The sequence below is a fragment of the Ruminococcus sp. FMBCY1 genome (assembly GCF_023921805.1).
GTDB lineage: Bacteria > Bacillota > Clostridia > Oscillospirales > Acutalibacteraceae > Ruminococcoides > Ruminococcoides intestinale_A.
The window spans coordinates 230,685-288,355 of the sequence record NZ_CP074197.1; the positions used below are offsets into that span (position 1 = coordinate 230,685).

A 57,671-nucleotide genomic window follows, 5' to 3' on the forward strand; every position below is an offset into this window, starting at 1 on the left:
AACAAAAAAACAGACTAATAAGAAAGTTAATCTGTTTTTTATGGTGCGAGTGACGGGACTTGAACCCGTACGTCGTGAAACACACGCCCCTCAAACGTGCCTGTCTGCCTATTCCAGCACACTCGCTAATATTAAGTTTTTGTATTGAGATTGTTTTCTCTCAATCAACGAGTGTTATTATACCACCGTAATTTACAAATGTCAACACTTTTTTTTGAAAAAATACATTTCAGAAGCAATAAATTTGCAATTTGTATTTTTATGTGTTATAATAAAAATGTTGTGATGTTGAAAAACATCAGTAAATAACAGAATAAAAGGTATTGTGAAGGAGAAAATATGAATAAAAAAATAAGTAAATTTGTTTCTTGTGTTCTTGCTGTAACTTTGTTTATGAGCCTTCTTACTGTTACCGCTTTTGCGGCAGAAAGTAATTATGATTTGAACGGCGACGGAAAGGTATCAGTATCTGATGTAACCGCTTTGCAGTTAAGAATTTCGGGGAACAGAAGTAATTGGACCGATGCATATGAAAAGCGTGCGGATATTAACGGTGACGGCAAAATTGATATTAATGATGTAACCGCTTTGCAAAATATTCTTATGAATGCGTCAAGCGGAGGTACAAGCAGCGGAGCAAGTGCAGCTAATTCATTTTTAATTAAATTACCGTCAAATAAAATTGACAGCAGTTATAAAGGAAGAACATATAAACTTTCCGATAAAGAAAGGGCTTACATAGAAAAAATTGTAATGGGTGAGTTCGGTACTTCTTATGCAGGTTCTGTATTTATTGCACAGTGTATAAGAGATGCTCTTGTTTACGGATATTGCAAAAATCCTATGGATTTAAGAAAATCATCTGCCAACGGCGGTATGGGGTATGACGGATACAGAGAAAATGTAAACGCAAATGCTAAAAATGCCGTGTCATATGTTTTTGACAACGGCGGTAACGCTGTTCAGCACCGTATACTTGTAATGTGTACAGATGAGTATTATAACGCTTATCCGAACAATTGGCATTCAACTCAAAATTACATAACAAAATACGAAAATGTACTGTTTTTTGACTATTGGAACTGATTTTTACCGCTGACCGAGAGGTTGGCGGTATTTTTTATGCAACTTAACCTTTGTATTCTGCATTTTACCTAAAAATACTTTAAATTGAATACAATTTCTGCTATTCTATAAATGTACTTAATAAATGAATTTAACTTCACAGAGGGAATATATGAAGATAAAGATAATTAAAGACAGCACGGTTACCGAAACCGAGATTACGGTTAAATGTGCGGCTGTTGACGAGAATTTAAAAAGACTGCTTGACGAGCTTGAACATAACAATGCAAAGCTGACCGGCAGAATTGATGATAAAACATTTCTTATATCTGCTGAAATGATTTATTACATAGAAAGCGTTGATGAAAAGACATTTATTTATTCTCAAAATAAGGTGTATGAAACCAATTACAAACTCTATCAGACAGAACAGCTTTTACCGCAATCCGATTTTGTAAGGATAAGTAAAAATTGTATTCTTAATATAAGCAAACTTACGAGTGTAAAGCCATTGCTTAACGGAAAAATGGAAGTACATATGAATAACGGAGAAGTTCAGATTGTAAACAGACATTATTTAAAAGATTTTAAAAGTAAATTCGGACTGTAAAGGGGATAGAACAATGAATAAATTAAGTCAGTTTTTTTCTGTTTTTGTAAATTCATTTGCTTGGCAAACACTTATACTTGCTTTGCTTAATGTATTTTTAGGCAGCGGTTTTGTTTTTAATGCATACAGCGTGATTCAATGCTTTATTGTCGCATTGGTTATTTCTGTATTAATGTTTGTGACCGACATGATATTGTCAAACGGTTTTAAACTCAAACTTAGTTTGTTGACTGTAAGCATAATAGATATTTTAGAAGTTTTTGCCGTGGTTATGGTAGTAGGCGGAGCAATATTCGGTTGGTTTGATTTTGTAATGTCAGACTTGCTGATTGCGGCAGGTGTAATTATTGCGGTATTTTTGATAGTGTTTACAATTCATATATTGAGAATGAAAGCAGATTCAAATACGATTAATAAAATATTAAAGGAGAGAAACAGCAATGAAAAAAGCAATAGTAATTGAAAATTTAACAAAGACTTACGGCGATTTAAAGGCTGTTTACAATATTAGTTTTTATGTTGAAGAAGGCAGTCTGTTTGCATTTTTAGGACCGAACGGAGCGGGAAAGTCAACCACCATAAGTATATTGAATACTTTTTTAAAGCCTGACGGCGGCAGAGTTGAAATCGGCGGAAGAATACTCGGAAAAGAAGATTCAAAAATAAGAGCCGAAATCGGTGCGGTATTTCAGGAAAGTTTGCTTGACCCGCTGCTTACCGTAAAAGAAAACCTCTCAATACGAGGCAGTTTTTACGGTTTAAAAGGTAAAAGTTTGAAAAATGCAGTTGCCGATGCTATCGAAAAATCGGGTGCAACCGATTTTATGAACAGACCGTACGGTAAACTTTCGGGCGGTCAGCGCAGAAGAGCAGATATTGCAAGAGCATTGATTAATACACCTAAAATATTATTCCTTGACGAACCGACTACAGGACTTGACCCTCAAACAAGACTTTCAGTATGGGAAACCGTAAGTAATTTACGAAAAGAATACGGAATGACGGTTTTTCTTACCACTCATTATCTTGAAGAAGCAGAGAATGCAGGATATGTTGTAATTATGGATTCGGGTAAAATTGCGGCGCAAGGAACTCCCGTTGAACTTAAAAGCAAATATGTTTCGGATATGCTTACAATATACCATAAAGACAGTACAATGGCGGATATTGAAAGGATACTGAAGTCAAAAAATATGAAATACACATTTACGAAAGAAACCGTGAAAATTCCCGTTAAGTCAACTTTTGCAGCTTTGCCGATAGTCAATGAGCTAAAGGATTACATATTTGATTTTGAAGTTCAGAAGGGTAAAATGGATGATTTATTTGTAGCTGTTACAGGAAAGGAGATAAAGTAATGCTTGCTTTGGTAAAAAGAAATATTAAAATATATTTCAGAAATAAGGGCGCTTGGCTTGCTTCTTTGCTTACGGTGTTTATAATCATCGGCTTGTATGCGCTTTTTCTCGGAGATCAACTTTCAAAAGGTTTTGAGGGTATAGGACTTGACAGTCCAAGACTTCTTACAGACGGTTGGATAATGGCAGGTATTATTTCTATTATGCCGCTTTCAATATCTCTCGGTGCGGTATCAATAGTAAGCGACAGGTCAAAAGGACTTTTTAAAGACTTTTACTGTTCACCTGTAAGCCGCAGCAGAATAACTCTCGGATATATTTTAAGTCTTGCTTTGATTTCGTTTTTTATTACATTGATAGGTTTTATTCTCGGTGAAATATACATAGTTGTAAACGGCGGAGAATTATTAAGCCTTTTGAATATGCTTAAGGTTGTCGGCATAATTGCAATTGACGACCTTGCGACAACTTCTATTGTTATGTTTATTGCAATGTTTATAACAACCGAGGGTGCATATACCGCCGTATGTACGGTTATAGGTACAATTTCCGGATTTATTACAGGTATTTATATTCCTGTAGGTTCGTTGCCCGATTCGGTTGCAACTGCAGTAAAATGTTTTCCGATTTCTCATGCGGGCAGTATGTTAAGACAAATTTTTACAGAGAGTGCAATTACCGAATGTACCAAATCTGTACCTGCCGAATTAAAACCTGATGTAATTAATCAGATTAATTCCGAGATGGGTATAATCTATTCGTTCGGCGACCATACGGTGACTGATTTTGAAAGCATAATTGTTCTTGTTGCAACCGCAGCGGTTTTCTTTGTACTGACAGCTTTTGCGGCAAGAAGAAAAAAGAAGTAATTTATTTTAAATAATATACATAATAGGGGCGTTGTTTACATACAATGCTCTTATTTTTTATATAAATGCTTTTATTTCTTTGAAAATTATGTTATACTAAACAATGTATATTAGATTGGAAAACTAAATTATAGATTCGGAGATGATATGATGAATTCTATTGAAAGAAAAATTATTGCCGACGGTGTTGCTTTTAACAACATCAAGGTAAATAGATTTAAAACAATCAGAATGAGCATTAATCTGTATGTACCTTTAAATGTTGAGGATGCGGCACACAATGCTCTTTTGCGTGGATTGCTTACACGCTCATGCAAGGCTTACCCTGATTTTACTCAATTCAGCAAAAAGCTCAGCGCTCTTTACGGAACAGATATTGTATCAAGCGTAAAAAAGACAGGCGCTTATCAGGTGCTAACTTTTACAGCGGTTGGTATTGACGACAGATATGTGTTTACCGATGAAATCATTTCAGCGGAAATTTCAAAGCTTTTGTGTGAGGTTATCTTTAATCCTAACATTACCGACGGTAAATTTAATGATAATGATTTTGAGCAGGAACGCAGACAGTTGCTTGACGCTATTGACGCAGAGTTTAACGATAAGCGTGGCTATGCGATAAGCACAATGCTTTCAAATATGCTTAAAAACGAAACCTGCGGAATCAAGCGTTACGGCAGTGTTGAAGAAATCAAAAAGATTACTCCCGAAAGCCTTGTGGATGCGTGGAAAAAATTATTAAAAGACTCTGTTGTGGAAATTTTCTATATCGGTGACAGCGGTGCCGACAAAGCGGAAAAAGTATTTACAGACGCATACAGCAAGATTGACAGAACACCTTGCAAGGTTGATATGAGTTATGTCAAGAGTGCGGACGAAGTACAGCGTGTTGTTGAAGAAATGGATGTTTCACAGTCAAAACTTGTACTCGGTTTCCGTTCAGGTGTCGGCTGTACAGATACCGAAAAAGAGTGGATTGCAGGCAGACTTATGTGCGCTGTTCTCGGAGGTACCGCCAACTCAAAACTTTTTAACAATGTAAGAGAAAAGCAGAGCCTTTGCTACTACTGTGCGGCAAGCTACAATTTTATTAACGGTCTTATGATTGTTGACAGCGGCGTACTCAATGAAAATATTGAAAAAACCGAGAAAGCAATTCTCAAAGAAGTTGAAGATATGAAAAACGGCAATATCACCGACTTTGAAATTGAGGCTACAAAGCGTGCAATAGTAAACGGATTCCGTACATCCAACGATACCACAGCCGGTATAGACAACTGGTATTCTTCACAGTTTATAAATGACGGTTTTAACAGCATTGAAGAACTTGCGGCAAAATATAATGCAGTTACAAAGGAAGAAATTGTAGATGCAGCCAAAAAGCTCACACTTGATACTGTATATGTTCTTAAAAATAAATAAACTGCGAAAGGAAGTGTGTTAAATGGATATTAAAGAAATAAAATCTGAAAGAGTTGCAGAAAAATATTATAAAATAAATCATCCGTCTGGACTTACAATTTATGTATATCCAAAAGAGGGATACAATTCGGCTTATGCTATTTTCGGTACACGCTACGGCAGTATTAATACAAAGTTTTCTGTAGATGACGGCGAAACAATTACCGTACCTGACGGTATAGCGCATTATCTTGAGCATAAACTTTTTGAAAGCGAAGACGGCGACGCATTTGTTCGTTATGCACAAACAGGTGCAAATGCCAATGCTTATACAAGTTTTGAAAAGACCTGCTATCTTTTTTCTTGTACAGAAAAATTTGATGAAAGTCTTGAAATTTTACTTGATTTTGTTCAGTCACCGTATTTTACTGCGCAGACCGTAGCTAAGGAACAGGGTATTATCGGTCAGGAAATCAAAATGTATGATGATGCACCTGACTGGCGAGTAATGTTCAATATGCTTGAAAATATGTATCACAATCACCCTGTAAAGATTGATATTGCAGGTACGGTTGAAAGTATTGCTGAAATTACAGCCGAAAAATTATACGAAGTGTATAATGTGTTCTACAACCTTAACAATATGGTGCTTTGCGTTTCGGGCAATGTTACTGTCGACAAGGTTTTAAAAACAGCTGACAGACTTTTGAAACCGAGTGAAAAACATACTATTCACAATGTATTTGAAAACGAGCCTTACGAAATTGTTAAGCCGTATGTAGAACAGGAATTTTCTGTTTCTATGCCTATATTTAATCTCGGATTTAAGGAAAAAGCGGATTGCGTAAAAGGAGACGCACAGGCGGCTCATACAGATATTTTGCTATTCCTTTTAGCGTCTGAAACAAGTGAATTGTATCGTAAATTGCTTGATGCAAACCTTATTAACAGCTCGTTCTCTTATGAACTGTTTGACGGCCCCGGTTACTGTTCGGTTATCTTTGGCGGTGAGTCAAGAGAACCGCAGAAAGCAGCGGAAATGATTAAGGATTATATTGTTAAACTTAAAGAAAACGGAATTGATAAGGAAGAGTTTGAAATTGCCAAAAAATCAATTTACGGCGATACAGTTGCATCTCTCAATTCTGTAGATACAATTTCAAATATTCTTGCCGATTACCATTTCAAAGGCAATAATATGTTTGACTATATTGATGAAATCGCAAACGCTACAATAGAAGATGTTACAAAGCGACTTGATTGTATGCTTGATGTAAATAACTGTACTTTGTCGGTTGTAAAGCCAATTCAGGACGGTGAAAAGTAATGGACTATAATGTTTCGTTTCCGGGACTTGGTCTTGAATTTACCGTAAATCCTGTTGCTTTTACCATTGGTAATTACCCGGTTTATTGGTACGGTATAATTATTGCGTCGGGACTTCTGCTTGCAGTGCTTTATGCCTATGTCAGTTCCAAACGATACAATGTTGACGGCAATAAGCTGATTAATTGTATTCTTGTGGGAATCATAACGGGTATTATTGGCGCAAGACTTTACTATTGCTTTTTTGAATGGGATTATTACAGCAAAAATCCGATTGAAATTCTCTATATAAACAACGGCGGTCTTGCAATTTACGGCGGCATTATCGGTGCGCTTTTAGGCGGTCTTACGGTTGCAAAAATTCAAAAAATGAAAGTTATGCCGATTCTCGATATTACTATGATGGGCTTTTTGCTCGGACAGGGAATAGGCAGATGGGGCAATTTTATGAATCAGGAGGCATTCGGCGCACCTACCGATTTACCGTGGGGAATGGTAAGTCAGGGTACAGACAATGTTGCGGTTCACCCGTGCTTTTTCTATGAATCGGTATGGTGTCTGCTCGGATTTGTGATTTTGCATTTCTATGGTAAATACAGACAAAGATATGCAGGACAAATTTTCTTCAGCTATCTTGTGTGGTACGGCTTTGAAAGAATGATAGTAGAGGGACTCAGAACAGACAGCCTATATATGCACTTCCAAATTTTTGGCAATGCGGTGCGAGTATCTCAGCTTTTGTCGGCAATTATTTTTATTGTAGGTATAGTTATGCTTTTAATAAACATAAAGAGAAAGGACAGTTTTTATGCAGATTATAGACGGAAAAAAGGTATCGGCTCAGGTAAAGCAAGAAGTAAAAAATGAAACCGAGCTTTTAAAGAAAGAATATTCGATTACACCGGGACTTGCCGTTGTAATCGTAGGTGACGACCCTGCGTCGAGAGTTTATGTAAATAATAAAAAGAAAGCCTGCGAACTTGTAGGATTTCATTCCGAGGAATATGCTTTGCCTGCGGAAACCACACAGGAAGAACTTTTAAGCCTTGTAAAAGAACTTAATGAGAAAAAAGATATAAACGGTATTCTTGTTCAGCTCCCGTTGCCAAAGCATCTTGATGATAAGACAGTAATTGAGGCAATAAATCCGCTCAAAGATGTTGATGCGTTCCATGCTGTAAATGTAGGCAAAATTATGCTCGGCGAGTATGATTTTCTCCCTTGCACACCTGCCGGCGTAATGGAAATGCTCCATTATTACAATATTGAAGTCAGCGGCAAAAATTGTGTTGTAATCGGCAGAAGCAACATTGTAGGCAAGCCGATGGCAATGCTTTTACTTCACGAAAACGGCACTGTAACAATTTGCCACAGCCGCACAAAGAATCTTGCAGAGGTTTGCAGCAGGGCAGATATTCTTGTTGCAGCGGTAGGCAAACCGAAGTTTGTTACGGCAGATATGGTAAAAGAGGGCGCTGTGGTAATTGATGTAGGTATGGACAGAGATGAAAACGGCAAACTTTGCGGTGATGTTGATTTTGAGAATGTAAAGGACAAATGTTCATACATAACACCTGTTCCGGGCGGTGTCGGTCCTATGACAATTGCAACACTTATGAAAAACACTGTAAAGGCTGCAAAAATTCAGAATAACCTGTAAAAATAAGGTTGACAATAAATTATATTTGTGTTATGCTATATAAGCCGCATATTGTGGGTTGTTAAATGAGTTATTCTCTACCTGCAGATAGCGAGACATATGTAAAGGTGGGTACTAAAATGTACGCAGTTATTCAGACAGGCGGTAAGCAGTACAAGGTAACAAACGATCAGGTTATCTTCGTTGAAAAGCTTAACGCAGAGGCAAACGATACAGTAACATTCGATGTTATTGCTGTTGGCACAGACGACGGCATTAAGGTTGGCACTCCTGTTGTTGAGGGTGCAAAGGTTACTGCAGAGGTATTAAAGAACGGTAAAGGCAAGAAAATCAGAGTTGCTACTTACAAGCCAAAGAAAGGCGAGAAGAGAGCAATGGGTCACAGACAGCCTTACACACAGGTTAAGATTACTTCAATCGAGATCTGAGAATGATTACGGTAACATTTTTTAAATCGGCTGATTATTTTAAAGGCTTTAAAATTTCGGGACATGCTGATTTTAATACCAGCGGGCCTGATATAGTGTGTGCAGGCGTAAGCTCTGCGACAATTATGACAGCCAATACAATCACCGAGGTTCTGCATACGGATGCAGAGGTTACCGACAGCGACGGCTTTATTAATTTAAGCCTTAGCAGTGCAGAGGCAAAAGAAGCATCTCATTTAATTGAGGGCTTATGGCTTCACTTATCTGCTTTACAAAAGCAGTACAAAAAGTATATTAAAGTTATTATTTCGGAGGTGTAAGGTAATGATTAAGGTAAATCTTCAGCTTTTCGCTCATAAAAAAGGTATGGGTTCTACAAAGAACGGCCGTGACAGTGAATCAAAGCGTCTTGGTGTAAAGCGTGCAGACGGACAGAAGGTTCTCGCAGGCAACATCCTTGTTAAGCAGAGAGGTACTCACATTCATCCAGGTAACAACGTAGGTATCGGTTCAGACGACACATTATTCGCAAAGATCGACGGCGTTGTAAAGTTTGAGCGTGTAGGCAAGGACAGAAAGCGTGCAAGCGTTTATCCTGTTGAGCAGTAATTTGCGCATTATCTTAGGGTGGATATTTATTATCCACCCTTTTTTGTTAGGTATTGATTTTTATTGTACTTTGAGGGTATAATAAAAATGGGTTTACAATTCATAATACTTAATTTTAAATCGTGATTTTCGGCAAATTTTGATAATGAATTAATCACGCATTATAAATTATGAATTAGAAATAAATTCGTCATTTGGAGGTTAGCAGAGATGTTTGTAGATACAGCGAAAATTTATATAAAAGCCGGTGACGGCGGTGACGGTGCGGTATCGTTTCACCGAGAAAAATATGTTGCGGCAGGCGGCCCCGATGGCGGTGACGGCGGCAGAGGCGGAAATGTAGTGTTTGTTGCAGACACTAATCTTTCAACTCTTGCCGATTTCAGATATAAACGCAAATACCTTGCAAAAAAAGGCGAAAACGGTCGAGGCGGACGCTGTAAGGGCAAAAATGCCGAAGACCTTATTATTCGTGTGCCGCTTGGCACTCTTGTTAAGGAAGAAGAAACAGGCAGAGTTTTAGCCGATGTATCTTCTTCAGAGCCGTATATTGTTGCGAGAGGCGGTAAAGGCGGCTGGGGTAATCCGCATTTTGCTACTCCTGTTCGTCAGGTTCCCCGTTTTGCAAAACCCGGTTTACCCGGAGAAGAGTTTAATGTTACTCTTGAACTTAAACTTTTGGCGGATGTCGGACTTGTAGGATTCCCTAATGTAGGTAAAAGTACACTTGTATCCGTAGTTTCACAGGCAAAACCGCTTATTGCAAACTACCATTTCACAACCATTACACCTGTACTTGGTGTTGTATCAATGGGTGAGGGTTCTTCTTTTGTAATGGCTGATATTCCCGGACTTATTGAGGGCGCATGGCAGGGAACAGGTCTTGGACATCAGTTTTTACGCCATATTGAGCGCTGCAGAATGCTCGTTCATATTGTTGATGTTTCAGGTTCGGAGGGAAGAGATCCGAAAGAAGATTTTGAAACCATTAACAATGAGCTTAAAAAGTTTAATCCCGAGCTTGCGGAAAGACCTATGATTGTTGCGGGAAACAAATGCGACATGGCAACTGATGAACAGATAGCGGATTTCAAGGCTTATGTTGAGGCACAAGGTTATGATTTCTTCCCGATTATGGCGGCAATTCGTTATGATGTTGATCCTATGTTAAATAAAATCAGAGAAATGCTCTCAAAACTTCCTCCGATTACTCATTATGAGGCAGAACCTGCTCCGATTGTGACAGCAGAGGATTTTGAAGATCATTCGGTTACCGTAAAGAATGTCAACGGTATCTATACTGTAGAGGCGGACTGGCTGTTACAGGTTATGAAAGGCATTAATTTTGATGATTACGAAAGCCTTAACTATTTCCAAAAAGTTCTAATTGATAACGGTGTAATTGACGCACTTCGAGCAAAAGGCTGCGGCGAGGGCGACACGGTTTCAATATATGAGCTTGAATTTGATTTTGTTGACTAACAGGGTGTTTGTATGGAAAATGAGAATATAATTGAGCATACCTATGCAGACGAGGTTTCTCCGCTTACGCTTGCGTTTGTAGGCGACGGTGTGTACGATTTGCTTGTTCGTGCATATCTTGTACGACAGAGCAACCGTCCTGTAGGTGAGCTTAACAAAATAAAGGTTGGCTTTGTTAATTGCAAAAGTCAGGCAGAGTATGCCAAAGTTTTAATACCGCATCTTTCAGAAAAAGAATTATCGGTATATAAAAGAGGAAGAAATGCCGCCCCTAAATGTACTCCGAAAAACGGCACTGTGGCAGATTACCATAGTGCTACGGGACTTGAGAGCCTTTTCGGATACTTATATTTAAAAAATGAAAAAGAAAGAATTTCTGAGTTGTTTGATATTATTTTACATATTTCGCTAAATGGAAGTGGTAATTGTGAAAAATAAGCTTGATATTAAGACTGCGGTTGCCGACTATGCAATAATGCTTGCAGGAGCAGCTGTTTATGCAACTTCTGTTGTGGTTTTTACGGCTCCTAACGATATTGCACCGGGCGGACTTACAGGTGTGGCTACAATGCTTAATCATATGTTCGGTTTGCCTATAGGTACTATGGTGTTAGTTATGAACATTCCTTTGTTTATATGGGGCGCTGTTGAAAACGGCATTTCATTTCTTACAAAAACAATAGCAGGCACGGTATTCGCTTCAATACTTATAGATGTATTTACGCCGATTATGACTGCCTATACGGGCGACAGAATTTTGGTTGCGATATTTGGCGGAATACTTAACGGTGTCGGACTTGAAATGATATTTATGCGTGGCGGTTCGACAGGCGGCACGGATATTGTTGCTCTGAATTTGCACAAACATTTCCCGTATTTTTCAACAGGAAATCTTATTTTTGCAGCAGATGCACTTGTGCTTATTATGGTATTCTTTGTATATAACAGTATTGAAAGTGTTTTGTATGCTGTGGTTACAATATTTTTCAGTATTAAAGTTATTGACACCATTTCATACGGTGTTGCGAGAGATAACGGTAAACTTATGTTTATTATTACTGATAAATACGCAGAAATTTGCAGTATGATTATGACTGAAAATGACAGAGGAATAACTTTGCTTAACGGTGAGGGCGCATACAGCGGCAAGCCGAAAAGAGTTATTATGTGTGCTGTCAGACCGCATCAGGTATATAAAATTACAAACACCGTAAAAAGTGTGGATAAAAGAGCTTTTATTATAGTAACTACAGCCGGCTCTATCAAGGGCAAAGGCTTTATAACAAAAACCGGCATCGGCTCTTAAGCTGATGTCGGTTTTCGACTTTACATAAAGAAAATAATTTTAATTTCCGCCCGGTCCGTCTTGTCTTTCTCGTTTGTCATCAAGCGGCTTGCGCCCTGTAGTTACCCATTGATTATCGGTAGCAGTCTTTTTATTTTCACCGTTTACAGTGGGCAAAGGCTTTATATTATTGCTGCCGTTCGTTCTGTGACACATAAAATCACCCCTTGATTTATTTTGCGATAAATCAAGGGGTTTATGAATTTGCATTTAAAATTTCCGTTCGTAAGTCAAACATTTTGTTTTGGTATTTTTGCTTTAGTAAAAAGGTCTATCGTCTTACGACAATAGACCTTTTCATGGTGCCGGTGACCGGACTTGAACCGGTACGGTATCGCTACCGGCGGATTTTGAGTCCGCTACGTCTGCCAATTCCATCACACCGGCAAATACAAATTAATTATACAGTATATATTATAAAAAATCAAGTATATATTTTAAATCTTTTTAAAATTTAATAAATATTCTAATATCGAATATAAAATAGCATAAAAACAGGAAATTCTACATTTTTTTAATTTTTAATATCATTTTAGTTGCTTATTTAAAAAAATTATATTATAATATATCTGTATTTTTATTAGCAGTCAAGGCTGCAATTTATGGAGGAATGTCAAATGGATAAAAAAGAGCTTCTTTATGAAGGTAAAGCAAAAAAAGTATTTTCTACAGAGAATCCTGACTACTGTATAGTTTCTTACAAAGATGACGCTACTGCTTTTAACGGTGAGAAAAAGGGCACAATCATCGGTAAGGGTGTTGTAAACAACCGTATGAGCAACTTTATGTTTAAGCTTCTTGAGGAAAAGGGTATTCCTACTGATTTCGTTGAAGAGCTCAATGACAGAGATACTGTTCTTAAAAAAGTTGAAATTGTACCTCTCGAAGTTATTGTAAGAAATAAGGCAGCAGGCAGCCTTTCAAAAAGACTTGGTCTTCCTGAAGGCACACCTATGAAAACTCCTGTTCTTGAGTTCTGCTATAAGGATGATGCACTCGGCGATCCTATGGTAAATGAATATCATATTCTTGCAGCCGGTTTTGCAACAAAAGAAGAGATTGATATTATTTCAAAGTATGCTCTCAAGATTAACGAGATTATGATTGACTTCTTTAAGGAGTGTAAGGTTGACCTTATCGACTTTAAGATTGAGTTCGGCAGATATAAGGGTCAGATTCTTCTTGCTGATGAGATTTCACCTGATACATGCCGTTTCTGGGATATGGATACTCAGGAAAAACTCGACAAGGACCGTTTCCGCAGAGATATGGGCGGTGTTGAAGAGGCTTATGCCGAGATGATGAAGCGTATCGGCTTGGCTTAATAATCTGTTTAAATATACATTTACAAATCCCGTTTTCGGGCATTAGTTTGATATTTTTACGGATGGTGGCGCTTTTTGAAAAATTCTTTCGATAATTACGCAAAAGAAGGACTGCACGAGGAATGCGGTGTTTTCGGAATATTTAGTGACGGCACAATTAACCCTGCCTATGCTTGCTACAACGGCTTGCTTGCTTTGCAGCATCGTGGTCAGGAAAGCTGTGGTATTGCCGTTACCGATGACGGTGTAATAGATTATCATAAGGATATGGGACTTGTTACCGAGGTTTTTAATAACCGTATTCTTGACTCTTTGCAAGGTCAGATGGGTATTGCTCATGTCCGTTATTCGACTGCCGGTGGCTCTGTGCTTGAAAATTCACAACCTCTCGTTATGCGTTATGTCAAGGGTACGCTTGCTGTGGCTCACAACGGCAACCTTACCAACGCCCTCGAAATTCGCAGTCAGCTTGAACAGACAGGTGCTATTTTTCAGACCACTATCGACTCTGAAGCTATCTGTTATGTTATCGCAAGAGAAAGACTGAAATGTCATTCTGTTGAAGAGGCGGTTGCCCGTACTATGAGGGTTATTAAGGGTGCATATTCTCTGCTTGTTATGAGTCCGAGAAAACTTATTGCCGCCCGTGACCCGCACGGTTTCCGTCCGCTTTGTATGGGTAAGTATAATGATTCCGTGGTATTTGCAAGTGAGAGCGCAGCTCTTGACGCATGCGGAGCAAAATTTATCCGAGATATTGAACCCGGTGAAATTGTGGTTGTTGACAATAAAGAAATCCGCAGTATTAAACCGGATTTCGGAGAAGAAAAGAAGCAGTCACTTTGTGTTTTTGAATATATTTATTTTGCTCGCTCGGACTCCTTTATTGACGGTATCAGCGTCTATGAGGCAAGAAAACAGGCAGGCAGAATTTTGGCAAGGGAGTTTCCGGTAGAGGCGGATATGGTAGTCGGCGTACCTGAATCGGGTATTGACGCCGCCATAGGCTACAGCGAAGAATCCGGGATTCCTTATGAAAAAGCTATTGTAAAAAACAGCTATATAGGCAGAACTTTCATTAAACCCAGTCAGAAAGAGCGTATGAAGAGTGTGCGCATAAAACTTAACCCTATTGCAGATAAAATAAAGGGTAAGCGTGTGGTCATTATTGATGACAGCATCGTGCGTGGTACTACTGTTGACAGAATTGTCACTATGCTCCGTGAAGCAGGTGCCAAAGAAGTTCATATGCGTATAAGTTCACCGCCGTTTATGTGGCCTTGCTACTACGGTACGGATATTCCGTCAAGGGGAGAGCTTATTGCCTGCAACCATACGGTTGAAGAAATCCGTCAGCTAAGCGGTGCGGATTCACTCGGTTATCTTCCCGCAGACAGCCTGCGTGAAATGTTGCACAATGCTCCGATAGGCTTTTGTGATGCTTGTTTCAGCGGTAATTATCCTGCTGAAACCACAAAAAAGGCCTTTAAGGGCAAAGAGCGTGGCGGTATGAATTTTGATAAAAAATGCTGATAAACCTACATTCTGAAAGGATTTACTAATATGATTAAGGATACCTATGAGTCACCCTTGTCTGCAAGATATGCAAGCAAGGAAATGAAATATATTTTTTCTCCCGATATGAAATTCCGTACCTGGAGAAAACTTTGGATTGCTCTTGCTGAGGCTGAAATGGAACTTGGACTTCCTATCACTCAGGAGCAGATTGACGAGCTTAAGGCTCACGCTGACGATATTAACTATGAGGTTGCTCAGGAGAGAGAAAAGCTTGTTCGTCATGATGTAATGTCACATGTTTATGCTTACGGTGTACAGTGCCCTAATGCAAAAGGCATTATTCACCTTGGAGCAACATCATGTTATGTCGGTGACAATACAGATATTATCATTATGACAGAGGGCTTAAAGCTTATCAGAAATAAGCTTATTACCGTAATCCGCAATCTTTCAAAGTTTGCAGATGAGTACAAAGCTCTTCCTACACTTGCATTCACACATTTTCAGCCTGCACAGCCAACAACAGTAGGCAAGAGAGCAACTCTTTGGTTACAGGAATTGCTTATGGATCTTGAAGATGTAGAGTATCAGCTTTCAAAGGCTAAGCTGCTCGGTTCAAAGGGTACAACAGGTACTCAGGCAAGCTTTTTGGAGCTTTTCGAGGGCGACCACGAAAAATGTAAGGCACTCGACAAGAAAATTGCTCAGAAAATGGGCTATAATTCTTGCTTTGCCGTTTCAGGTCAGACCTACTCAAGAAAGCTCGATTCTCAGTTTTTAAATGTACTCGCAGGCATTGCTCAGAGTGCGTCTAAGTTCTCAAATGATATTCGCCTTTTACAGCATCTTAAAGAGGTTGAAGAACCGTTTGAAAAGAATCAGATCGGTTCATCTGCAATGGCCTATAAGCGCAACCCAATGCGTTCGGAGCGTATAGGTTCACTTTCCCGTTATGTAATGTGTGATGTATTAAACGGTTATTTCACAACTGCGACACAGTGGTTTGAAAGAACTCTCGATGACTCTGCTAACAAGCGTTTGAGTATTCCGGAGGCATTCCTTGCCGTTGACGGTATTCTTTCACTTTATGCAAATGTTGCAGACGGTCTTGTAGTATATCCAAAGGTTATTGAGCAGCGTTTAAGAAAAGAACTTCCGTTTATGGCTACAGAGAATATTATGATGGACGCAGTTAAGTACAGAGGTGCTGACAGACAGCAGCTCCATGAGAAAATTCGTGTTCATTCAATGGCTGCATCTAAGGTTATCAAAGAAGAGGGCGGCGAAAACGACCTTCTCGAAAGAATTGCTAACGATGAGGCTTTCGGTGTAACTTTAGAGGATCTCGAAAAGATTTTACAGCCGGAGAAATATACAGGCAGAGCAAAAGAGCAGACAGAGGACTTCCTCGCAGAGCTGGTTCAGCCTGTTCTTGACAAGTATGCTGACATTGAATCAGATAAGCCTGAAATCAATGTATAAAATTTATATACACTTGTATTTATATATTTAAGGAGTTTTACAAATTATGGTTAAAGCAATAGTAGGTGCAAACTGGGGAGATGAAGGTAAGGGCAAAATTACCGATGTTCTCGCAAATGACAGTGACATTGTAATTCGCTTTCAGGGCGGTGCAAATGCAGGTCATACTATCGTAAACGAATATGGCAAATTTGCTTTGCATCAGCTTCCGTCTGGTGTATTTCATCAGAATATTACTAATATTATTGGTAACGGCGTAGCTTTCAGCGTTGAAAATTTCGTAAAAGAAATCGCAGACCTTGAGAGCAGAGGCGTGCCGAAGCCAAAGATTATTATTTCAGACAGAGCGCAGATAGTTATGCCTTATCATGTTGCTTTTGACTGTTACGAGGAGGAGCGCCTCGGCAAAAATTCCTTTGGCTCAACAAAGAGCGGTATTGCTCCATTCTATTCAGATAAATACTCAAAAATTGGTTTCCAGATTAACGAGCTTTACGATGACCCTGATTCATTAAGAGAAAAAATCAAACACGCACTCGGCATTAAAAATGCTATTCTTAAGAATCTCTACAATAAGCCTGAGATTACAGAGGAAGAAGTATTTGATAAACTTATGGAGTACAAAGAGGCTCTTGCTCCTTATGTAGGAGATACTTTTGAGTTTATTCATAATGCACTTAAAGATGGTAAGAATATTCTTTTAGAGGGTCAGCTTGGCTCACTTAAGGATACCGACTTCGGTATTTATCCTATGGTTACATCTTCAAACACAATTGCAGGTTACGGCGCAGTAGGTGCGGGTATTCCGCCTTATGAAATTAAAGAAGTTATCACTGTTGTTAAGGCTTATTCAAGCGCAGTAGGTGCAGGTGAATTTGTTTCTGAAATCTTTGGTGAAGAGGCAGACGAGCTTAGAAGAAGAGGCGGCGACGGCGGCGAATTCGGTGCTACAACAGGCAGACCTCGCAGAATGGGTTGGCTTGACCTTGTTGCTACCCGTTACGGCTGTAAAGTACAGGGCGCAACACAGGTTGCATTCACCGTTCTTGATGTTCTCGGCTATCTTGACGAGATTCCTGTATGTGTTGGTTATGAGCTTGACGGCGAAGTTATCGATTACTTCCCATCAACAACAAAACTTAAGAGATGTAAGCCTATTCTTAAAAAATTAAAGGGATGGAAATGTTCAATTTCCGGCATTAAAGAGTATGACAAACTTCCTAAGGAATGTCGTGACTACATTGAATTTGCAGAAGAGCAGATTGGTGTGCCGATTAAGATTGTATCTAACGGTCCATCAAGAGATGATATTATTTACAGATAAACAAAGGCCGGTAATGTAATGGAAAACAAAGAAAGAGTAATTGTCCTCGACTTTGGCGGACAGTATAATCAGCTTATTGCAAGGCGTGTTCGTGAGTGTAATGTATATTGCGAAATACTGCCGTACACAGTCAGCCTTGATAAAATTAAAGAATTAAATCCCACCGGTATTATTTTTACAGGTGGTCCGAATAGCGTGTACGATGAAAGCTCACCGCATATTTCAAAAGAAATTTTCGAGCTTAATATTCCTATTCTCGGTATTTGCTATGGTTGTCAGCTTATGGCATATACCCTTGGCGGTGTAGTAACTCCTGCTACAGATAATTCATCTTGTGAGTACGGCAAGACGATGACCAACTATAATAAAGACGATGTTATCTTTACAAATGCTTGTGAACACGGCGTTTCTTGGATGAGTCACCGTGACTATATAAGCACAGTACCGGACGGATTTACCGTAACTGCCACGACAGCGGTTTGTCCTGTTGCTGCTATGAGTTGCCCTGAAAGAAAACTTTACGGTGTACAGTTCCATCCGGAAGTTAATCACACAGAAAACGGTAAAGATATGCTCCGTTCATTCCTTTATGATGTTTGCGGTTGTAAAGGTGAATGGCAGATGGATAGTTTTATCGATTCAACAGTTGCAAAACTTAAAGAGCAAATCGGCGACAAGGGAGTAGTCCTCGGACTTTCAGGCGGTGTTGATTCTTCTGTTGCTGCCGCTCTTTTAAGTAAAGCAGTCGGTAAGCAGCTTACCTGTGTTTTCGTTGACCAGGGACTTATGCGTAAAGACGAAGGCGACTTTGTTGAGCAGACATTTACAAAACTTTTTGATATGAATTTTGTTCGTATTAATTGCCAAGAGGAATTTCTCTCAAAACTTAAGGGCGTATCAGAGCCGGAAGCAAAGAGAAAGATAATTGGCACAGAGTTTTATAATGTGTTTTGGAATAAAATTCGTGAGAACTACGGAAGTGGTTACTTTGCTCAAGGCACTATTTATCCTGACAGAATTGAAAGCGGTAAAGGTGATGCAGCAAAGATTAAAACTCACCACAATCAGGTAGAAGTACCGCAGGATATTACTTTTGAGGGAATTATTGAACCTTTGCAGGATCTTTTTAAAGATGAAGTACGAGTAGTTGGCGAAAAGCTCGGACTTCCTCATGAACTTGTATGGCGTCAGCCGTTCCCAGGTCCCGGACTCGGTGTTCGAGTAATCGGCGAAGTTACAGCTGATAAGGTAAAAATTTTGCAGGAGGCAGATGCAATCCTAAGAGAAGAAATGGATAAGTGCGGATATGCCTCACAGATGAGCCAGTTCTTTGCAGTCCTTCCGGGTGTAAAGACAGTAGGTGTAATGGGTGATTCCCGTACCTATGATGAACTTGTGGCAATCAGAGCCGTAACAACCGACGACTTTATGACAGCCGATTGGGCAAAAATCCCATATGATATCCTCGGCAGAGTTTCAAGCCGTATCATAAATGAAGTAGACCATGTAAACAGAGTTGTTTACGATATAACCTCCAAACCCCCCGGAACCGTGGAGTGGGAGTAATTTCGCACCCGTGAAAAAGCCCGTAAATAAAGGCTTTTCGCCGTTTGAAAGCCCTCTGTGGAAACAAAATGGCAACATAATTTGAATTATTGTAAAAGTAAAGAGCTAACTGACTTTTTGAGAAGTCAGTTAGCTCTTTTTGTTTTATCGTGTATTATTGCCGATTACCAATTAATAAAGTCATAAGCTAGATTGCCAAGCTTTGATAACTCTAAATCTAAAGAATTTGCATTTAGTAGTTCTGTTATTTTTGCTTGACATTCCAGATATTGTTGCTCAGTAAGCTTGCTCCAAACGCAATCCTTAATATGCGCTTTTTTAATAATAATACTGTCAAGAGGGCAATCACACGATGAAAAATCAGGAATAGCTTTGTCTACAAATATCAAATCACTAAAAACATATAGATATTTGAATGTCATATTTATTAACTTCTGGGCAAGACCATACCCTGTTACATATTTGTTTCCGCTTCCAATTATATCTTTTATATCTTTGCAAAATAGTAATGAGGTCTTTTGTATCAAGTCTCTTGAAAAGACATAATCACATTGTTTTATTGCTTCATTTGTATCACGACATATTTTCTCTCGCGTATGCAAAAATAAGGCACTATAGTAGCGTCCAGCTGTCATCATGTCCTTATATGCCAAATCAACGCATTTTGCTTGCACCTCATTTGGGTTGTTCTTATTTGTTGACCGGCGCAATAAAGAAGATTCTAAAAAGTTTCTTTTCCAATCCATTATCTTACCTCACATATCTTTCAGTCTGTCTTTGAAAGACTCAACCATAGCATCGCTGAAATTCTGTGACGGTACTTTTACAAAACCGGAAGTTTCATCATACTTCGGATAATTGTAGCGCCACTTGTCATATTCGTCACGGTTAATGTCGCCATTATGATATTTCTCCGATTGTTCAGCCCACGCATTAAGCATTTCCGAAAGCTCGGCAGCGTCCGTCCCCTTGCGAGGGTCTGCATACATTGAAACACCGTTTTCAGTCTTTAATATTGTCAATCCGTATCTGTCCTCTAATGTAAACAAGGTGTGCATTAACCCTATATAGCTTTCAATGTCGGGAACAGAAAGAGCCTGCGGAGATATATCGAAAACCTCTGCAAGTTTATTCGTTAAATCTGTTTTTGGAGTTCTTGAGCCGGATTCATATTGTGCCATACGAATGTCAGCGGTCTTTTCAGGAAATCCGACCACCTGTCCTAAATATTTCTGTGTCATTCCGCAAAGATTACGAAAGAATCTTATTCTCTCTCCGATTGCCATAAAATTGCACTCCTTACTTATGTAATGTGCAATCAGTATATCATATATGTTTAGTATATGTCAAGCAACATAAAACAAAAAAGTTTAATATTTTCCCTAATCACGGGAAAATGTGGGATAATCAAAAATAAATATTGAAAAAGAGCATAGGAAGCTCCAAAATTGTAGTTGAAGAGACAAACAATGGAGGAGAGAAACCTATGCTCTATTTAGATGATATCAAAGTTTAATTTGAAAGTCAAGGATTTAAAGGAACACATATAGGAATCAGCCCTGATAAAGATAAAAGCGTACTGTTTCTGCAGAGCGTAAGGTCAACGCAGACAGTCCGGTGCCCTTATTGCGGAGGCAGTGTATATATTTATGAAAACGGACAAGTCAAACTAAAAGATATTCCAATACAGAGAGGTACTACACACATATGGAACTTCTTTATCCATAGATATCAATGCAACTGTTGCCACGAAACATTTACAGAAGAAATACCTTTCAAATATCCCGGAACACGGATAACATACCGAGCAGCAAACTGGATCAAGGGCTTTTTGCAGCAAAAAATCGTGATGAACCAATATAAACGAATAAACCCCAAAACACACGATTAAATGTGCCTTGGGATTTATTTCTTTATATGGTTTTAATAAGATTTAGAGAGATATTTAAAATCTTTATTTTTTACTGTTTTCAATTGCTTCATCAATAAGTTTATTAAGTTGCTGTGCTTGTGATGATGAAGTTATTGCACCAACAATTGGTTGACCTACAATATTTCCGTTTTTATCAACTACATATGTTGTTGGATATGAATAAAGACCTGAAGCAAATTTGCCGGCCTCACTGTTTGAATCAAACCAAATATTTTTGTAGGTAATACCCTTTTTAGTCAAAACATCCTTAGCCTCAGATATAGCACTCTTGTCACCGTCAAGAGTAAATGAGTTAATACCTATAACGGTACCACCTTTTTCTGCAAGTTCTTTATTAAGCTTTTCCAAATCGCCAAGTTCACCTACACAAGGATTACAAGTAGTAAACCAAAAGTTAATAACAGTTACATTGTTAGATGAGAAGATGTCATCACTGTTAACATCATTTCCGTCAAGGTCCTTACCCTTAAAGCTTGGAAACTTAGTAAGTTCGCTATTGTCACTTACCATACCTGCACTTTCAGCGTCAATACTGTCACCCTCGCTCGGCTTACTGCCACAGCCCGGATATTTTTGTTCTAAAATTGTGAGTTTACCCTCAATTTCTTTAATTTGATTTGCACCGTCTTTAAGAATTTTCAACTCATCTGCAGTAAACTTATCTTTACCGTTTTCAATAGTATTGAGCAAAAAGTCGCCATAATTTGTTCCGTCTTCAATCATAGGAGTGTCCTTATTTGCTGACATAAACACTTTTTCCCAAAGCTGTGAATTACTTGAAAAAATTTCATTTTCTTTTTGCATAAGCTTTTGATAAAGTGCAGTTGCGTCATCTAAATTGCTTGGTTCACTTTCCATTAAATTTGAAATATCAGCAGTATTATTTGACTGAGATTTGTCGTTATTTTTAGTTGTTGAACAAGCAACAAGGCTAAACATAAGCACTAAAACCATAAGTATAGTTAATATTTTTGATTTTTTCATAATTTTATTCCTCCGTTGTTATATCTTTGTTGTTATTTGTTTTAATATCTGTTTTATTATTTTCTTTTACAGTGTTGCAAAGATTTTTATCAGGCATACCAAATCCGTAGCGAAAGCTTATTGCATCAGTAGGACAAGCAGTTATACACTTACCACAACGAATACACTCAGTGCTGTTTGGTGTTTTTACTACATCAACATCCATTTTACACGCTCTTGCACATTTGCCACAAGACACGCATTTATGCTTATCAACCTTTATTCCAAGCAACGACACCTTGTTCATCAATGCATAAAAAGCACCGAGTGGACAAATCCACTTGCAAAACGGACGATAGAAAACCACACTCAGCACAACTACAATAATCAAAATAATAAGCTTTTGAATAAATTTATTTCCTAAAGCCGAGCGTATACCCTCATCAATAGCAGACAATGGAATTGCACCCTCAAGCACACCCTGTGGGCATATATATTTACAAAAGAACGGGTCGCCCATTCCAACATCATTAACCACAAGTACAGGTAGCAATATAACCGTCACCAGCAAGATGATATATTTTAAATATGTTAAAGGCTTTAGTTTTTTTGTTGAAAGCTTTTTACACGGTATTTTATTAAGCAAATCTTGAAGCCAACCAAAAGGACACAAAAAGCCACAAATAAATCGACCAAGCAACACGCCAAGCAAAATTAAAAATCCTGTTACATAATAGGAAAAATTAAATTTTGATGAGCCTACAACAGCTTGAAACGAGCCGATTGGACACGCACCTGACGCAGCAGGACAAGAGTAGCAATTTAGCCCCGGTACGCACACAGCCTTGCCATTGCCCTGATATATTCCGCCTTTAAAAAAATTAGGTAAATGAATATTTGTCAAAAGCGTTGCACCTGCCTGAATAAAAGTACGAAAACGGCTTACAAGCTTTGAAAGATTCTTTTTCCTTTTATCCAATTCCAATACACTCCAAGCATAATCTTATTGCTTTGCTAAGCACGGTGTCTGCCTCACCACGCATTGCTCCATAGCACAGCATAACCACTCCGGCAACAAGGAAACCGATTTGAAATATTGCTTTTTTTGCTTTGAACAATTTAACCACTCCCTTCATCTTTTGCCTTATTATATCACGAACGATATAAAATCCTTGTTAAGAAAGAAATTTAACAAAGATTTTATTTTTTTGTGTTATAATGTGTTATAATCTATAATAAAGATATTCCTAAATTGCCAAAGTGAAGTTCGGATTTTTGAGGAAAAAACGAGAAATACCACGGGTTCACCTTGACAAAAGAGTATGGTAAAATGAAAACGGTTACTGTCTGCGGAAAGCAGGAAAATATGAGTCGTTTATCATTGTCTGAAAGGATAGTTATTGAATGTGGAATTTACCAAAAATTAAGTTTAGGAAAGATAGCAAAAAAGATAGGAAAAACTACGGAATGCGTTTCAAGGGAAATCCGAGCAAATAGAACAATTGCACCGGGAGAGCATTTCTTTGGAAAGGATTGTCACTATGCAGGAGAGTGCAAAACCAAAGGATTATGCGGAAAGGATGGATGCTCAAGGCGGTGTGTGACTTGCCGTGAATACGATTGCAGAGAACTTTGCACAAGATACAACAATACCCCTTGCGTTGTACTTTCCAAACCGCCGTATGTTTGCAATGTTTGTGTGCGGAGAAGAAAATGCAAAGCAGATAGAGCTTACTACAATGCTCAGCAAGCAGATGCAATGGCAAAGCGGAGATATTCCAACTCCAGAAGCAAGATACAAACCCGTGGTGAAGACCTTGAAAAACTTGATGAATTGGTTTCACCGTTAATTTTGAAAGGGCAACCACTGACACATATATGGTCGGAACACGGCGATGAACTTGGTATTTCACAAAGAACTCTTTACCGTTACATCGACCAAGGTGTTTTAAGCGTAGGAAACATTGACCTCAGACGAAAGGTGGCATACAAGCCAAGACGGAAGAAAAAAGAAGTGTCCGAAGGCTTTTTGAACCAAGAATTCCGTAAAAACAGATGCTATGACGATTATCTGAAATATATGGAAAAGCATCCGGATACACCCATAATTCAAATGGATACTGTTAAGGGTTGCAGAGAGCAAGGGAAACGCCTTTTGACACTGCATTTCTGTAACACCAATATGATGCTGATGCTTCTTATGCGAGACGGAAAAGCTGATACCGTAGTGGAACAATTTGATATGCTGACAGGCCTTTTAGGACTTGAAGAATTCCGCAAAGTCTTTCCTGTAATTCTGACCGATAACGGCAGCGAGTTCAAGCATACAAGAGATTTAGAAACTACCGAGGATGGTAAGAAGAGAACCAAGGTCTTTTACTGTGACCCTCAGGCATCCTGGCAAAAGCCACAGATTGAGAAGAACCACGAATTTATCCGTTATGTACTGCCAAAGGGCAAGACGTTAAATCCATACACGCAGGAAGATATGCTTCTTCTTGCCAACAATATTAACAGTATTCGCCGAGAATCTCTCGGCAACAAATCCCCCTACGAAGCCACCACCGACAAGAGCATACTTCGGTTGATGGAGCTGATGGGATTACATACCGTACCGGCAGACGAAGTGAACTTAACACCGGCACTGCTGAAACGGTAACTTTAAACAATTGCAGATGGTGACCGCAACATATTTTTAAGCTAAGGCAGGTTGCGTTCACTTTGACAAAACGAGATTTCAATCTGTCTGCTTTGCCATGCAAAAAAGACAGTGAGATATATTAAATTTCGGCTTTTTGAGGGTATATATCCTCTTAAAAGCCACATAAAACCGCTTATTTGGCTTTTTGTTGTGAAAAGGGTATATTTACCCTAACTTCACTTTGTCATTTAAGCTAATAAAGATATTTTACCAATAATACAAGTGTTAGGAGATATTTATGCATATTTTAGTTGTTGAAGACGAGGTTGCTCTTTGTGACACAATCGTAAGAAGTCTTAAGCGTCTTGCTTACAGTGTTGATTATTGCTATGACGGTCAAAAGGCATTAGATATGCTTAGTGTTGAAAGTTTCGACCTTGTTGTGCTCGATTTAAACCTACCTAATGTTGACGGAATGACAGTATTGAAAACTCTGAGGCAAACAGACATTGACACAAAGGTTTTAATTTTATCGGCTCGTTGTGAGGTTGCAGACAAGGTTTTAGGATTAGATGAAGGTGCAAATGATTATTTAACAAAACCATTTCACTTAGATGAGCTTTCGGCAAGAATACGAAACCTTACCCTTAGAAAGTTCACTCAAAACGATATTGTTTTAAAATGTTCAAATCTTTCATTTAACACAAAAACACGCAAAGCAGATGTAAATGATGAAGAATTATCTTTAACTCGCAAGGAAACAGGAATACTTGAATATCTAATGTTAAATCAAGGCAGACCTGTAAGTCAAGAGGAGTTGATTGAACACGTATGGGACAGCAGTGTTGACAATTTCAGCAACTCAATAAGAGTGCACATTTCATCATTAAGGAAAAAGCTTCGTAATGCATTAGACTATGACCCTATTCACAACCGTATAGGCGAGGGCTATGTAATGGAGGAGAAAAAATGAAAAAACTTTCTTTACAATGGCGAATAACCTTAATGACCACAGTTTTAATTTGCATAACTTGTGTGCTAATGAATTGTTTAATCGGTTATTCAGGCAAACGATATATGGATTCAATAGGCAACGGAATATCAGCATATAGTGAAATTGATAAAGGAAAACCGAGTTCATTTAATCCGGAAAATGAAAATCCCGACAGTGAGCTTACCATTATTATCAGTGGTGCACAAGATTCATTCAATACTACTAATTGGTACATAACAATTGCCGTAAGCGTACTTGGTGGTATACTTGCATATTTTGTCAGTGGTCGTGCTTTAAAGCCGCTAAAAAGTTTTGCCTCTCAAGTAGAGAATGTACAGCCCAACAATTTGGCAGATATGAAAATAAGCGACGATGTTTTGCCTGAATTTAAACAGTTTTGTCAATCATTTAACAATATGCTTGACCGACTCGACAACGGTTTTGCTGCTCAACGGCAATTCACAGGAAATGCAGCGCACGAGTTAAGAACACCACTTGCCTTAATTCAAGCACAAATTGAACTTTTTTCTGTTGAGCACCCAAATATGAGCAACGATACAGCAGAATTTCTTGCACTGCTACAAGAGCAAAACGAAAGAATGTCACAAATGACAAAAACTCTGCTTGAAATGAGTGAGCTTCGTACAGTTGAGTGCAAAGATACAATAGAAATTGCCCCTATGATTGAAGAAATATTTACCGACCTTGCTCCCCTTGCAGAAAAAAAGAATATTCGCCTTGAATACAACGGCAATGGTATGATGATAGGCAGTGACACCTTAATTTATCGTTTATTATTTAATTTAACTGAAAACGCAATACGCTACAACAGAGAAAATGCTTCTGTAATTATAACTGTTGACGAAAAGAATAATCAGCTTTATATACGAGTTAAAGATAACGGTTATGGTATACCCGAGCAGTACAGAGAAAGTATCTTTCAACCATTTTTCCGTGTTGATAAATCTCGTAGCAGAGCATACGGCGGTGTAGGTCTTGGACTATCACTTGTATGGGAAATTGTACTTTTGCACAACGGTACGGTAAAAGCTGAAAAAAGCGACAAAAATGGAACAGTAATGCTTGTAACACTTCCCCAAAAAACAAACAAATAATTGGTTATTAAGTTTTATATAAATTTTTTAGATAAATTTGATATAAATATTATTTGTTATGGCTCTATAACAAGATGTTTTGGTTTGGTTGCCGGATTGGATTTTATTCTTGTAAGTGAGTACGGTGAAAATTGTTCAAATCCTGAAATTGTCATATATAAAAGAAGATAAATATTTTTAAAAAGCAAAATATGTAAAGATATTCACTGTTCTGTTAATTACGGTTATGTACTCGGTGTAATTGCACCGGATGGTGAGAAGCAGAACTCTTATATTTTAGGCTTGAATTATCCGCTTAAATCTTTTAAAAGAAAAGTAATTGTGGTTGTTCATCGTAATGGTGATATAGAAGAAAAATGGATTGTTACACCTGAAAACATTTCTTTTACTAAAGAAAAAATTATGCGGTAGATTAAATTTCAAGAAAAATATTTTGACAGCTATATAATTATGTAAAAGATCGTAATACGAAAAATTCCCGTAATGCAGATTAATGCATTGCGGGAATTTGTTTAGTATTCATTTTCGTTATATTCACTTTTACCTGTCTTATAGTCGATAGTTACATTTGGCTGAACATTGTAGCAGTATACACACAATGTTACACCCTCGCCTTTATCTTCAACGGATTTTGCCTCAATTAATACTCCTTTGGCAACAAGGTCGTCATTTTCAAAAACAGGAGTTACACGGTAAAGCGCGTGATTACCGGTTGTTTTTACATAATTTGCAACCATATTTTCAAAGGGGAGCATACCCGTTACATTCAGGTATCTTGTTCCTGTTATCAAATTCTTTTCATTTGCATTTTCGCCCGTAAGCCGATATGCGATAAGGTGACAGCGATTGTACAGATATTTTCCGTCAATAAAGTCATATTTTACTGTTTGCCAGCCTGACGGTTTAATTCTGCCTATCTGACCTCTCTCTTCTGTCGGCATTATATCTGTACCAACGCAGGCATAGGCTGTGCCGCATCTTCCTAATTCGTCTAAATCCGCATAGTATTCAAATGATGATGTTGTGTAATCGTCATCACTGAAATACGGTTCGTTGCCGTTTATTTCTATAAAAGCAGAACCTGAATAATCGGGAATATCTTTAAGGGAGATAATTTCGTCTTTTGCAGTATTTTCTGTCGGCTGATTGTTTATAATTAAAATTACCGCAAAACAGCATATCAAAGCAAGTGCGGTAGGTACAGTGATTTTTGCGGTTTTTCGTTTTTTAGTTTTCATAATTACCTCAATTATAATGTTATGTAATTATTATAATTGAGGTAATTGCATTTTTCAAGTTTTCAGTTTATAAAATAATTCAAATATCACTTTTTGCATAAACCGCTCTATTCTGTTGTTTACCAAACCTTGCAAATGCCATTTGCTTGTGATAATATAAAAACAGAAAATCAACTGAGGGTTTAAAAATGAGTGTTATCGGCAAGCAAATTAAAAAAATATTGTACTAAAAAAGGACTTACGCAAGAACAGCTCGGTCAGTTGTTAGGTGTTACAACGCAAGCTGTGTCAAAGTGGGAGAGAGGCGGCACGCCTGATGCCTAATGATTGCCTGACATATCGCAGGTGCTTGGTGTAAGTATTGATGCATTGTTCGGTCGTGAAGAACAAAGATTAACAGCATCGCTTGTATTACAGATTTGTCAGATGAAAAACGAGAACGCATATCGTTATGCTTTTAGAATTTGCTGGGCGATAGAAATCGGATTTATGCAAGATATTTCTGCGCTTGACGATTTTTTAAATAAATTTATAGGACGTTTGGCTATAACTACCGATAAACGGATTATTTCACAAAAATGATGCAGGACGGCGGTGTAGCAACCACTATGGTAATAATAAAGAATTAAAAAAGGGGAAACATTATGCCAATTGTTAATGATTTAAATAACTATGCCAAAGAAGAGCTTGAGTATTTTGGTGTAAGGCGGCAAAATGAAGAAAATGCCGCCATTGAAAAAGCCGTTTTTAATACGAAATTTGATTTGAACTATGATTTTAACGGATTTTTCGTTATTATACCAATTATAGTTATCGGCTTGATTCCTGTCGCAAAAGTTTTGATACGGGAGGCGATTACTTCTTCCGTTAATCATACGCCTTTTACTTTAAGTACTGTTCAAATTCTGATAATAAGCATATTGAGCACTGCAATATTTTTTGCTATAGCTTTACTTATATGTTTAAAACTAAAAAAATGCCCGAGTGTACAGACGAGCTATCTTTATTATAAAGATGAAGCATATCATTATGATCAGATTAATTACATAAAGGTGAGCAGGATTAAAACCGCTAAAATTTATGTCAACGGCAAAAAACTTGTAGGTGTTTCTAATTGGTGTGATAATTACAATTCACTGATTGTATGGGCAAAGAAATGTCACATTCCGGTGCTTGCCCCCAATAAAAAGTCTAATTCGTCTAACAGTTTGGATTTAAACGCATTGAGTAATAATATTTCAATGATAGTTGCGGTTGTTGTATTCGCAATTATGATGATCGGTGCGGCAGTTGTTTTTATTAATTCTATTTCTTGATTTTTATTAAAAGTACGGGGATAAATCTATGCTGTTTAATAGTCTTTTGTGCAAGTAAAAGGTTGATACTTTTTCATTAAAGTCTTAAATATTAAGTATATTACGCATTATAAAAGGGTGCTGTCCGTATGGAAAGCACCCTTAAATTTATTTAGTTAGCTTGTACTAAAATTAATACAAAGATTAAGCCTTAGGGCCTGCCTCTACGAGAGCCTTACCTGCCTCGTTGCCTTCGTACTTAGCAAAGTTCTTAACAAAACGAGCTGCAAGATCCTGTGCCTTTGCTTCCCAATCTGCAACATTTGCATATGTGTCACGTGGGTCGAGAATTGCAGGATCTACGCCTGGGAGCTCTGTAGGAACTTCAAAGTTGAAGTGAGGAATTGTCTTTGTAGGAGCCTTTGTGATAGAACCGTCGAGAATAGCGTCGATGATACCTCTTGTATCCTTAATAGAGATACGCTTGCCTGTGCCGTTCCAACCTGTGTTTACGAGGTAAGCCTTAGCACCGCTCTTTTCCATCTTCTTAACGAGCTCTTCAGCATACTTTGTTGGGTGAAGCTCAAGGAAAGCCTGACCGAAGCAAGCAGAGAATGTTGGAGTTGGCTCTGTAATGCCACGCTCTGTACCTGCGAGCTTAGCTGTAAAGCCTGAGAGGAAGTAGTACTTTGTCTGCTCAGGAGTAAGGATTGATACAGGCGGAAGTACACCGAAAGCATCTGCTGAAAGGAAGATTACATTCTTAGCAGCAGGAGCTGAAGATACAGGACGAACAATGTTCTCAATGTGGTTGATTGGGTAAGATACACGAGTGTTCTCTGTAACTGTCTTGTCGTTAAAGTCAATTTTACCGTCCTTATCTACTGTTACGTTCTCAAGAAGAGCATCTCTTCTGATTGCGTTGTAGATGTCAGGCTCTGACTCTTTGTCAAGGTTAATAACCTTAGCATAGCAGCCGCCCTCAAAGTTAAATACACCGTTGTCGTCCCAACCGTGCTCGTCATCACCGATGAGAAGTCTTTTAGGATCTGTTGAAAGTGTAGTCTTACCTGTACCTGAAAGACCGAAGAAGATAGCTGTGTTCTCGCCGTTCTTATCTGTGTTAGCTGAACAGTGCATTGAAGCAATACCCTTAAGTGGGAGGTAGTAGTTCATCATTGAGAACATACCCTTCTTCATCTCACCGCCGTACCATGTGTTTACGATAACCTGCTCACGGCTTGTGATGTTGAACATTACAGCTGTTTCAGAGTTAAGACCGAGCTCCTTGTAGTTCTCAACCTTAGCCTTTGATGCGTTGTAAACAACGAAATCAGGCTCAAAGTTCTCAAGCTCTTCAGCAGATGGCTTGATGAACATATTTGTTACAAAGTGAGCCTGCCAAGCAACCTCAACGATGAAACGAACTGCCATTCTTGTATCGTGGTTAGCGCCGCAGAATGCATCTACAACATAAAGCTTCTTGTTTGAAAGCTCTTTCTTAGCAAGCGCTTTTACAGCTTCCCAAGCTTCCTGTGTTGCAGGGTGGTTGTCGTTCTTGTATTCGTCAGAAGTCCACCATACAGTGTCCTTTGAATTCTCGTCCATAACGATGAACTTATCTTTAGGTGAACGGCCTGTGTAAATACCGGTCATAACATTAACTGCGCCAAGCTCAGTTTCCTGTCCAACCTCATAGCCTTCCAAATCAGCCTTTGTTTCCTCGTTAAAGAGTTCGTCATAGGAAGGATTGTGGATAATTTCAGTAGTACCGGTAATACCATACTTAGTTAAATCAATCTTTGCCATTTCAGTATCAACCTTTCTGTTTCTTAAATTACATAGTATCAAAGTTTGCGGTGAGTTGTAATTACCAAACAATCTACACTGCAATAACCTATGTTCGTTAGTATTTTAGCATAATTTTTTACCCTCGTCAAGCCAATTGCCAATTAATTTGGTCGGTTTTGTCATATTGTGGTTTATTCGACATCAACACTGTATTTGTATATTGATAAGAGGTGCAAAAAGTGCTATAATATTATATTATAAGCAGGTTTATTCTGTATATTCAGCACTTTAAAAAGCAAAGAAAATTTACCGTTACGGGAGGATATTATGAGCCTTGTTGAATTTAAAGATGTTTACAAAATATATAAAATGGGCGAAGTGACTATTAACGCTGTCGAGGGTGTTTCTTTTAATATAGAGCAGGGCGAGTTTTGCGTGGTAGTCGGTGCATCGGGTGCAGGCAAGACAACCGTACTTAATATTCTAGGCGGAATGGATACCTGTACAAAAGGCAGTATTATTGTCGGCGGCAGAGATATAAGCAAGCTGAAAGACAAACAGCTTATTGAATACAGACGGTTTGACATTGGTTTTGTATTTCAGTTTTACAACCTTGTGCCTAACCTTACCGCAAAAGAAAATGTAGAGCTTGCAACGCAGATAAGTAAAAATCCGATGGACAGTACAGAGGCGCTTGAAAGCGTCGGACTTTCACAGCGCAGTGCAAACTTTCCCGCTCAACTTTCGGGCGGTGAACAGCAGAGAGTTTCTATTGCAAGAGCACTTGCCAAGCGACCTAAACTTTTACTTTGCGATGAGCCGACGGGTGCTCTTGACTATAACACCGGCAGACAGATTTTAAAACTTTTGCAGGAAACCTGCCGAAAAGAAAATATGACGGTAGTTCTCATAACCCACAATTCAGCAATTACCCCAATGGCAGATCATATTATAAAGATGAGAAGCGGCAGGGTAATTATGGATGTTTACAATGATGAACCTAAAAATGTTGAAGAAATCGAATGGTAATTCATATTTTCTGCGAAAGGGGAGAGGACATTGACTAAAACCCTGTTAAAAAATACTTTCAGAGAAATTGCAAATTCTAAAGCAAGGTTTATTTCTATACTTGCGATTATTGCGCTTGGTGTTGGATTTTTTGCCGGAATCAAAGCTACGGTTCCGTCAATGTACAATATGGCAGACGAGTATTATTCTCAATCCAATCTTATGGATTACAGGCTTGTATCTACTGTCGGATTTGATAAAGATGATGTAAAAGCGGTTGAAAATCTTGACAATGTAACCGATGTTATGCCATCGTATTTTGCCGACCTTGTTTTAAAATCAAACGGAAACGGCGGTAACGGCAAGGTTATAAGAGTAACCGCTGCACCTAAAAGTTATAACAATAATAAAACTCTTAATACATTAAACATAAAAGAGGGAAGACTACCCGAGAAAAAGGGTGAAATCCTTGTTGAATACGGCAGTGTCGGCAGCAGTGATTATAAAATCGGCGACAAGGTTGTATTTGGAAGTGAAAGCGGAGAATCCAATGCACTTGATATGGTAGATACGCTTGAATATACCGTTGTCGGTAAAGCGGAATCACCTATGTATATTTCGTATCAGCGTGGCTCAACTACAATCGGCAACGGCAATATTGAAGCATTTATGTATATTTATCAGGATGATTTTGTAACCGAAAGATATACGGAAATGTATGTGAAAACCGCTTTTTCTGACGGCGACGGTTCAGCCTTTGATGACGAATACGAAAAAGACATTGAAAGCTTTACAACTGTTCTTGAAAATACCGCCGATTTACGCTGTGAGGCATTTGATAAAGATGTTATAGGCAAAGCAAAGCAGGAACTTGAGGACAGTAAAAACGATTATGAAACCGAAAAATCCGAGGCTCTTACAAAACTTGATGATGCAAAAACAACTTTAGATAATTCGGAAAAAGAATATACAGATAAGATTTCAGATGCACAATCGCAACTTGACACAGCCAAAAAGCAGATAGATGACGGAAAAAGTCAGCTTGAAACTGCTAAAGAAGAATACGAAAACGGCATTGCGACAGGTGAAAGCGAACTTTCTTCTGCGCAGGCGGAACTTGACAGTGCAAAAGCCGAATATAATGCAGGTGTTGAAGAATATAATTCAAAAATCAGCATAGCGGAAGAAACTCTTGCCGAAAAAGAAGATGAATTCAATGCCGCAAAAAGTGAATTTGAAAACAATCAAAAGCCGCAGCTTGAAACCGCAATAGCAACTTGCAAATCACAGATTGAGGCTTTACAGGCGCAAATTGATGTTACAGAGGACGAAACCGCTCTTGCTGTATTGCAGGAACAGCTTACACAGGTTCAGGCAGTTTTAGCAGATTGTGAAACAAAACTTGCTATGGCGCAAGAACAGCTTGATACGGCAGAACAACAGCTGAACAATGGAAAACAAGAGCTTGAAACACAAAAAGCGGAAGGACAGGCACAGCTTGACTATGCACTTGCTCAAATTCAGAGTGCAGAACTGCAGATTGCGGACGGACAAGCACAGCTTGAAAGTAAAAAAACAGAGGGACAAGCTCAAATATCGCAGGCTGAAACCGAACTTGCGACAGCACAGGAAAAATATGACAACGGAAAGTCCGAACTTGAGGAGCAGAAAATAAGCGGCAGACAAAAGCTTGATGACGGTTGGAAAGAATACAATGATTCAAAAGCCGAGGCTGATGATAAATTTAAAGAGGCAGAACAAAAAATTGCCGACGCACAGGAAGAAATAGACGCTATAGCAGATCCCGAGTGGTATGTGTTTGACAGGTCGGATAATCCGGGTTATTCAACCTTTGCGCAGAATGTTGAGCGACTCGGTGCAGTGGCATCAGTATTCCCGATGTTCTTTTTACTCGTTGCGGTTTTGGTTTGTGTAACCACAATGTCAAGACTTGTAGAGGAAAAGCGTAAAGAAATCGGAATATTAAAAGCGCTCGGCTACAATAACTTAAGCATAATAATGAAATTTGCGATTTATGCTGTTTTTGCAGGTGTAATCGGTTGTACCGTAGGTGTATTAATAGGCATAAATACACTGCCGTATATTATTTATAATGCATATCAGATTATGTATTATATGCCTGACATCAGCATTGTACCTGATGCACAGAGTATTATACTCGGTACGCTTGCCGCCGTACTTTGTACATTGCTTGTTTCTGTAATAGTATGTGTAAGAGAATTAAGCCAGAGCTGTGCAAAAATTCTAAGACCTAAAACTCCGAAAGCAGGCAAGAGGATACTGCTTGAGAGAATTACTCCGATATGGAAACATATGAATTTTTCCGCAAAGCTGACTACAAGAAATATTTTCAGATATAAATCAAGAATGTTTATGACAATCATAGGCATTGCAGGCTGCACGGCTTTGATAGTTGCGGCATTCGGACTTAAAAACAGCTTTATTCCGCTTACCGATACACAGTTTAGCGAAATATTCAAATATAATGCGGTTGTTATTCCTAAAGAAGGCGGAACTGCCGAACAGCTTGATTATCTGAAAAATGCAATAAACAATACGGGCGACGCAGCGTCAATTATGCTTGCAGGTCAGCAGGAAGTTGTTGTAAAGAAAAATAATGTTGTAAAAGATGAAAGCACTTATCTTACGGTAATGGAAGATCCGCAGAGATTTTCGGAGGTTACAGAACTTAGAACAAGGGGCGACAAAAAGCACCTTGATATTACCGATGATTCCGTAATGATAAATGAAAAAATGGCGACCGAATTGTCTGCCAAAGTCGGTGATACCGTAAGTGTAACTGTTGATGATAAAACCGCAGAACTTACAGTAGGCGGAATTTATGAACAGTATATAAAGAATTATGTGTTTATTTCTCCTAAACTTTACAGTGAAAAATTCGGAGAAGAACCGCAGTTTAATATGGCACAGGTTGTACTGAAAAATCCTGACGAACAGACTGCGTTCGGTGAAAAAATGCTGACGAATGATAAAGTAGCGGGTGTAACCTATCTTTCATCAGGTATGGGTGAAATTGAAGATATGCTCAATTCGCTTAATATGGTTGTGCTTGTTATGATTATTTGTGCAGCGGCACTTGCGTTTGTAGTGCTTTATAATCTTACAAATATCAACATTGCCGAGCGTGTGCGTGAAATCGCAACTTTTAAGGTGCTCGGATTTTACAGCAGAGAAACCTCAAGCGTTATTTATAAAGAAAATATCGTGCTTACTCTCGGAGGTATTCTTTCGGGACTTGTTCTCGGTATTTTCCTTACAAGATTTATTATTCAGACCGTTGAGGTTGACAATGTAATGTTTGGCAGAGATATTTTGCCTACATCATTCGTTTTTGCGGCTTTGCTGACATTTGCATTTGCTTTGATTGTGAATTTTGCAATGGGATTTAAGATTAAAAAAGTAAATATGGTTGAAAGCCTTAAGAGTGTTGAATAAACGGTGCCGCACATTATTTGTGCGGCATTGTCTGAAAAAGATAGAATTTTTGAAATAAAAATCATTTAAAATATTGATTGCTTAGGCAAATTGTGGTATAATACAAAAGAATAGGCAATTTAGCACAATATCAGTGAAAGGAACTGTAGATATATGATAAAAGCTAATCAGTATCGCACCGTAACTTGCGGTGAGTTAAGAGAAGAAAATATCGGACAGGAAGTTCGTGTAGCAGGCTGGGTTGAAAATATCCGTGACCACGGCGGCGTAATGTTCCTTGACATTCGTGATCAGTACGGTGTTCTTCAGGTAGTAGTTCACAATGACGAGTTACTTAAGGGTATTAACAAAGAATGTACCGTAACATTGAGCGGTAAGGTAGTAAAGAGAGATGAAGAAACTATCAACTCTAAGATTGCTACCGGTTATGTTGAGGTACACACAGATGACATTACTGTTCTCGGCAAATGTAAAAACGCACTTCCGTTTGAAGTTGCCACTTCTACCAATACTTCGGAGGAGGTACGCTTAAAGTATCGTTTCCTCGACCTTCGTAATCAGAAGGTGCATAATAACATTATGCTCCGTTCACAGATTATAACATTCCTCCGTGCAAAAATGAACGAGATGGGATTTAATGAAATTCAGACACCGATTCTTTCAACTTCATCACCGGAAGGAGCAAGAGATTATCTTATTCCGAGCCGTAAGCACAAGGGCAAATTCTATGCTCTTCCGCAGGCTCCGCAGATTTTCAAACAGCTCCTTATGGTTTCCGGTTTTGACAGATACTTCCAGATTGCACCTTGTTTCAGAGATGAGGATGCAAGAGCAGACCGTTCGCCGGGCGAGTTCTATCAGCTTGACTTTGAAATGGCTTTTGCCACACAGGAAGATGTATTTGCGGTTGCAGAAGAAGTTCTTTACGAAACATTCACTAAGTTTACAGATAAAGAGGTTTCAAAGCCTCCGTTTGCCCGTATTCCATACTCTGAAAGTATGTTAAAGTACGGTACAGACAAGCCTGATCTCCGTAACCCGCTTGTTATCGTGGAGATTAGCGATATGTTTGAGGAAACTGACTTTAAGCCGTTCCTCAAAAAGACTGTTCGTTCAATTAATGTACCGGGTGCCGCAAAGCAGTCAAAGAGCTGGTTCAAGAAGATGGAAGAATTTGCGCTTTCTATCGGTATGAAGGGACTCGGCTATGTTAAGGTAAGAGATGATATGACATTTGACGGTCCTATCGATAAGTTTCTTAAAGAGGGCGACAGAGAGGAGCTTATTAAGCGTAATAATTCTAACGCAGGCGATGTTATTTACTTTATCGCAGATACAGAAAAAGACGCTCCAAAGCTTGCAGGTCAGATTCGTACAGAGGTTGCTACCCGTCTTGACCTTATTGACAAGTCAAAGTTTGAGATGTGCTTTATCGTTGACTTCCCAATGTATGAGCATGACGAAACCACAGGTCAGGTAATCTTTACACACAATCCATTCTCAATGCCACAGGGCGGTATGGACAGCTTGCTTCATAAGAACCCCGATGATATTCTTGCTTATCAGTATGACATCGTATGTAACGGTGTTGAGCTTTCATCAGGTGCTGTTCGTAACCACGACCTTGACATTATGATTAAGGCATTTGAGATTGCAGGATATACCGAAGATGAGCTTAAATCTAAGTTCTCTGCTCTCTACAACGCATTCCAGTATGGTGCTCCGCCACATGCAGGTATGGCTCCGGGCGTTGACAGAATGATTATGCTCATTACTGAAGAAGAGAACATCAGAGAGGTTATTGCTTTCCCAATGAACTCAAATGCTCAGGATCTTCTCCTCGGTTCACCGGGAGAGGTAACAGAGCAGCAGCTTCGTGAAGTTCACATTAAATTAAGATAACTTCATATATACTCAAAGGGCGAGTTGTTTTTATAACTTGCCCTGATTCTGTTTATACAAAGGATGGTTTTTATGGTAACAAGAGAAGATGTTGAAAACATTGCGTTGCTTTCAAAGCTGTTCGTTCCCGAAGAGGAGCTTGACAGCCTTACACAGTCAATGCAGGAAATTATAGATTTTGCCGATACAATCAATAATGCTCCCACAAGCGGTGAGAGCTTTGACAACATAAACAACCTTTCAAATGTATTTCGTGAGGATGTTGTGGTTGAGTCATATGACAGCGAGGAAATTTTGAAAAATGCCCCTGAACAGGCAGAGTCACATTTCCTTGTTAGAGGCAGAGAATAAGAGGTGTAAAAATGGGTAGTATTGCAAAAATTCACGAAATGCTTGTTTCCAAGCAGGTTTCGTGTACTGAGCTTACTAAAAGCTATCTTGAAGAAATAGAAAAATCAAACGGCGAGCTTAACGCTTATGTAAATGTAACTCCCGATACAGCGCTTGAAACCGCAAAGACTGTTGACGAAAAAATTGCAAAGGGCGAAGAAATCGGTATGCTCGAGGGTGTTCCGATGACATTGAAAGATAACCTTTCCACAAAGGACATTGAAACTACTTGCTGTTCTAAAATCCTTAAAGGTTACAAGCCGATTTATAATGCAACTGTATGGGAGAATCTTTCTGCACAAAATGCAGTTATGCTCGGTAAAACAAATATGGACGAATTTGCAATGGGTTCTTCGTGTGAAACTTCATGCTTTGGCGGTGCAATGAATCCGTTTAACACAAAGTATGTATCCGGCGGTTCATCAGGCGGCGTAGCAAGCGCTGTCGGCGCAAACATTGCTGCATACGGACTTGGTTCTGATACAGGCGGTTCTATCCGTCAGCCTGCAAGTTTTTGCGGTATCGTAGGTCTTAAGCCGACATACGGCAGTGTATCCCGTTACGGTCTTATCGCTTATGCAAGCTCACTTGACCAAATTGGACCTATCACAAAGAGCGTTGAAGATGCGTCTATTGTATTTGATGCAATTTCACAGTATGACGAAAAAGACAGCACTTCAAAGGGTAATGTCGGCGGCGCAACTTACGGAAAGCTCAACAATGACATCAAGGGTATGAAAATCGGTATTGCCCGTGAGTATCTTGACGGTATTCGTGACGATGTTAAAGAGGCAGTTCTCAATGCCGCAAAAGTTTATGAATCACTCGGTGCAGAAATAGTGTATTTTGATATGCCCGCACTTAAGTTTGCTCTTCCTGTTTATTACATTATTGCCTGTGCAGAGGCATCTTCAAACCTCGGCAGATACGACGGTATTCGTTTTGGTTATAAAACACCGCATTATAACGGCACTCACGATATGATTTGCCGCACCCGTTCAGAGGGCTTTGGTGAGGAAGTTAAGAGAAGAATTCTTCTCGGCACATATGTACTCTCTGCCGGTTATTATGACGCTTATTATAAAAAGGCACAGAATTTGCGTGGAACTATTGTAAAGGCATTTACAGATGCATTTGAGCATTGTGATGTAATTCTTGCTCCAACAGTTCCTATGACTGCTTTCGAGGCGGGTCACGCAGTTTCCGATCCGATTGAAACTTATCTTACAGATATTTGTACCGTACCCGTAAATATTGCAGGACTTCCGGGTGTATCCGTACCGTGCGGATTTAACGCAAACGGTATGCCAATCGGTATGCAGCTTATCGGCAAGAGTTTTGGCGAGGCTGAAATTTTAAATGCAGCGTTTAAGTATCAGCAGGCTGCCGGAGAAAACTTTAAGGATACAAAGTGGGGTGTTAAGCTGTGAAATATGAATTAGTTGCGGGTTTTGAAACCCATATTGAACTTGCTACAAAGACAAAAATTTTCTGCTCATGTACAACAGCGTTTGGCGGTGCACCTAACTCACATTGCTGTCCTGTATGTATCGGACTTCCGGGTACACTTCCAAAACTTAACCGTGAGGTTGTAAACTTCGGTATCAAGGCAGGTCTTGCCACTCACGGTGAGATTGCGGAGATTTCTAAAATGGACAGAAAGAACTACTGCTATCCTGACCTTTCAAAGGCTTATCAAATCAGCCAGCTTTATGCACCGCTTTCAATCGGCGGCTATGTAGAGCTTTCAAACGGCAGAAAAATCAGACTTCATCATATTCATATTGAAGAAGATGCAGGAAAACTTATTCATCAGCACGGCGACACATATGTCGACTACAACCGTGGCGGTGTTCCTCTTATCGAGATTGTATCGGAGCCTGATATTCGTTCTATTGACGAGGCTAAGGAGTATGTGGAAAAATTACAGCAGGTAATGCGCTATATAGGAATTTCCGACTGCCGTATGCAGGAAGGCTCAATGCGTTGCGATGTTAATATTTCTGTTCGTCCTGAGGGCAGTGAAACTCTTGGAACAAGAACAGAGATTAAGAATATGAACTCAATTACAAATATTGCAAAAGCAATGGAGTATGAGTATGAGCGTCAGGTAGATTTAATTGAGAGCGGCGGCAAAGTAGTGCAGGAAACTCTCCGTTATGATGATGCAACAAACACTACATCTTCAATGCGCAGTAAAGAGGACGCTCACGATTACCGTTATTTCAGAGATCCTGACCTCGTTACAATCAATGTCCCAAGAGATGTTGTAGAGAGCTTAAAGGCTGAAATGCCTGAACTTCCTTCTGACAAATGCAAGAGATATATTGAAGAACTTGAAATTCCTGAAAAGGATGCACAACTTCTTACAAAATACAGAAAAATCAGCGAGTTCTTTGATAAGGCTTGCGAGGGTGTAAAATCCGCAAAGTCTGTATCTAACTTTATTATCGGTCAGATTTTCCGCAGAACAGAAACCGAGGCTGATAAGGAAACATTTGATGTATCAATAACACCTGAACAACTCAATGAGCTTGTAAAATTGATTGACAGCGGCAAGATACGCAATAACCTTGCTAAGGCTACACTTGAGAAAATGCTTGATTCCGGCGAGGGAGCACTTGATTTTATCAGTGAAAGTGATATGGCAGGACTTGACGAAAACACTGTTAATGAACTTTGTAAACAGGCTATAGAGAACAATCCTAAGGCTGTAGATGATTACAAGAACGGTAAGGAAAAGGCTATTAAGTCGCTTGTAGGTAATGTTATGAAAAACAGCCGAGGCAAAGCAGACGCAGTTGCCGTTGAACAGAAAATCAAAGAAATGATTTCTTAAAGTTTTATTATATAAGAGTGAAAGCCACTTTTGATTTAGTTCAAAAGTGGCTTTTGTGTTTGTGGATTTTTATATTAGAAATTAAAATAAATTTGGTTGTGTGCACAGTTTAGCCAATCAATTATAAAAGTTTGGTCGACCTTTTCAAAGGTCGTGGGTGTGGGCAAAGCCCACAAATACTTTCCGTTTATAAGCTAACGATAGCCAAACAGCTCGCTGTTTGGCGGCTTAAACACAACGGCGAATGCCCTTAAATGCGATAGCAACAAGAAAGCCATTCGATATATAATTAAAAGTTAATCATTTCTTTTATAAAAGGCTGTCGCCTGTTTTAACAAACTTAGTTTTAGCACGCAAACAGCGTGGCTGTTTGCGCCTGATAAATTGTTATATCGGAAGATTTTTATGGGCGCTGCCCAAACCCGCAATTTTTGAAAAAATTGAGTAAACTTTTTTTGTTTTTGAGAGGAGAATTTAGCGTTAGCTAAATTTCAATGCCCGACCGACACTCCGCTAAACCATAATTTAAATAAGCTGCAAATGTTACCCATTTTATCATTAAAATTATAAGTAACCATAAAAGTATTGTCAATACGATGGGGAATAGAAAATCAGGGGGTGTGAGTGGAGGTTTATTAGCATTTTTAAAACTCTCCATTCCCATCATTGTAATTAATCCGGATAAACCTCCAATGCCAAGACTTATAGCCAGACTGATTGAAAGTTGTTTATAATTAATTTGTGTACACTTGACATATTGTTCACCTCAAAAAAATGCTCCTGTTCTATTTTATGAACAGGAGCATTTTTTATTCGGGAATTAGAAAGTAAGGAGAATTAATAAAAAGATTTAAATAATTTATGAATTAAAATTACTGGTAATCGCAAACATTTACCCATGAGAGTAAGAATTCACGCTCTTCCTCTTTGCCCTTAACTGACTGAGAAGCAGCTACAATCGGTAACCATTCCTGTACATACTGGCGAGCAGTATCAGTCTTGTCACAGAATAACTTAATATACTTTTCAGCAAGTTCATCCTGCTTGTTAAGTTTAAATAAGAGATATGTTCTTGCAGCATCAGCAGAGCCGTTGCCTTGTGTTGCATGTGACCAGTCGAGAATATACGGTGTGCCGTCAGCAGTAATAATTATGTTACTTGGGTTAAAGTCACCGTGGCAAACCTTTGTATGCTTAGGCATACCGTTTAAACGGGTAGAAAGCTCATATCTTGTTGTAGCGTCAAGACCTGTTTCGGAAATTTTACGCTGCATTTTATCTTTAAGTTTGTTAAGTAAAGGAGCTTTCTTTGATAAAACTTCCATCTGCAAATTTACAAATAACTCAAGATATTCATCTGTCTTTTCAGGATTTTCTTCCATAAGTTGAGCAAGTGTTTTACCTTCGATGTAATCGGAAATGATTGCCCACTTTCCGTCAATTTTAGTTACTTCCTGTAAAGACGGAATATTAAGACCTGTTTCTTCTACACGAGCCTGATTAAGTGCCTCGTTGAGTATATCTGATTTTGGGAAAGATTCGTCAAAAACCTTAATGGTCTTATCGCCATCTTTATATATAACCTTATTCTTTCTTTCGGCAAGAATTGTTTCAAATTTCATAAAAGTCATTCCTTTCAATAAAAAACTAAGCAATTTCTCTTTTGCTTTGGTTATATTATACAACAACTTTATGCTTAGGTATAGAGGTAAAATAACAGAAGTTTTAATAAATTCTTTGGTTAATTAGACAATATAATTTTAGTGTTTTTGTATGAGTGAATAAAAAATAATACCATAATTGAGCGTATATAACAAAAATTATGTTAAATTATTAACTAAACTATTGATAAAAACTTAACAATGTTTTGTGCATATTGACATTTTTTTAACGATAAATATTTAACAATTAAATTATGGTTTAGAAAATTGTTTCGACAGGTAATTATAAAAGTTTGGTCGACCTTTTCAAAGGTCGTGGGTGTGGGCAAAGCCCACAAATACTTTCCGTTTATGCAAGCTAACGATAGCCAAACAGCTCGCTGTTTGGCGGCTTGAACACAACGGCGTTAGCCATTAAAAGTTGCGATAGCAACAAGAAAGCCATTCGATATATAATGAAAAGTTAATCATTTCTTTTATAAAAGGCTTTCGCCTGTTTTTTCAAACTCGGTGCAAGCACGCAAACAGCGTGGCTGTTTGCGGCTGATAAATTGTTATATCGGAAGATTTTTATGGGCGCTGCCCATACCCGCAATTTTTGAAAAAATTGAGTAAACTCTTTTTGTTTTTGGGAGGATAATTTAGCGTTAGCTAAATTTCAATCCCCGACCGACACTCCGCTTAACCATAATTTATAAATATAACCTAAAAAAATCCCCCGTGGGAAACCACGGGGGAGAAGTAACGAAATAATTTATCTATTAAACTGTCTCGCTGTTGTTGCCATAATAAGCATTGAGGTACATCTGCTTGATTTCCTTGAAGAGTGGGTATCTTGGGTTAGCGCCTGTGCACTGATCGTCGAATGCCTGCTCTGTCATATCGTCAAGTCTTGCAAGGAAGTCAGCTTCATCGATACCGTACTCCTTGATTGAGTTCTTAATACCAACTCTCGCCTTAAGGTCATTGACAGCCTTAATGAGGTTCTCAACGCTTTCAGCATCGTCCTTACCGCCAAGACCGAGGAATCTTGCTACTTCAGCGTAACGAGCCTGTGTCTTTGGATGATCATACTGTGGGAATGTACCCATCTTAGCAGGAGTTTCTACAGAGTTGAAACGGATAACCTGCTCAAGCATAAGGGCATTAGCAATACCGTGTGGAATGTGGTGGAAAGCACCAAGCTTATGAGCCATTGAGTGACATACACCGAGGAATGCGTTAGCAAATGCCATACCTGCCATTGTAGCACCGTGAGCAACTTTCTCACGAGCAAAAGGCTCATTCATACCGTTGTCATAGCAAGCCGGGAGATACTTGAAGATAACTTCAAGAGCTCTGAGTGCAAGACCGTCTGTAAAGTCAGTAGCCATCATTGATGCATAAGCCTCAAGTGCGTGGCTGACAGCATCGATACCTGATGCAGCTGTAAGACCCTTAGGACCGCTCATCATATTGTTAGCATCTACGATAGCCATATTTGGCATAAGCTCGTAGTCAGCGAGTGGGTACTTAACGCCTGTTTCCTGATCTGTGATAACTGCGAATGGTGTTACCTCAGAACCTGTACCTGAAGATGTTGGAACAGCGATGAAGTAAGCCTTTTCACCCATCTTAGGGAATGTGTAAACTCTCTTACGAATATCGCAGAAACGCATAGCCATATCCATAAAGTCTGCTTCCGGATGCTCATAGAGAACCCACATAATCTTACCGGCATCCATTGCTGAACCGCCGCCGAGTGCGATGATTACATCAGGCTCAAACTTACGCATAGCCTCTGCACCCTTCTGAGCAGAGATAAGTGACGGATCAGGCTCAACATCAGCAAATGTTGTGTAAACAATGCCCATCTCATCAAGTTTATCTGTGATTGGCTTTGTATAACCATTCTTGTAAAGGAATGAGTCAGTTACGATAAATGCTCTCTTCTTACCCATAACATCCTTGAGTTCCTGAAGAGCAACAGGCATACAGCCTCTCTTAATATAAACCTTCTGTGGTGCTCTGAACCAAAGCATATTTTCTCTCCTCTCGGCTACTGTCTTAATGTTGATAAGGTGCTTGACACCTACGTTCTCTGAAACTGAGTTACCGCCCCATGAGCCGCAGCCGAGTGTAAGAGATGGTCTAAGCTTAAAGTTGTAGAGGTCACCGATACCACCCTGTGAAGATGGTGTGTTTACGAGGATACGGCAAGTCTTCATACGGCCTGCGAACTCGTCAATCTTAGCTCTCTCGTTAACAGCATCAACATAGAGGGAAGATGTATGACCGTAACCGCCGTCAGCAACGAGCTGCTCAGCCTTAGCAAGTGCATCTTCAAAGTCCTCTGCCTTGTACATAGCAAGTACAGGAGAAAGCTTCTCGTGTGCAAACTCTTCGCTGATGTCAACGCTTTCAACTTCACCGATAAGAATCTTTGTTTCTTCAGGAACTGTTACACCTGCAAGAGCAGCAATTGTAACAGGCTTCTGACCAACGATCTTAGCGTTAAGTGCGCCGTTGATGATGATAGTCTTTCTTACCTTCTCTGTCTCTTCGTCGTTAAGGAAATAGCAGCCACGAGCCTTAAATTCCTTTTTAACCTTTGAATAAATCTTCTTTTCAACGATAACTGACTGCTCTGAAGCACAAATCATACCGTTATCGAATGTCTTTGAGTGAATAATTGAGTTTACAGCAAGGAGAATATCTGCTGATTCGTCAATAATTGCAGGAGTGTTACCTGCACCAACGCCGAGAGCAGGCTTACCTGATGAGTAAGCAGCCTTAACCATGCCGGGACCACCTGTAGCAAGGATGCAATCAGCTTCCTGCATAAGCATATTTGTAAGCTCAAGGCTTGGAATGTCAATCCAGCTGATAATGCCCTCCGGAGCACCTGCAGCTACAGCAGCCTCAAGAACAACCTTAGCAGCCTCAATTGTGCTCTTCTTAGCACGTGGGTGTGGGCTGATGATGATACCGTTTCTTGTCTTTAAGCAGATAAGTGTCTTAAAGATAGCTGTTGATGTTGGGTTTGTTGTTGGAATAACTGCAGCGATAACACCGATTGGCTCTGCAATCTTCTTAATACCGAAAGATTTGTCCTCTTCGATTACGCCACATGTCTGAACATTTTTATAAGCATTGTAAATGTACTCAGAAGCGAAGTGGTTTTTGATAACCTTATCTTCAGCTACGCCCATGCCTGTTTCTTCAACAGCCATTTTAGCGAGTGGGATTCTCATCTTGTTAGCTGCGGATGCTGCTGCAAGGAAAATCTTGTCAACCTGTTCCTGTGTGTAGGTTGCGAAAATCTTCTGAGCTTCTTTAACTTTTGCTAAAGCTGCCTCAAAAGTCTCTGCGTTTTCTACGATCGGATACTCTTTTGTGCTCATTAAATCTACCTCTTATCTAGCATTTTGTATTTTATTCAGCAAAAAGCTGAAAATGGATGACTTATTCTTCAACAGCTTTAAATTCAAGCTTGTTGGTTTTTCCGTTGGTTTTTACATAGTTTTCTGCGTAAGAACCCTTTGGAGCATTTATTGTAACAGTGTTTGCGTTATCACAAACGCTGTATTCAGACATTTTAGTTACATTGGCAGGAATGTCGATTTCTGTAATGGCAGGGCACTGATAAAAAACATATTCTCTGATTTCTTCAAGACTGCCTGATTCGATAGTTACTTTTTTAACTCCCGAACCCTGGAAAGTGAAAAGACCAAGGTCTGTTACCGAACCCGGAACTGTAACTTCTTCAAGTGAAGTACAGAGGAAAAATACATTATTGCCTAATGTTTTAAGATTTTTGGAAAGTGTAACCGACTTAAGATTTGTACATGACTGGAAAGCATGACCCTCAATCTCAGTTACCGTATCGGGAATTGTTATACTCTCAATGTCCTTTTCGCTGAAAGCGTTAGGACCTATTGATGTTACTTTATAGTTGTTATAGGTATCCGGAATAACAATATTTTTTTCGTTACCTGTGTACTCTGTTACCATAAGCTCATTGCTGTTTACAATGTAATAACCAAAGCCGTTGTCTGTAAGGTCAGGCTTTGTAGCTTCAATGGTATAGCCGGGTTCATTTTTATTCGAACAGCCACAGCCTGCAAGGCTGAACACCATTGTTGCACACATTGCACCTGCAATAAGTGCGCATAATATTTTTTTCATAATTTGAAGGATCCTTTCAAACTTATACTGATACTGATTTTCAAATTTTCAGTAATACCATTCTAACATCTTTGTTAAATATTTGTCAATGTTTTTTTCGCTTTTTTTTTCGCTTTTTGTTACTTTTATCGCATTACATAATAAATTAGTATTGAGGTATGCTGTATTCTTACATATTCGACAAAACAATAAGAAATTATTTCTAATTACAAATTAAGAATAAAGGATTAAATACTTGAATGTCTTTAAAATGGTAATTTAAAATACCATAAAAAAACAACTAATTTTCTAAAATTTTAAAATCAATTATATATAGATAAAAAATACATAAATATTATAGATAAATGCTAAAAAATGTAAATAACAACAAAACTGTTGCTACTGTTAAGATATTAACAATACCGTCTTGAAATTTAAAGCAAAAGTGCTAAAATATATGGTGGAAAATTTTTAATATTTCCTATATTAATATGTATAGGAAGAAGGGGCGCACTATGGATTTAATGCTTATTCTAAGAAATCTTGCCATAATCCTTGTTGCTGCTAAGCTTTGCGGACTTCTTGCCCGTAAGCTCAAAGCACCGCAGGTTGTTGGCGAAATCATTGCCGGCCTTATTATCGGACCTTCACTGCTTAACCTTGTAGTTAAGGACGATTTTATTTCAGGTATGGCAGAAATCGGCGTAATTTTACTTATGTTCTCGGCAGGTTTGGGAACAGACCTTAAGGAACTTGTAAAAACAGGGCCTGTTGCATTGTTGATTGCTTTGTCAGGTGTTGCTGTTCCTCTTGTAGGCGGTATGCTTGTTTATATGGGCTTTGGATTCGGTACTCCGGATACACGGCTTTACGAAGGCATATTTATGGGTACTGTTCTTGCGGCAACATCGGTTAGTATTACCGTACAGGCTCTTAAGGAAATGGGACATCTGAAAGGAAAGGTCGGCACAACGATACTTTCTGCTGCGATACTTGACGATATTATAGGTATTATTCTTCTTACCGTAGTTATCGGCTTCAAGAGCCCTGATGTTTCACCTGTTGATGTTTGCATCAAGACAATTCTTTTCTTTGTACTTGCAATTGTACTTGGTTTTGCACTTTACTTCCTCTTTAAATGGATCAGCAAGCACTGGCCTCATTCAAGAAGAATTCCGATTTTCGGACTTGTTCTTTGTTTTGCGGCAGCTTATTGTTCGGAAGAATTCTTTGGTATTGCCGATATTACAGGTGCTTATGTAGCAGGTATTATTCTTTGTAATATCAATGATGCGGGTTATATTGAAAGAAAAATGGACATCAGTTCATATATGATCTTCGGACCTATTTTCTTTGCAAGCATCGGTTTACAGACAAGTTTTGATAACTTTAATATGCAGATATTATGGTTCTCAATCGCACTTGTTGCTGTAGCTCTTGTAACCAAAATTATCGGCTGCGGCGGTATGGCAAAAATTTGTAAGTTCAATATGACGGATTCGCTTAAAATCGGTGTAGGTATGATGAACCGCGGTGAGGTTGCTCTTATTGTTGCGCAAAAGGGACTTGACGCAGGTCTTATGGACGCTAAGTTCTTTACAGCTGTAATCATTCTCATTATTGTTTCTTCAATTCTTACTCCTATCCTTTTGAAGGTTCTCTATGCAAAGTGGCCTGACAAAAAAGACAGTGTAATTGAAAACGAAAAGAAACTTGCTCAGGAAGGTGTAGGTGCTACTTACAATATTTCTGACAATGATTTCAAACATGATGAAAAATAATTTAATTATTACAAATTCAGCCGTACTCGTCAGAGTGCGGCTTATTTGTTGCCTCGTGTTTAATAAATAATTATATTTACAATTATTTCAAAATGTTACAAAAATTTACTTGATTTGTAATCTAAATGTGAATTAAAATTCTGATATTGAATTATAATAGCGCTTTTATTGTGCTTTTTAACAAAAAAGGAGAGGAATGCTAAACAAGGGGTTGATTTTTTCTTGAATATCTGCTATAATTATTACAAATTTGTTAATAAGTGTAATTTTGATGTAATTATTACACCTGACACAATTTGGAGGTAATACAATGCAGCGAAGTAAGAAAATTGCTTCTGTGCTGTTGAGTGTAACAATGCTTTCGGGTGCGTGCGCAGTCGCAGGCAGTACTACAGCTCATGCATCAGGCACAGGTGCAGGTCTTGCAGAGTGGGCGCTCAATGCATATTACAGCGGTTGGAGCTATGTTTACGGCGGAGCTACTCCTGGTACCGTAGATTGTTCCGGTCTTATTTATTCCTATTGCGGAGGCAACGCAAGAGGCGGAGATTCACAGCTGTATGCATCAAGCGCAAGTGGATATGTCAGCAACGGTATTCCACGAATACACGGACTCGGTCTTCATATGGATGGTCATGTCGGTGTATATATCGGCGACGGTATGGCAGTTGACGCAAGAAACGATGACGAAGATGTATGCTATGACACCGTAGATTATATGGGGTGGACACAGTGGTACAAGGTAGGCGCTATTGACTACATAGAAAACGGTTGGGAAGAGTTCAACGGTGATTATTATTACTATGAAAACGGCGAATACATTGTAGATACATCAAGAACAATTGACGGCACTACATATTACTTTGATTCAAAGGGCAGATCAAGCAATACTCCGTCAGATCCATCTTCTTCAAATTCTTCCGACAATTCTTCTTCAAGTTCAGACAACAACTCTTCAAACAACACGGTTGACGATTCTTCAACTGACAGCGACAACAGCAGTTCGACTGAAGAGGTAAAAGAAGAAACACCTACAGCGCCTGTTCTTTACAGAAACGGCGATGAGGGTGACGAAGTAACGAAGATACAGGAAAGACTTAAGGAGCTTGGCTACTATGATGGCGAAGTAAACGGTAAGTTTGACGATGCAACAGAGGCAGCTTACATTCAGTTCCAGCAGGCAGCAGGAGTAGATGTTGACGGTATTTCAGGTACAGACAGAGATATTCTTTACTCGGAAGATTGTCCTACCTATGCTGATGTTCAGGCAAAACTTGCTGAACAGACACCTACATATCAGTTGGGCGATCAGAGTAACTCAGTTCTCACAATTCAGAACAGACTTGCTATTCTCGGTTTCTTTAATGAAATAGCTACCGGCTACTTCGGAGAAACTACAGTACAAGCTGTTGAGGCATTCCAGCTTGCAAATAATCTTGAAGCTACAGGTATTGTGGATCAGGATACATATCAGGCAATGTTCTCGGCAACAGCACTTTCAAGCAACGGTTCCGCACTTGCTTCTACAGTAAGCTACACAGGTCCGTATGCAATGCCGCAGGTAGGTTCATCACAATTTGTTTTGCAGAATACACAAAATCAGGATTATACACATTCAGCCGCAGTTGTAGCGCAGGCTGCAAATAAGGTTACAAAGGCTGCACTTTCAAACACATCAGCCAATACACCTGCTATTATTTCGGCAGTTGTAAAGCGCAATCTTAATGTTGGTCTTTGGTTTGTAGTAGTTCTTGCTTTACTTTCGATTTTTGGCGGTGTATATATTATTAAAAATATTAAGGCTTCAAAAAAAGCCCGCCGTACAAGAGCAAGAAGCAAAAAAGCATATACAAGAGTAAAAACTGAGGCTCGTTACTGGTAAAAAATTAAGCCGTATCTTATGGTTGTCCATATGATACGGCTTTTGTATTGCAAAAAACTTTACAGTGTGGTATTATTAACATAGGAAGTGATTATTATGGATAAAGATTTAATTAAAAGAATAAATGAACTTGCAAAGAAAAAGAAAACACTCGGACTTAATGCTGAAGAACAGGCAGAACAGAAACAGCTTTATGCCGTGTATCTTGCTGAAATCAGAGAACAGTTTGATAATACTCTCGATAATGTAAGTATTAAACAGGAGGACGGTTCGGTTGTTCCGTTTAAATCCGCCGCCAAAAAGAAAACAAAAGAAGATAATAAATCAGAATAATTTATATTTTATATCAATAATTAAAAATTTAGGTTCTATTCTAAATGCGGAATACTTTTTCAAAACAATTTTAACTGTGTGCTAAACCATAAATTAATTACAATTTTTGATAAAAAACAGGGTTGATTCTATTTTCTGAATCAACCCTGTAATTATTTTTATTAATCGTCAAGACAATTGTCAAGTCTTTCAATAATATTCTGCTTATCCATATGCTGACCGATAAATACAAGTTTGGTTTCACGGTCGCCGTATTTTTCATCCCAATGCTCTTCAATATCAGGATACTCTTTAAAGTATTTCTTCTGCTCGCTCTTAGGGAATGCAGCAAGCCATTTGCCGTTTTCTGTAGCGGTAATCTGTACGCCTGCCTGCTCAAATACATAGAGGTAATCTCTCTTGTCTTTATCGGAGAACCAAAGAATACCCTTTGCACGAACAACGCCCTTTGGCCAATTGTTTACAAATTCCTGTAATTTTTCCTGATTGAACGGACGGCGGCTGTGGTACACAAAAGTACAGATACCGTACTCTTCGTCATCGTCACCGTGGTGGTGATGGTGGCAGCAGTGACCGTGCTCGTGGTCGCAGTGAGAGTGATCTTCGTCATCATGATGATGGTGATGCTCATGCTCGTCTTCATCGTGGTGATGATGGTGATGCTCATGCTCGTCCTCTTCGTGGTGCTGATGTTCGTGTTCATCCTCATCATGATCGTGATGCTCGTTTTTCTCGTCTTCGTCCTTATCGTAAGCCTGTGCCCAGCCTGCTGAACCTGCAGTTTCTTCAAAGTCATAAAGATTTGTATTGAGAATGTCGCCAACGCTTACCTTACCGTAGTTAGCCTCAATAATTTTAGCCTTTGGCTGAAGAGTTCTAATCATAGCTTTAACTCTGCCGAGCTGCTCCTCATTTACCATATCAACTTTGTTGAGAATGATAGTAGAACAGAACTCAATCTGCTGAATAACAAGGCTTTCAATGTCTTCTTCGTCAACATCGTCTTTAAGAAGATTGTCGCCGCAGCCAAACTCTGTAGCCATTCTGAGTGCGTCAACAACAGTTACAATGTTGTCAAGACGGCAGATAGCAGGAGTGCCTTCCTCTTCGTCACCCTCAAGTACAGCAATAGACTGTGCAATAGGGAGCGGCTCGCATATACCGCTTGCCTCAATGAGAATATAATCAAATTTACCTGACTTTACAAGTTCTGCAATCTGATTGATAAGGTCAACCTTAAGTGTACAGCAAATACAGCCGTTTGAAAGAGGAACAAGGTTGTCATCTTTTTGAGTAACAACGCCTGCTTTCTGAATAAGTTCAGCGTCAATATTAACTTCGCCTATATCATTTACGATAACGGCACATTTGTAGCCCTCCTGATTGCCGAGGACATGGTTGATAAGTGTAGTTTTACCGGAACCAAGATAACCTGTAAGAAGTGTTACAGGAATTGGAAGCTTTGGTTTTGCCATATATGTCATTTCCTTTCAAGAATAATTTTCTACGAATGGAATAATAGCACAACAGAATTATTTTGTCAAGTAGTTACGAGTTAGTTATGGCTAATTAAGTTGATATTTTTACAATTATTAATAAAAATTACTATAATAAAAAGGAGAGAGGAAAGCCTCTCTCCATAATAATTATATCAGTTCTCCGGAACATTCGGAAGACCGTCAAAGCCTTTCTGGAGTTCCTCGTCTGTCGGAATATAGTCGCTCATAAGACCGTCGTTAAACTTCTCATATGCAAGCATATCGAAGTAGCCTGTACCTGTAAGACCAAAGAGAATAGTTTTTTCTTCGCCTGTTTCTTTACATTTGAGAGCCTCATCAATTGCAACTCTGATTGCATGGCTGCTTTCCGGAGCAGGGAGAATACCCTCAACTCTTGCAAATTGTTCTGCGGCAGCAAATACAGATGTCTGCTCAACAGAAGTAGCCTCCATAAGACCATCGTGGTAAAGCTGTGAAAGTGTGCTGCTCATACCGTGGTAACGAAGTCCGCCGGCATGGTTAGCGGACGGAATAAATCCGCTGCCGAGTGTGTACATCTTAGAGAGCGGGCAAACCTTGCCGGTATCGCAGAAGTCATATGCAAACTTACCTCTTGTCAAGCTTGGGCAAGATGCAGGTTCAACGGCAATAATTCTGTAATCAGCCTCACCTCTTAATTTTTCGCCTACGAACGGAGATATAAGACCGCCAAGGTTAGAACCGCCGCCGGCACAACCGATAATGATGTCAGGCTTAACATTGTATTTATCAAGAGCTTTTTTAGCCTCAAGACCGATAACCGACTGGTGAAGAAGTACCTGATTGAGCACACTGCCGAGTACATAACGGTATCCTTCTGTAGAAGTTGCAACTTCTACAGCCTCGGAAATTGCACAGCCAAGACTGCCTGTTGTGCCCGGGTGCTCCTTAAGAATTTTTCTGCCGACTGCAGTATCTGTAGACGGGGAAGGAGTAACACTTGCACCGTAAGTTCTCATAACTTCTCTTCTGAACGGCTTTTGTTCGTAAGATACTTTTACCATATATACCTTACAATCAAGACCGAAGTAAGAACAAGCCATTGAAAGGGCGGTACCCCACTGGCCTGCGCCTGTTTCTGTTGTAACGCCTTTAAGACCCTGCTTTTTAGCATAATAAGCCTGTGCAATGGCAGAGTTTAATTTATGACTGCCGCTTGTATTGTTACCCTCAAACTTATAGTAAATCTTAGCAGGAGTACCGAGAGCTTTTTCAAGGAAATATGCTCTGATAAGCGGGGACGGACGGTACATTTTATAGAAATCCTGAATTTCCTGCGGAATATCTATGTATGCGTCTGTATCGTTAAGTTCCTGTGCTACGAGTTCTTTACAGAAAACAGGATAAAGCTCCTCTGCTGTCATTGGTTTTAATGTAGCAGGGTTAAGAAGAGGAGCAGGCTTGTTTTTCATATCTGCACGAACATTATACCATTGAGTAGGTATTTCACTTTCGTCAAGATAAATTTTATATGGAATCTTTGTATTTTCCATTGGTTTCAGCCTCCTAAATATCAATATTTATAATATTATAACATATTATTTGCCTCTTGTCATCACTTTTTATAGAAAATATTATTTCATAACATAATTAAAATAATTTTTTACGGGTATTTTACAAATAGGAGGTAAATAGCTTTACAAAAATTAACTAAACTAAGACCGTACTCAAAAGAAGTACGATAATTATTTGAGGAGATTATATTTATGAAAAAAACAAGTACAAAATTATTATCGGTATTAGCAGCAGGCGTAATTATGGTAAGTGCATTTGCAGGCTGCGGAGGCAATTCTTCATCAACAGCATCAGGCGACAACTCAAGCAATGCCGGTTCATCAAACACAAGTGCTTTTGATACAAGCAAATCACTTTCTGTTATTACAAGAGAGCAGGGCTCCGGTACTCGTGATGCTTTCGTAGAGCTTACAGGTGTTCTTGTTAAAGACGGCGACACAAAGACAGACACAACAAGAACCGACGCTGTTACAGTAAACGGCACAGAGGCTGTTATTACTAATGTAAAGGGTAATGACGCAGCAATCGGTTACATTTCACTCGGCTCACTTAACGACAGTGTTAAGGCTCTTAAGATTGAAGATGTTGACGCAACAGCAGAGAATGTAAAGTCAGGCGAATATAAAATCAGCCGTCCGTTCAACATTGCTTATAAGGGCGACTTAAGCGGTCTTGCTAAGGACTTTGTAGATTATATCTTAAGTTCAGACGGTCAGGCAGTAATTTCTAAAGAGGGTTATGTTCCAGTATCTGAAAATGCAGCATATGCAGGAACAAAGCCGGAGGGCAAAATTACAGTTGCAGGTTCTTCTTCGGTATCTCCTGTAATGGAAAAACTTATTGAGGCTTACAAGCAGATTAATACAAAGGCAGAAATCGAACTCCAGACATCAGACTCATCGGCAGGTATGCAGTCTGCACTTGAGGGTACTTGTGACATCGGTATGGCATCAAGAGAGCTTAAGGATACAGAAACAGCTCTTGCATCAACAACAATTGCAAAAGACGGTATTGCGGTAATCGTAAATACAAACAATACTACAGAAAATCTCACAATGGATCAGGTAAAAGCTATCTACACAGGTGAAGCTAAGGTTTGGAGCGATATAACTAAATGAGATTAAGCAATATTAAAGAAAGGGCTATGCAGGGAGTTTTCTTCCTGACAGCCCTTGCCAGCATAGCGGCGGTTGTGCTTATTTGTATTTTCCTTTTCTACAACGGTGTTCCGGCAATGGCAGAAATCGGATTTTTTAATTTTATAGGCGGCACAGAATGGGCACCGACAAATGTTCCTGCAAGCTACGGAATATTTACAATGATTATCGGCAGTATCTATGTTACGGCAGGCGCTGTTGTAATCGGTGTGCCGATCGGAATTTTAACAGCGGTTTTCCTTGCTCGTTTTTGTCCGAAACCATTATATAAGGTTATAAAACCCGCAACAGAATTACTCGCAGGTATTCCGTCAATCGTTTACGGCTTTTTCGGACTTATGGTAATTGTACCGTTTATCAGAGATAACTTTGGCGGCGACGGTACAAGTTTGCTTGCGGCGTCAATAGTGCTCGGAATTATGATTTTGCCTACAATTATAGGCGTTTCGGAGTCGGCAATTCGTGCGGTGCCCGAAAATTACTACGAGGGTGCATTGGCACTCGGCGCAACAAGAGAGAGAAGTGTGTTCAAAACAATGCTTCCTGCCGCAAAGTCGGGTATTCTCGCAGGTGTTGTGCTTGGCATAGGCAGAGCTATCGGCGAAACTATGGCGGTTATCCTGATTGCAGGCAACCAGGTGCAGATTCCTACATCACTTACGGACGGTGTAAGAACGCTTACAGCAAATATTGTACTTGAGATGGGTTACTCAACAGGACTTCACAGACAGGCACTTATAGCAACAGGTGTAGTTTTGTTTGTGTTCATATTAATTATTACACTTTCAATGCAGGCAATTAAGAGCAGGAGTGAAAAGAATGGCTGATAACAATGAAATAAAGGCAATCAATAAAACAGGATTTGCCCAAAGATTAAGAGAATATAAAAGAAAGCCGCTCTCACTTGTTTTGTTTATATTGGTTGTACTTGCAGCGGCAATATCAGTGCTTGCTCTGGTATTTTTAATTGTGTATATTCTTGTAATGGGTGTTCCGCATATTACACCGGAGCTGTTTGCATGGGAATATAACAGTGATAATGTATCCTGTATGCCTGCAATTATCAATACTGTTGTGGTAACTTTGCTTACCTTGATAATTGCCGTACCGTTTGGCGTAGGTGCTGCGATTTACCTTGCGGAATATGCAAAAAGGGGCAACAAGTTTGTAAAACTTATCAGAACTATGGCAGAAACTCTTTCAGGTATTCCGTCGATTGTTTACGGTCTGTTCGGTATGTTATTCTTTGTAACTACTTTGCAGTGGCGACTTTCATTGCTTGCAGGTTCTTTTACACTTGCAATTATGGTATTACCGACAATTATGAGAACTACAGAGGAAGCTTTGCTTTCTGTTCCCGACTCGTACCGAGAGGGCAGTTACGGACTTGGCGCAGGCAAGCTGAGAACAATTATAAGAATAATTCTTCCGAGTGCAATGCCGGGTATTCTTGCAGGTATAATTCTTGCAGTCGGCAGAATAGTCGGAGAAACTGCGGCTCTTTTATATACATCGGGTTCGGCATCGGGTCTTGCAAAAGGTCTTATGTCTTCGGGCAGAACGCTTGCTATTCATATGTATGTACTTGCAAACGAGGGATTGCATACAGATCAGGCTTGGGCAACAGCGGTTGTATTGCTTGTGCTTGTACTTTTAATAAATACGCTTTCGGCATTTATCGCCAAAAAGCTTACAAGTAAAAATAAGTAAGAGTGGAAGGAAAATAAATGGATAAGTTTACAATTAAGGATATGAACCTGTATTACGGCAAATTTCACGCATTAAAGTCTGTAAACTTTAATATGGAGGCAAACCGTATTACAGCTTTTATCGGCCCGTCGGGCTGCGGTAAATCAACGCTCCTGAAGTCACTTAACAGAATGAATGATTTGGTTGAGGGTTGTAAAATTACAGGTGATATCCGTCTTGATAACGAGGATATTTACGGCAAAAATATGGATGTAAATGTTCTCAGAAAAAGAGTGGGTATGGTTTTTCAAAAAGCAAATCCGTTTCCTATGAGCGTGTATGATAACATAGCTTTCGGTCCGAGAACACACGGTATAAGAAGCAGAAGAGAGCTTGACGAAATCGTAGAGCAGTCTTTGAAAGATGCCGCTATCTGGGATGAACTTAAGGACAGACTTAAAAAGAGCGCACTCGGTCTTTCGGGCGGTCAGCAGCAGCGTCTTTGCATTGCAAGAGCGCTTGCGGTAAAGCCTGAAGTTTTACTTATGGACGAGGCAACATCTGCACTTGACCCTATTTCCACAGGTAAAATCGAGGAACTTTGTATGAAGCTTAAAGATAAATATACCATTATTATGGTTACACATAATATGCAGCAGGCAATGAGAATTGCTGATAATACGGCATTCTTCCTGCTTGGCGAAATGATTGAATGCACTGATACGGCTACCTTGTTTTCTACTCCAAAGGATAAGCGTACAGAGGAATACATTACAGGAAGGTTCGGCTAATGAGAGAGTATTTTGATTTGGAATTAAAAGCACTTAACGATAAACTCATTGAAATGGGCGCTTTGGTTGAAGGTGCAATAAAAAATACGATAACCATTATTACAAACGGTGAATACGATAAACTTGAAACATCAAGAATTATTGAAGAAAAAATCAATACGATGGAGAGAGAAATACAAAACTATTGTTTAAATCTCCTCCTTTTACAGTCGCCTGTTGCAGGT

General features: G+C 39.1%; 54 protein-coding genes and 2 tRNA genes (1 of these 56 only partly in view). 40 read left to right on the forward strand and 16 right to left on the reverse strand.

Annotated features, from left to right (window positions below; genetic code table 11):
* Nucleotides 1–41: 41 nt before the first annotated feature.
* Nucleotides 42–126 (reverse strand) — tRNA-Leu (locus tag KGF34_RS01040).
* A gap of 213 nt (nucleotides 127–339) precedes the next feature.
* Between KGF34_RS01040 and KGF34_RS01045 the strand changes: the two genes are divergently transcribed.
* The 15 genes from KGF34_RS01045 to KGF34_RS01115 all read left to right on the forward strand — a co-directional run bounded on the left by KGF34_RS01045 (nucleotide 340) and on the right by KGF34_RS01115 (nucleotide 12,114).
* Entirely contained in the window at nucleotides 340–1,086 is a 747-nt protein-coding gene (locus KGF34_RS01045) for a dockerin type I repeat-containing protein (RefSeq protein WP_022234714.1), read from the forward strand.
* A 151-nt stretch (nucleotides 1,087–1,237) separates the two neighbouring features.
* The gene (locus tag KGF34_RS01050) at nucleotides 1,238–1,675 is read left to right on the forward strand and encodes a LytTR family DNA-binding domain-containing protein (RefSeq protein ID WP_252559548.1); all 438 of its coding nucleotides are present in this window, start codon (nucleotides 1,238–1,240) and stop codon (nucleotides 1,673–1,675) included.
* Between the two features lie 13 nt (nucleotides 1,676–1,688).
* Nucleotides 1,689–2,138 carry a DUF3021 domain-containing protein gene (locus tag KGF34_RS01055; RefSeq protein ID WP_252559549.1) on the forward strand — a complete coding sequence of 150 codons (450 nt, stop codon included), beginning with the start codon at nucleotides 1,689–1,691 and terminating at the stop codon, nucleotides 2,136–2,138.
* Nucleotides 2,116–3,033 (forward strand): ATP-binding cassette domain-containing protein, encoded by a 918-nt coding sequence (locus KGF34_RS01060; RefSeq protein WP_252559550.1) that lies wholly within the window; start codon nucleotides 2,116–2,118, stop codon nucleotides 3,031–3,033. The genes KGF34_RS01055 and KGF34_RS01060 overlap by 23 nt, the downstream gene beginning before the upstream one ends.
* Nucleotides 3,033–3,902 carry an ABC transporter permease gene (locus KGF34_RS01065; RefSeq protein ID WP_022234718.1) on the forward strand — a complete coding sequence of 290 codons (870 nt, stop codon included), beginning with the start codon at nucleotides 3,033–3,035 and terminating at the stop codon, nucleotides 3,900–3,902. The genes KGF34_RS01060 and KGF34_RS01065 overlap by 1 nt, the downstream gene beginning before the upstream one ends.
* A gap of 147 nt (nucleotides 3,903–4,049) precedes the next feature.
* Complete coding sequence (locus tag KGF34_RS01070; RefSeq protein WP_252559551.1) at nucleotides 4,050–5,324, forward strand: pitrilysin family protein; 1,275 nt, start codon at nucleotides 4,050–4,052, stop codon at nucleotides 5,322–5,324.
* A gap of 22 nt (nucleotides 5,325–5,346) precedes the next feature.
* A complete protein-coding gene (locus tag KGF34_RS01075) occupies nucleotides 5,347–6,630 on the forward strand; it encodes a pitrilysin family protein (protein ID WP_195410770.1) in 1,284 nt (427 codons plus the stop codon).
* Nucleotides 6,630–7,496 carry a prolipoprotein diacylglyceryl transferase gene (gene lgt / locus KGF34_RS01080; protein WP_252559552.1) on the forward strand — a complete coding sequence of 289 codons (867 nt, stop codon included), beginning with the start codon at nucleotides 6,630–6,632 and terminating at the stop codon, nucleotides 7,494–7,496. The genes KGF34_RS01075 and lgt overlap by 1 nt, the downstream gene beginning before the upstream one ends.
* Nucleotides 7,438–8,289 carry a bifunctional methylenetetrahydrofolate dehydrogenase/methenyltetrahydrofolate cyclohydrolase FolD gene (folD, locus tag KGF34_RS01085; RefSeq protein ID WP_252559553.1) on the forward strand — a complete coding sequence of 284 codons (852 nt, stop codon included), beginning with the start codon at nucleotides 7,438–7,440 and terminating at the stop codon, nucleotides 8,287–8,289. The genes lgt and folD overlap by 59 nt, the downstream gene beginning before the upstream one ends.
* Before the next feature lie 119 nt (nucleotides 8,290–8,408).
* Nucleotides 8,409–8,717: a 50S ribosomal protein L21 gene (gene rplU / locus KGF34_RS01090; protein ID WP_186936322.1), complete on the forward strand. Its 309-nt coding sequence runs from the start codon at nucleotides 8,409–8,411 to the stop codon at nucleotides 8,715–8,717.
* A 2-nt stretch (nucleotides 8,718–8,719) separates the two neighbouring features.
* On the forward strand, nucleotides 8,720–9,037 hold the full coding sequence (locus KGF34_RS01095; protein ID WP_252559554.1) for a ribosomal-processing cysteine protease Prp: 318 nt from the start codon (nucleotides 8,720–8,722) through the stop codon (nucleotides 9,035–9,037).
* 4 nt (nucleotides 9,038–9,041) lie between these two features.
* Complete coding sequence (rpmA, locus tag KGF34_RS01100; RefSeq protein WP_022234725.1) at nucleotides 9,042–9,326, forward strand: 50S ribosomal protein L27; 285 nt, start codon at nucleotides 9,042–9,044, stop codon at nucleotides 9,324–9,326.
* Between the two features lie 210 nt (nucleotides 9,327–9,536).
* Nucleotides 9,537–10,808 carry a GTPase ObgE gene (obgE, locus tag KGF34_RS01105; protein ID WP_252559555.1) on the forward strand — a complete coding sequence of 424 codons (1,272 nt, stop codon included), beginning with the start codon at nucleotides 9,537–9,539 and terminating at the stop codon, nucleotides 10,806–10,808.
* 12 nt (nucleotides 10,809–10,820) lie between these two features.
* On the forward strand, nucleotides 10,821–11,246 hold the full coding sequence (locus KGF34_RS01110) for a ribonuclease III domain-containing protein (RefSeq protein WP_022234727.1): 426 nt from the start codon (nucleotides 10,821–10,823) through the stop codon (nucleotides 11,244–11,246).
* Nucleotides 11,236–12,114: a YitT family protein gene (locus KGF34_RS01115; RefSeq protein ID WP_249376447.1), complete on the forward strand. Its 879-nt coding sequence runs from the start codon at nucleotides 11,236–11,238 to the stop codon at nucleotides 12,112–12,114. The genes KGF34_RS01110 and KGF34_RS01115 overlap by 11 nt, the downstream gene beginning before the upstream one ends.
* Before the next feature lie 39 nt (nucleotides 12,115–12,153).
* Here KGF34_RS01115 and KGF34_RS01120 read toward each other — a convergent pair whose 3' ends face one another.
* Nucleotides 12,154–12,309, reverse strand: a complete 156-nt coding sequence (locus KGF34_RS01120; protein ID WP_252559556.1) for a hypothetical protein — start codon at nucleotides 12,307–12,309, stop codon at nucleotides 12,154–12,156.
* A 144-nt stretch (nucleotides 12,310–12,453) separates the two neighbouring features.
* Nucleotides 12,454–12,540 (reverse strand) — tRNA-Leu (locus tag KGF34_RS01125).
* Between the two features lie 230 nt (nucleotides 12,541–12,770).
* On the opposite strand from KGF34_RS01125, the gene purC reads away from it, so the two are divergent.
* The 5 genes from purC to guaA all read left to right on the forward strand — a co-directional run bounded on the left by purC (nucleotide 12,771) and on the right by guaA (nucleotide 19,368).
* Nucleotides 12,771–13,478: a phosphoribosylaminoimidazolesuccinocarboxamide synthase gene (gene purC / locus KGF34_RS01130; RefSeq protein ID WP_252559557.1), complete on the forward strand. Its 708-nt coding sequence runs from the start codon at nucleotides 12,771–12,773 to the stop codon at nucleotides 13,476–13,478.
* A gap of 75 nt (nucleotides 13,479–13,553) precedes the next feature.
* Nucleotides 13,554–15,011 carry an amidophosphoribosyltransferase gene (purF, locus tag KGF34_RS01135; protein WP_252559558.1) on the forward strand — a complete coding sequence of 486 codons (1,458 nt, stop codon included), beginning with the start codon at nucleotides 13,554–13,556 and terminating at the stop codon, nucleotides 15,009–15,011.
* A gap of 30 nt (nucleotides 15,012–15,041) precedes the next feature.
* A complete protein-coding gene (purB, locus tag KGF34_RS01140; protein ID WP_252559559.1) occupies nucleotides 15,042–16,478 on the forward strand; it encodes an adenylosuccinate lyase in 1,437 nt (478 codons plus the stop codon).
* 46 nt (nucleotides 16,479–16,524) lie between these two features.
* The gene (locus KGF34_RS01145; RefSeq protein ID WP_252559560.1) at nucleotides 16,525–17,802 is read left to right on the forward strand and encodes an adenylosuccinate synthase; all 1,278 of its coding nucleotides are present in this window, start codon (nucleotides 16,525–16,527) and stop codon (nucleotides 17,800–17,802) included.
* 18 nt (nucleotides 17,803–17,820) lie between these two features.
* Nucleotides 17,821–19,368 (forward strand): glutamine-hydrolyzing GMP synthase, encoded by a 1,548-nt coding sequence (guaA, locus tag KGF34_RS01150; protein WP_252559561.1) that lies wholly within the window; start codon nucleotides 17,821–17,823, stop codon nucleotides 19,366–19,368.
* Nucleotides 19,369–19,532: 164 nt separating this feature from the next.
* Here guaA and KGF34_RS01155 read toward each other — a convergent pair whose 3' ends face one another.
* From KGF34_RS01155 to KGF34_RS01175, 5 genes are all read right to left on the reverse strand, one after another.
* Nucleotides 19,533–20,114 carry a hypothetical protein gene (locus tag KGF34_RS01155; protein WP_252559562.1) on the reverse strand — a complete coding sequence of 194 codons (582 nt, stop codon included), beginning with the start codon at nucleotides 20,112–20,114 and terminating at the stop codon, nucleotides 19,533–19,535.
* A 9-nt stretch (nucleotides 20,115–20,123) separates the two neighbouring features.
* Nucleotides 20,124–20,654, reverse strand: coding sequence for a helix-turn-helix transcriptional regulator (locus KGF34_RS01160; protein WP_252559563.1), 531 nt, complete (start codon nucleotides 20,652–20,654; stop codon nucleotides 20,124–20,126).
* A gap of 668 nt (nucleotides 20,655–21,322) precedes the next feature.
* A complete protein-coding gene (locus KGF34_RS01165) occupies nucleotides 21,323–22,285 on the reverse strand; it encodes a TlpA disulfide reductase family protein (RefSeq protein ID WP_252559564.1) in 963 nt (320 codons plus the stop codon).
* A 4-nt stretch (nucleotides 22,286–22,289) separates the two neighbouring features.
* The gene (locus tag KGF34_RS01170) at nucleotides 22,290–23,243 is read right to left on the reverse strand and encodes a 4Fe-4S binding protein (protein ID WP_252559565.1); all 954 of its coding nucleotides are present in this window, start codon (nucleotides 23,241–23,243) and stop codon (nucleotides 22,290–22,292) included.
* Nucleotides 23,236–23,400: a CD1871A family CXXC motif-containing protein gene (locus KGF34_RS01175; RefSeq protein WP_252559566.1), complete on the reverse strand. Its 165-nt coding sequence runs from the start codon at nucleotides 23,398–23,400 to the stop codon at nucleotides 23,236–23,238. Before KGF34_RS01175 ends, KGF34_RS01170 begins: the two co-directional genes overlap by 8 nt.
* 194 nt (nucleotides 23,401–23,594) lie before the next feature.
* Here KGF34_RS01175 and KGF34_RS01180 point away from each other — a divergent pair, with 194 nt between their 5' ends.
* From KGF34_RS01180 to KGF34_RS01190, 3 genes are all read left to right on the forward strand, one after another.
* Complete coding sequence (locus KGF34_RS01180) at nucleotides 23,595–24,923, forward strand: IS30 family transposase (RefSeq protein WP_252559567.1); 1,329 nt, start codon at nucleotides 23,595–23,597, stop codon at nucleotides 24,921–24,923.
* A gap of 280 nt (nucleotides 24,924–25,203) precedes the next feature.
* Nucleotides 25,204–25,878: a response regulator transcription factor gene (locus KGF34_RS01185; protein WP_195410757.1), complete on the forward strand. Its 675-nt coding sequence runs from the start codon at nucleotides 25,204–25,206 to the stop codon at nucleotides 25,876–25,878.
* A gap of 68 nt (nucleotides 25,879–25,946) precedes the next feature.
* Nucleotides 25,947–27,014, forward strand: a complete 1,068-nt coding sequence (locus KGF34_RS01190; protein ID WP_337401472.1) for a HAMP domain-containing sensor histidine kinase — start codon at nucleotides 25,947–25,949, stop codon at nucleotides 27,012–27,014.
* 512 nt (nucleotides 27,015–27,526) lie between these two features.
* Here KGF34_RS01190 and KGF34_RS01195 read toward each other — a convergent pair.
* The gene (locus KGF34_RS01195; RefSeq protein WP_333780931.1) at nucleotides 27,527–28,252 is read right to left on the reverse strand and encodes a DNA/RNA non-specific endonuclease; all 726 of its coding nucleotides are present in this window, start codon (nucleotides 28,250–28,252) and stop codon (nucleotides 27,527–27,529) included.
* Between the two features lie 192 nt (nucleotides 28,253–28,444).
* On the opposite strand from KGF34_RS01195, the gene KGF34_RS01200 reads away from it, so the two are divergent.
* The 3 genes from KGF34_RS01200 to KGF34_RS01210 all read left to right on the forward strand — a co-directional run bounded on the left by KGF34_RS01200 (nucleotide 28,445) and on the right by KGF34_RS01210 (nucleotide 29,568).
* A complete protein-coding gene (locus KGF34_RS01200) occupies nucleotides 28,445–28,576 on the forward strand; it encodes a helix-turn-helix transcriptional regulator (protein WP_195410754.1) in 132 nt (43 codons plus the stop codon).
* 3 nt (nucleotides 28,577–28,579) lie between these two features.
* The gene (locus KGF34_RS01205; RefSeq protein ID WP_252559568.1) at nucleotides 28,580–28,834 is read left to right on the forward strand and encodes a hypothetical protein; all 255 of its coding nucleotides are present in this window, start codon (nucleotides 28,580–28,582) and stop codon (nucleotides 28,832–28,834) included.
* A gap of 62 nt (nucleotides 28,835–28,896) precedes the next feature.
* Nucleotides 28,897–29,568, forward strand: a complete 672-nt coding sequence (locus tag KGF34_RS01210) for a hypothetical protein (RefSeq protein ID WP_252559569.1) — start codon at nucleotides 28,897–28,899, stop codon at nucleotides 29,566–29,568.
* A gap of 183 nt (nucleotides 29,569–29,751) precedes the next feature.
* On the opposite strand, the gene pckA is transcribed toward KGF34_RS01210, so the two are convergent.
* Nucleotides 29,752–31,356: a phosphoenolpyruvate carboxykinase (ATP) gene (gene pckA, locus KGF34_RS01215; RefSeq protein WP_252559570.1), complete on the reverse strand. Its 1,605-nt coding sequence runs from the start codon at nucleotides 31,354–31,356 to the stop codon at nucleotides 29,752–29,754.
* A gap of 309 nt (nucleotides 31,357–31,665) precedes the next feature.
* On the opposite strand from pckA, the gene KGF34_RS01220 reads away from it, so the two are divergent.
* The 6 genes from KGF34_RS01220 to gatB all read left to right on the forward strand — a co-directional run bounded on the left by KGF34_RS01220 (nucleotide 31,666) and on the right by gatB (nucleotide 40,954).
* Entirely contained in the window at nucleotides 31,666–32,367 is a 702-nt protein-coding gene (locus KGF34_RS01220; RefSeq protein WP_186936295.1) for an ABC transporter ATP-binding protein, read from the forward strand.
* A 30-nt stretch (nucleotides 32,368–32,397) separates the two neighbouring features.
* Entirely contained in the window at nucleotides 32,398–35,823 is a 3,426-nt protein-coding gene (locus KGF34_RS01225) for an FtsX-like permease family protein (RefSeq protein ID WP_252559571.1), read from the forward strand.
* 153 nt (nucleotides 35,824–35,976) lie between these two features.
* On the forward strand, nucleotides 35,977–37,725 hold the full coding sequence (gene aspS, locus KGF34_RS01230; RefSeq protein ID WP_252559572.1) for an aspartate--tRNA ligase: 1,749 nt from the start codon (nucleotides 35,977–35,979) through the stop codon (nucleotides 37,723–37,725).
* 72 nt (nucleotides 37,726–37,797) lie between these two features.
* Nucleotides 37,798–38,076 (forward strand): Asp-tRNA(Asn)/Glu-tRNA(Gln) amidotransferase subunit GatC, encoded by a 279-nt coding sequence (gene gatC, locus KGF34_RS01235; RefSeq protein WP_022233846.1) that lies wholly within the window; start codon nucleotides 37,798–37,800, stop codon nucleotides 38,074–38,076.
* Nucleotides 38,077–38,087: 11 nt separating this feature from the next.
* Nucleotides 38,088–39,545 (forward strand): Asp-tRNA(Asn)/Glu-tRNA(Gln) amidotransferase subunit GatA, encoded by a 1,458-nt coding sequence (gene gatA, locus KGF34_RS01240; protein ID WP_022233847.1) that lies wholly within the window; start codon nucleotides 38,088–38,090, stop codon nucleotides 39,543–39,545.
* The gene (gene gatB / locus KGF34_RS01245) at nucleotides 39,542–40,954 is read left to right on the forward strand and encodes an Asp-tRNA(Asn)/Glu-tRNA(Gln) amidotransferase subunit GatB (protein WP_252559573.1); all 1,413 of its coding nucleotides are present in this window, start codon (nucleotides 39,542–39,544) and stop codon (nucleotides 40,952–40,954) included. The genes gatA and gatB overlap by 4 nt, the downstream gene beginning before the upstream one ends.
* A 484-nt stretch (nucleotides 40,955–41,438) precedes the next feature.
* Here gatB and KGF34_RS11805 read toward each other — a convergent pair whose 3' ends face one another.
* From KGF34_RS11805 to KGF34_RS01260, 4 genes are all read right to left on the reverse strand, one after another.
* Nucleotides 41,439–41,693, reverse strand: a complete 255-nt coding sequence (locus KGF34_RS11805; protein WP_354667453.1) for a tryptophan-rich sensory protein — start codon at nucleotides 41,691–41,693, stop codon at nucleotides 41,439–41,441.
* Between the two features lie 133 nt (nucleotides 41,694–41,826).
* Nucleotides 41,827–42,576: a phosphotransferase gene (locus KGF34_RS01250; protein WP_252559574.1), complete on the reverse strand. Its 750-nt coding sequence runs from the start codon at nucleotides 42,574–42,576 to the stop codon at nucleotides 41,827–41,829.
* Between the two features lie 800 nt (nucleotides 42,577–43,376).
* Nucleotides 43,377–45,998 (reverse strand): bifunctional acetaldehyde-CoA/alcohol dehydrogenase, encoded by a 2,622-nt coding sequence (gene adhE / locus KGF34_RS01255; RefSeq protein WP_252559575.1) that lies wholly within the window; start codon nucleotides 45,996–45,998, stop codon nucleotides 43,377–43,379.
* Between the two features lie 61 nt (nucleotides 45,999–46,059).
* Nucleotides 46,060–46,782, reverse strand: coding sequence for a leucine-rich repeat domain-containing protein (locus KGF34_RS01260; RefSeq protein WP_249376391.1), 723 nt, complete (start codon nucleotides 46,780–46,782; stop codon nucleotides 46,060–46,062).
* Nucleotides 46,783–47,276: 494 nt separating this feature from the next.
* On the opposite strand from KGF34_RS01260, the gene KGF34_RS01265 reads away from it, so the two are divergent.
* From KGF34_RS01265 to KGF34_RS01275, 3 genes are all read left to right on the forward strand, one after another.
* Nucleotides 47,277–48,542, forward strand: a complete 1,266-nt coding sequence (locus tag KGF34_RS01265; protein ID WP_252559576.1) for a cation:proton antiporter — start codon at nucleotides 47,277–47,279, stop codon at nucleotides 48,540–48,542.
* 310 nt (nucleotides 48,543–48,852) lie between these two features.
* On the forward strand, nucleotides 48,853–50,424 hold the full coding sequence (locus KGF34_RS01270) for a peptidoglycan-binding protein (RefSeq protein WP_249376389.1): 1,572 nt from the start codon (nucleotides 48,853–48,855) through the stop codon (nucleotides 50,422–50,424).
* 96 nt (nucleotides 50,425–50,520) lie between these two features.
* Nucleotides 50,521–50,757: a DUF896 domain-containing protein gene (locus KGF34_RS01275; RefSeq protein ID WP_022234595.1), complete on the forward strand. Its 237-nt coding sequence runs from the start codon at nucleotides 50,521–50,523 to the stop codon at nucleotides 50,755–50,757.
* A gap of 161 nt (nucleotides 50,758–50,918) precedes the next feature.
* Here the strand turns inward: KGF34_RS01275 and KGF34_RS01280 are convergent, their stop codons facing one another.
* Nucleotides 50,919–52,232 (reverse strand): GTP-binding protein, encoded by a 1,314-nt coding sequence (locus KGF34_RS01280; protein ID WP_252559577.1) that lies wholly within the window; start codon nucleotides 52,230–52,232, stop codon nucleotides 50,919–50,921.
* A 176-nt stretch (nucleotides 52,233–52,408) separates the two neighbouring features.
* A complete protein-coding gene (locus tag KGF34_RS01285; protein WP_022234597.1) occupies nucleotides 52,409–53,788 on the reverse strand; it encodes a TrpB-like pyridoxal phosphate-dependent enzyme in 1,380 nt (459 codons plus the stop codon).
* 213 nt (nucleotides 53,789–54,001) lie between these two features.
* Between KGF34_RS01285 and KGF34_RS01290 the strand changes: the two genes are divergently transcribed.
* The 5 genes in view from KGF34_RS01290 to phoU are tightly spaced (at most 17 nt apart) and all read left to right on the forward strand, a layout consistent with a single transcriptional unit that may run on beyond the window.
* A complete protein-coding gene (locus KGF34_RS01290; RefSeq protein ID WP_252559578.1) occupies nucleotides 54,002–54,928 on the forward strand; it encodes a substrate-binding domain-containing protein in 927 nt (308 codons plus the stop codon).
* Nucleotides 54,925–55,794, forward strand: coding sequence for a phosphate ABC transporter permease subunit PstC (pstC, locus tag KGF34_RS01295; RefSeq protein WP_249376382.1), 870 nt, complete (start codon nucleotides 54,925–54,927; stop codon nucleotides 55,792–55,794). Before KGF34_RS01290 ends, pstC begins: the two co-directional genes overlap by 4 nt.
* Nucleotides 55,787–56,677 (forward strand): phosphate ABC transporter permease PstA, encoded by an 891-nt coding sequence (gene pstA, locus KGF34_RS01300; RefSeq protein WP_252559579.1) that lies wholly within the window; start codon nucleotides 55,787–55,789, stop codon nucleotides 56,675–56,677. Before pstC ends, pstA begins: the two co-directional genes overlap by 8 nt.
* Before the next feature lie 17 nt (nucleotides 56,678–56,694).
* The gene (pstB, locus tag KGF34_RS01305; protein ID WP_022234601.1) at nucleotides 56,695–57,447 is read left to right on the forward strand and encodes a phosphate ABC transporter ATP-binding protein PstB; all 753 of its coding nucleotides are present in this window, start codon (nucleotides 56,695–56,697) and stop codon (nucleotides 57,445–57,447) included.
* A protein-coding gene (phoU, locus tag KGF34_RS01310; RefSeq protein WP_195411265.1) for a phosphate signaling complex protein PhoU crosses the window boundary here: on the forward strand, nucleotides 57,447–57,671 show its 5' portion. It continues 417 nt past the right edge of the window; the window shows 225 of its 642 coding nt (coding positions 1–225); its start codon is at nucleotides 57,447–57,449; the stop codon falls past the right edge of the window. Before pstB ends, phoU begins: the two co-directional genes overlap by 1 nt.

What these genes read in the sequence shown, in the direction of transcription:
- KGF34_RS01045 (WP_022234714.1), top strand. Translation starts at nt 340, where the DNA reads ATGAATAAAAAAATAAGTAAATTTGTTTCTTGTGTTCTTGCTGTAACT.
- KGF34_RS01050 (WP_252559548.1), top strand. Translation starts at nt 1,238, where the DNA reads ATGAAGATAAAGATAATTAAAGACAGCACGGTTACCGAAACCGAGATT.
- KGF34_RS01055 (WP_252559549.1), top strand. Translation starts at nt 1,689, where the DNA reads ATGAATAAATTAAGTCAGTTTTTTTCTGTTTTTGTAAATTCATTTGCT.
- KGF34_RS01060 (WP_252559550.1), top strand. Translation starts at nt 2,116, where the DNA reads ATGAAAAAAGCAATAGTAATTGAAAATTTAACAAAGACTTACGGCGAT.
- KGF34_RS01065 (WP_022234718.1), top strand. Translation starts at nt 3,033, where the DNA reads ATGCTTGCTTTGGTAAAAAGAAATATTAAAATATATTTCAGAAATAAG.
- KGF34_RS01070 (WP_252559551.1), top strand. Translation starts at nt 4,050, where the DNA reads ATGATGAATTCTATTGAAAGAAAAATTATTGCCGACGGTGTTGCTTTT.
- KGF34_RS01075 (WP_195410770.1), top strand. Translation starts at nt 5,347, where the DNA reads ATGGATATTAAAGAAATAAAATCTGAAAGAGTTGCAGAAAAATATTAT.
- lgt (WP_252559552.1), top strand. Translation starts at nt 6,630, where the DNA reads ATGGACTATAATGTTTCGTTTCCGGGACTTGGTCTTGAATTTACCGTA.
- folD (WP_252559553.1), top strand. Translation starts at nt 7,438, where the DNA reads ATGCAGATTATAGACGGAAAAAAGGTATCGGCTCAGGTAAAGCAAGAA.
- rplU (WP_186936322.1), top strand. Translation starts at nt 8,409, where the DNA reads ATGTACGCAGTTATTCAGACAGGCGGTAAGCAGTACAAGGTAACAAAC.
- KGF34_RS01095 (WP_252559554.1), top strand. Translation starts at nt 8,720, where the DNA reads ATGATTACGGTAACATTTTTTAAATCGGCTGATTATTTTAAAGGCTTT.
- rpmA (WP_022234725.1), top strand. Translation starts at nt 9,042, where the DNA reads ATGATTAAGGTAAATCTTCAGCTTTTCGCTCATAAAAAAGGTATGGGT.
- obgE (WP_252559555.1), top strand. Translation starts at nt 9,537, where the DNA reads ATGTTTGTAGATACAGCGAAAATTTATATAAAAGCCGGTGACGGCGGT.
- KGF34_RS01110 (WP_022234727.1), top strand. Translation starts at nt 10,821, where the DNA reads ATGGAAAATGAGAATATAATTGAGCATACCTATGCAGACGAGGTTTCT.
- KGF34_RS01120 (WP_252559556.1), bottom strand. Translation starts at nt 12,309, where the DNA reads ATGTGTCACAGAACGAACGGCAGCAATAATATAAAGCCTTTGCCCACT.
- purC (WP_252559557.1), top strand. Translation starts at nt 12,771, where the DNA reads ATGGATAAAAAAGAGCTTCTTTATGAAGGTAAAGCAAAAAAAGTATTT.
- purB (WP_252559559.1), top strand. Translation starts at nt 15,042, where the DNA reads ATGATTAAGGATACCTATGAGTCACCCTTGTCTGCAAGATATGCAAGC.
- KGF34_RS01145 (WP_252559560.1), top strand. Translation starts at nt 16,525, where the DNA reads ATGGTTAAAGCAATAGTAGGTGCAAACTGGGGAGATGAAGGTAAGGGC.
- guaA (WP_252559561.1), top strand. Translation starts at nt 17,821, where the DNA reads ATGGAAAACAAAGAAAGAGTAATTGTCCTCGACTTTGGCGGACAGTAT.
- KGF34_RS01155 (WP_252559562.1), bottom strand. Translation starts at nt 20,114, where the DNA reads ATGGATTGGAAAAGAAACTTTTTAGAATCTTCTTTATTGCGCCGGTCA.
- KGF34_RS01160 (WP_252559563.1), bottom strand. Translation starts at nt 20,654, where the DNA reads ATGGCAATCGGAGAGAGAATAAGATTCTTTCGTAATCTTTGCGGAATG.
- KGF34_RS01165 (WP_252559564.1), bottom strand. Translation starts at nt 22,285, where the DNA reads ATGAAAAAATCAAAAATATTAACTATACTTATGGTTTTAGTGCTTATG.
- KGF34_RS01175 (WP_252559566.1), bottom strand. Translation starts at nt 23,400, where the DNA reads ATGAAGGGAGTGGTTAAATTGTTCAAAGCAAAAAAAGCAATATTTCAA.
- KGF34_RS01180 (WP_252559567.1), top strand. Translation starts at nt 23,595, where the DNA reads ATGAAAACGGTTACTGTCTGCGGAAAGCAGGAAAATATGAGTCGTTTA.
- KGF34_RS01185 (WP_195410757.1), top strand. Translation starts at nt 25,204, where the DNA reads ATGCATATTTTAGTTGTTGAAGACGAGGTTGCTCTTTGTGACACAATC.
- KGF34_RS01190 (WP_337401472.1), top strand. Translation starts at nt 25,947, where the DNA reads ATGAATTGTTTAATCGGTTATTCAGGCAAACGATATATGGATTCAATA.
- KGF34_RS01195 (WP_333780931.1), bottom strand. Translation starts at nt 28,252, where the DNA reads ATGAAAACTAAAAAACGAAAAACCGCAAAAATCACTGTACCTACCGCA.
- KGF34_RS01210 (WP_252559569.1), top strand. Translation starts at nt 28,897, where the DNA reads ATGCCAATTGTTAATGATTTAAATAACTATGCCAAAGAAGAGCTTGAG.
- pckA (WP_252559570.1), bottom strand. Translation starts at nt 31,356, where the DNA reads ATGGCAAAGATTGATTTAACTAAGTATGGTATTACCGGTACTACTGAA.
- KGF34_RS01220 (WP_186936295.1), top strand. Translation starts at nt 31,666, where the DNA reads ATGAGCCTTGTTGAATTTAAAGATGTTTACAAAATATATAAAATGGGC.
- aspS (WP_252559572.1), top strand. Translation starts at nt 35,977, where the DNA reads ATGATAAAAGCTAATCAGTATCGCACCGTAACTTGCGGTGAGTTAAGA.
- gatC (WP_022233846.1), top strand. Translation starts at nt 37,798, where the DNA reads ATGGTAACAAGAGAAGATGTTGAAAACATTGCGTTGCTTTCAAAGCTG.
- gatA (WP_022233847.1), top strand. Translation starts at nt 38,088, where the DNA reads ATGGGTAGTATTGCAAAAATTCACGAAATGCTTGTTTCCAAGCAGGTT.
- KGF34_RS01250 (WP_252559574.1), bottom strand. Translation starts at nt 42,576, where the DNA reads ATGAAATTTGAAACAATTCTTGCCGAAAGAAAGAATAAGGTTATATAT.
- adhE (WP_252559575.1), bottom strand. Translation starts at nt 45,998, where the DNA reads ATGAGCACAAAAGAGTATCCGATCGTAGAAAACGCAGAGACTTTTGAG.
- KGF34_RS01260 (WP_249376391.1), bottom strand. Translation starts at nt 46,782, where the DNA reads ATGAAAAAAATATTATGCGCACTTATTGCAGGTGCAATGTGTGCAACA.
- KGF34_RS01265 (WP_252559576.1), top strand. Translation starts at nt 47,277, where the DNA reads ATGGATTTAATGCTTATTCTAAGAAATCTTGCCATAATCCTTGTTGCT.
- KGF34_RS01270 (WP_249376389.1), top strand. Translation starts at nt 48,853, where the DNA reads ATGCAGCGAAGTAAGAAAATTGCTTCTGTGCTGTTGAGTGTAACAATG.
- KGF34_RS01275 (WP_022234595.1), top strand. Translation starts at nt 50,521, where the DNA reads ATGGATAAAGATTTAATTAAAAGAATAAATGAACTTGCAAAGAAAAAG.
- KGF34_RS01280 (WP_252559577.1), bottom strand. Translation starts at nt 52,232, where the DNA reads ATGGCAAAACCAAAGCTTCCAATTCCTGTAACACTTCTTACAGGTTAT.
- KGF34_RS01285 (WP_022234597.1), bottom strand. Translation starts at nt 53,788, where the DNA reads ATGGAAAATACAAAGATTCCATATAAAATTTATCTTGACGAAAGTGAA.
- KGF34_RS01290 (WP_252559578.1), top strand. Translation starts at nt 54,002, where the DNA reads ATGAAAAAAACAAGTACAAAATTATTATCGGTATTAGCAGCAGGCGTA.
- pstC (WP_249376382.1), top strand. Translation starts at nt 54,925, where the DNA reads ATGAGATTAAGCAATATTAAAGAAAGGGCTATGCAGGGAGTTTTCTTC.
- pstA (WP_252559579.1), top strand. Translation starts at nt 55,787, where the DNA reads ATGGCTGATAACAATGAAATAAAGGCAATCAATAAAACAGGATTTGCC.
- pstB (WP_022234601.1), top strand. Translation starts at nt 56,695, where the DNA reads ATGGATAAGTTTACAATTAAGGATATGAACCTGTATTACGGCAAATTT.